This is a genomic window from Novosphingobium sp. BL-A-28-Hi1-0D (assembly GCF_055521755.1).
In genome coordinates this window covers 1557083-1613836 of the sequence record NZ_CM145502.1, presented here as the reverse complement: position 1 = coordinate 1613836, position 56754 = coordinate 1557083, and the positions used below count along the sequence as shown (strand labels likewise).

At 63.5% G+C, this 56754-nt stretch carries 55 protein-coding genes (2 of these 55 only partly in view); 21 read left to right on the top strand and 34 right to left on the bottom strand.

Annotated elements, in window-relative coordinates; all coding sequences use genetic code 11:
* Together ACZ1JW_RS08005 and ACZ1JW_RS08000 are read left to right on the top strand one after the other, a co-directional pair.
* Positions 1-48, top strand: the final stretch of a protein-coding gene (locus ACZ1JW_RS08005) for a hypothetical protein (RefSeq protein ID WP_465142589.1). Its footprint begins 261 nt before the window's first position; only the last 48 of its 309 coding nucleotides appear in the window; its start codon lies beyond the left edge, outside the window; its stop codon occupies positions 46-48.
* A 72-nt stretch (positions 49-120) separates the two neighbouring features.
* The gene (locus ACZ1JW_RS08000) at positions 121-333 is read left to right on the top strand and encodes a hypothetical protein (RefSeq protein ID WP_465142588.1); all 213 of its coding nucleotides are present in this window, start codon (positions 121-123) and stop codon (positions 331-333) included.
* Here ACZ1JW_RS08000 and ACZ1JW_RS07995 read toward each other — a convergent pair.
* From ACZ1JW_RS07995 to ACZ1JW_RS07985, 3 genes are all read right to left on the bottom strand, one after another.
* Entirely contained in the window at positions 303-563 is a 261-nt protein-coding gene (locus tag ACZ1JW_RS07995; RefSeq protein ID WP_465142747.1) for a ribbon-helix-helix domain-containing protein, read from the bottom strand. The genes ACZ1JW_RS08000 and ACZ1JW_RS07995 overlap by 31 nt on opposite strands.
* 37 nt (positions 564-600) lie before the next feature.
* Positions 601-1323, bottom strand: a complete 723-nt coding sequence (gene phbB, locus ACZ1JW_RS07990; RefSeq protein WP_465124065.1) for an acetoacetyl-CoA reductase — start codon at positions 1321-1323, stop codon at positions 601-603.
* Positions 1324-1478: 155 nt separating this feature from the next.
* Complete coding sequence (locus tag ACZ1JW_RS07985; protein ID WP_465142587.1) at positions 1479-2270, bottom strand: hypothetical protein; 792 nt, start codon at positions 2268-2270, stop codon at positions 1479-1481.
* A 557-nt stretch (positions 2271-2827) separates the two neighbouring features.
* Between ACZ1JW_RS07985 and ACZ1JW_RS07980 the strand changes: the two genes are divergently transcribed.
* The 5 genes from ACZ1JW_RS07980 to ACZ1JW_RS07960 all read left to right on the top strand — a co-directional run bounded on the left by ACZ1JW_RS07980 (position 2828) and on the right by ACZ1JW_RS07960 (position 8960).
* Positions 2828-3235: a DUF3576 domain-containing protein gene (locus tag ACZ1JW_RS07980; RefSeq protein ID WP_465126419.1), complete on the top strand. Its 408-nt coding sequence runs from the start codon at positions 2828-2830 to the stop codon at positions 3233-3235.
* A gap of 49 nt (positions 3236-3284) precedes the next feature.
* A complete protein-coding gene (gene leuS, locus ACZ1JW_RS07975) occupies positions 3285-5819 on the top strand; it encodes a leucine--tRNA ligase (RefSeq protein WP_465142586.1) in 2535 nt (844 codons plus the stop codon).
* A 28-nt stretch (positions 5820-5847) separates the two neighbouring features.
* Positions 5848-6309: an LPS assembly lipoprotein LptE gene (gene lptE / locus ACZ1JW_RS07970; RefSeq protein WP_465126420.1), complete on the top strand. Its 462-nt coding sequence runs from the start codon at positions 5848-5850 to the stop codon at positions 6307-6309.
* A gap of 21 nt (positions 6310-6330) precedes the next feature.
* Positions 6331-7353: a DNA polymerase III subunit delta gene (gene holA, locus ACZ1JW_RS07965; protein WP_465124068.1), complete on the top strand. Its 1023-nt coding sequence runs from the start codon at positions 6331-6333 to the stop codon at positions 7351-7353.
* Positions 7354-7556: 203 nt separating this feature from the next.
* Positions 7557-8960: a sugar transferase gene (locus ACZ1JW_RS07960; protein ID WP_465142585.1), complete on the top strand. Its 1404-nt coding sequence runs from the start codon at positions 7557-7559 to the stop codon at positions 8958-8960.
* Positions 8961-8971: 11 nt separating this feature from the next.
* Here ACZ1JW_RS07960 and ACZ1JW_RS07955 read toward each other — a convergent pair whose 3' ends face one another.
* A complete protein-coding gene (locus ACZ1JW_RS07955; RefSeq protein WP_465142584.1) occupies positions 8972-9880 on the bottom strand; it encodes a PDZ domain-containing protein in 909 nt (302 codons plus the stop codon).
* Positions 9881-10160: 280 nt separating this feature from the next.
* Here ACZ1JW_RS07955 and ACZ1JW_RS07950 point away from each other — a divergent pair, with 280 nt between their 5' ends.
* A complete protein-coding gene (locus ACZ1JW_RS07950; protein WP_465142583.1) occupies positions 10161-11426 on the top strand; it encodes a nucleotide sugar dehydrogenase in 1266 nt (421 codons plus the stop codon).
* Entirely contained in the window at positions 11423-12676 is a 1254-nt protein-coding gene (locus ACZ1JW_RS07945) for a glycosyltransferase family 4 protein (RefSeq protein WP_465142582.1), read from the top strand. Before ACZ1JW_RS07950 ends, ACZ1JW_RS07945 begins: the two co-directional genes overlap by 4 nt.
* A 13-nt stretch (positions 12677-12689) precedes the next feature.
* Here ACZ1JW_RS07945 and ACZ1JW_RS07940 read toward each other — a convergent pair whose 3' ends face one another.
* Complete coding sequence (locus ACZ1JW_RS07940) at positions 12690-13406, bottom strand: hypothetical protein (protein ID WP_465142581.1); 717 nt, start codon at positions 13404-13406, stop codon at positions 12690-12692.
* Between the two features lie 249 nt (positions 13407-13655).
* Here ACZ1JW_RS07940 and ACZ1JW_RS07935 point away from each other — a divergent pair, with 249 nt between their 5' ends.
* Complete coding sequence (locus tag ACZ1JW_RS07935; RefSeq protein WP_465142580.1) at positions 13656-14285, top strand: polysaccharide biosynthesis/export family protein; 630 nt, start codon at positions 13656-13658, stop codon at positions 14283-14285.
* Positions 14286-14387: 102 nt separating this feature from the next.
* A complete protein-coding gene (locus ACZ1JW_RS07930; RefSeq protein WP_465142579.1) occupies positions 14388-16583 on the top strand; it encodes a GumC family protein in 2196 nt (731 codons plus the stop codon).
* 101 nt (positions 16584-16684) lie between these two features.
* Here the strand turns inward: ACZ1JW_RS07930 and ACZ1JW_RS07925 are convergent, their stop codons facing one another.
* Entirely contained in the window at positions 16685-17182 is a 498-nt protein-coding gene (locus ACZ1JW_RS07925) for a hypothetical protein (protein ID WP_465142578.1), read from the bottom strand.
* Positions 17172-18470: a lipopolysaccharide biosynthesis protein gene (locus ACZ1JW_RS07920; protein ID WP_465142577.1), complete on the bottom strand. Its 1299-nt coding sequence runs from the start codon at positions 18468-18470 to the stop codon at positions 17172-17174. Before ACZ1JW_RS07920 ends, ACZ1JW_RS07925 begins: the two co-directional genes overlap by 11 nt.
* 170 nt (positions 18471-18640) lie before the next feature.
* Between ACZ1JW_RS07920 and ACZ1JW_RS07915 the strand changes: the two genes are divergently transcribed.
* Positions 18641-19534 carry a glycosyltransferase family 2 protein gene (locus ACZ1JW_RS07915; RefSeq protein WP_465142576.1) on the top strand — a complete coding sequence of 298 codons (894 nt, stop codon included), beginning with the start codon at positions 18641-18643 and terminating at the stop codon, positions 19532-19534.
* A 9-nt stretch (positions 19535-19543) separates the two neighbouring features.
* Here ACZ1JW_RS07915 and ACZ1JW_RS07910 read toward each other — a convergent pair whose 3' ends face one another.
* Together ACZ1JW_RS07910 and ACZ1JW_RS07905 are read right to left on the bottom strand one after the other, a co-directional pair.
* Entirely contained in the window at positions 19544-20545 is a 1002-nt protein-coding gene (locus tag ACZ1JW_RS07910; RefSeq protein WP_465142575.1) for a glycosyltransferase family 2 protein, read from the bottom strand.
* A 17-nt stretch (positions 20546-20562) separates the two neighbouring features.
* Positions 20563-21063, bottom strand: a complete 501-nt coding sequence (locus ACZ1JW_RS07905; protein ID WP_465142574.1) for an acyltransferase — start codon at positions 21061-21063, stop codon at positions 20563-20565.
* A 261-nt stretch (positions 21064-21324) separates the two neighbouring features.
* Between ACZ1JW_RS07905 and ACZ1JW_RS07900 the strand changes: the two genes are divergently transcribed.
* Both ACZ1JW_RS07900 and ACZ1JW_RS07895 read left to right on the top strand, forming a co-directional pair.
* A complete protein-coding gene (locus ACZ1JW_RS07900) occupies positions 21325-22455 on the top strand; it encodes an acyltransferase family protein (protein ID WP_465142573.1) in 1131 nt (376 codons plus the stop codon).
* 15 nt (positions 22456-22470) lie between these two features.
* On the top strand, positions 22471-23574 hold the full coding sequence (locus ACZ1JW_RS07895) for an acyltransferase family protein (RefSeq protein ID WP_465142572.1): 1104 nt from the start codon (positions 22471-22473) through the stop codon (positions 23572-23574).
* A gap of 7 nt (positions 23575-23581) precedes the next feature.
* On the opposite strand, the gene ACZ1JW_RS07890 is transcribed toward ACZ1JW_RS07895, so the two are convergent.
* From ACZ1JW_RS07890 to ACZ1JW_RS07845, 10 genes are all read right to left on the bottom strand, one after another.
* Positions 23582-23833, bottom strand: coding sequence for a hypothetical protein (locus ACZ1JW_RS07890; protein WP_465142571.1), 252 nt, complete (start codon positions 23831-23833; stop codon positions 23582-23584).
* Positions 23834-23908: 75 nt separating this feature from the next.
* Positions 23909-25156 carry a hypothetical protein gene (locus tag ACZ1JW_RS07885; RefSeq protein WP_465142570.1) on the bottom strand — a complete coding sequence of 416 codons (1248 nt, stop codon included), beginning with the start codon at positions 25154-25156 and terminating at the stop codon, positions 23909-23911.
* A 200-nt stretch (positions 25157-25356) separates the two neighbouring features.
* Positions 25357-26193, bottom strand: a complete 837-nt coding sequence (locus ACZ1JW_RS07880) for a 2OG-Fe(II) oxygenase (protein ID WP_465142569.1) — start codon at positions 26191-26193, stop codon at positions 25357-25359.
* A 115-nt stretch (positions 26194-26308) separates the two neighbouring features.
* Entirely contained in the window at positions 26309-27442 is a 1134-nt protein-coding gene (locus ACZ1JW_RS07875) for an acyltransferase family protein (RefSeq protein WP_465142568.1), read from the bottom strand.
* Positions 27433-27837: a VOC family protein gene (locus ACZ1JW_RS07870; RefSeq protein ID WP_465142567.1), complete on the bottom strand. Its 405-nt coding sequence runs from the start codon at positions 27835-27837 to the stop codon at positions 27433-27435. Before ACZ1JW_RS07870 ends, ACZ1JW_RS07875 begins: the two co-directional genes overlap by 10 nt.
* Before the next feature lie 2 nt (positions 27838-27839).
* Positions 27840-28877, bottom strand: coding sequence for a hypothetical protein (locus ACZ1JW_RS07865; protein WP_465142566.1), 1038 nt, complete (start codon positions 28875-28877; stop codon positions 27840-27842).
* Positions 28878-28915: 38 nt separating this feature from the next.
* Positions 28916-30469 (bottom strand): MBOAT family O-acyltransferase, encoded by a 1554-nt coding sequence (locus tag ACZ1JW_RS07860; protein WP_465142565.1) that lies wholly within the window; start codon positions 30467-30469, stop codon positions 28916-28918.
* A gap of 18 nt (positions 30470-30487) precedes the next feature.
* Positions 30488-31423 carry a class I SAM-dependent methyltransferase gene (locus tag ACZ1JW_RS07855; protein WP_465142564.1) on the bottom strand — a complete coding sequence of 312 codons (936 nt, stop codon included), beginning with the start codon at positions 31421-31423 and terminating at the stop codon, positions 30488-30490.
* Between the two features lie 40 nt (positions 31424-31463).
* Positions 31464-33380 carry an HAD-IIIC family phosphatase gene (locus tag ACZ1JW_RS07850; RefSeq protein WP_465142563.1) on the bottom strand — a complete coding sequence of 639 codons (1917 nt, stop codon included), beginning with the start codon at positions 33378-33380 and terminating at the stop codon, positions 31464-31466.
* Positions 33381-33420: 40 nt separating this feature from the next.
* On the bottom strand, positions 33421-33663 hold the full coding sequence (locus ACZ1JW_RS07845; RefSeq protein WP_465142562.1) for an acyl carrier protein: 243 nt from the start codon (positions 33661-33663) through the stop codon (positions 33421-33423).
* A gap of 300 nt (positions 33664-33963) precedes the next feature.
* Here ACZ1JW_RS07845 and ACZ1JW_RS07840 point away from each other — a divergent pair, with 300 nt between their 5' ends.
* Positions 33964-34233, top strand: a complete 270-nt coding sequence (locus ACZ1JW_RS07840) for a spike base protein, RCAP_Rcc01079 family (protein WP_465142561.1) — start codon at positions 33964-33966, stop codon at positions 34231-34233.
* Positions 34233-38636, top strand: coding sequence for a hypothetical protein (locus ACZ1JW_RS07835; RefSeq protein ID WP_465142560.1), 4404 nt, complete (start codon positions 34233-34235; stop codon positions 38634-38636). The genes ACZ1JW_RS07840 and ACZ1JW_RS07835 overlap by 1 nt, the downstream gene beginning before the upstream one ends.
* Here the strand turns inward: ACZ1JW_RS07835 and ACZ1JW_RS07830 are convergent.
* The 12 genes from ACZ1JW_RS07830 to ACZ1JW_RS07775 form a co-directional block, all read right to left on the bottom strand.
* On the bottom strand, positions 38558-39340 hold the full coding sequence (locus tag ACZ1JW_RS07830; RefSeq protein ID WP_465142559.1) for an SGNH/GDSL hydrolase family protein: 783 nt from the start codon (positions 39338-39340) through the stop codon (positions 38558-38560). The two genes, ACZ1JW_RS07835 and ACZ1JW_RS07830, sit on opposite strands and share 79 nt — an antisense overlap.
* A 5-nt stretch (positions 39341-39345) precedes the next feature.
* Positions 39346-40407 carry a dTDP-glucose 4,6-dehydratase gene (rfbB, locus tag ACZ1JW_RS07825; RefSeq protein ID WP_465142558.1) on the bottom strand — a complete coding sequence of 354 codons (1062 nt, stop codon included), beginning with the start codon at positions 40405-40407 and terminating at the stop codon, positions 39346-39348.
* Positions 40400-41257 (bottom strand): dTDP-4-dehydrorhamnose reductase, encoded by an 858-nt coding sequence (gene rfbD, locus ACZ1JW_RS07820; protein ID WP_465142557.1) that lies wholly within the window; start codon positions 41255-41257, stop codon positions 40400-40402. The genes rfbB and rfbD overlap by 8 nt, the downstream gene beginning before the upstream one ends.
* Positions 41254-41799, bottom strand: a complete 546-nt coding sequence (gene rfbC / locus ACZ1JW_RS07815; RefSeq protein ID WP_465142556.1) for a dTDP-4-dehydrorhamnose 3,5-epimerase — start codon at positions 41797-41799, stop codon at positions 41254-41256. The genes rfbD and rfbC overlap by 4 nt, the downstream gene beginning before the upstream one ends.
* Positions 41796-42701, bottom strand: coding sequence for a glucose-1-phosphate thymidylyltransferase RfbA (gene rfbA, locus ACZ1JW_RS07810; protein WP_465142555.1), 906 nt, complete (start codon positions 42699-42701; stop codon positions 41796-41798). Before rfbA ends, rfbC begins: the two co-directional genes overlap by 4 nt.
* 208 nt (positions 42702-42909) lie before the next feature.
* The gene (locus ACZ1JW_RS07805) at positions 42910-44151 is read right to left on the bottom strand and encodes a nucleotidyltransferase family protein (RefSeq protein ID WP_465124069.1); all 1242 of its coding nucleotides are present in this window, start codon (positions 44149-44151) and stop codon (positions 42910-42912) included.
* Entirely contained in the window at positions 44138-45853 is a 1716-nt protein-coding gene (locus ACZ1JW_RS07800; protein ID WP_465142554.1) for an ABC transporter ATP-binding protein, read from the bottom strand. The genes ACZ1JW_RS07805 and ACZ1JW_RS07800 overlap by 14 nt, the downstream gene beginning before the upstream one ends.
* On the bottom strand, positions 45843-47813 hold the full coding sequence (locus ACZ1JW_RS07795; protein ID WP_465142553.1) for an asparagine synthase-related protein: 1971 nt from the start codon (positions 47811-47813) through the stop codon (positions 45843-45845). Before ACZ1JW_RS07795 ends, ACZ1JW_RS07800 begins: the two co-directional genes overlap by 11 nt.
* Before the next feature lie 4 nt (positions 47814-47817).
* Positions 47818-48318 carry a lasso peptide biosynthesis B2 protein gene (locus ACZ1JW_RS07790; RefSeq protein WP_465142552.1) on the bottom strand — a complete coding sequence of 167 codons (501 nt, stop codon included), beginning with the start codon at positions 48316-48318 and terminating at the stop codon, positions 47818-47820.
* Between the two features lie 31 nt (positions 48319-48349).
* Positions 48350-48619, bottom strand: coding sequence for a PqqD family protein (locus ACZ1JW_RS07785; protein ID WP_465124073.1), 270 nt, complete (start codon positions 48617-48619; stop codon positions 48350-48352).
* A gap of 23 nt (positions 48620-48642) precedes the next feature.
* The gene (locus ACZ1JW_RS07780) at positions 48643-48780 is read right to left on the bottom strand and encodes a hypothetical protein (RefSeq protein ID WP_465124074.1); all 138 of its coding nucleotides are present in this window, start codon (positions 48778-48780) and stop codon (positions 48643-48645) included.
* Positions 48781-48912: 132 nt separating this feature from the next.
* On the bottom strand, positions 48913-49779 hold the full coding sequence (locus ACZ1JW_RS07775; protein WP_465142551.1) for a hypothetical protein: 867 nt from the start codon (positions 49777-49779) through the stop codon (positions 48913-48915).
* Between the two features lie 474 nt (positions 49780-50253).
* On the opposite strand from ACZ1JW_RS07775, the gene ACZ1JW_RS07770 reads away from it, so the two are divergent.
* The 3 genes from ACZ1JW_RS07770 to ACZ1JW_RS07760 all read left to right on the top strand — a co-directional run bounded on the left by ACZ1JW_RS07770 (position 50254) and on the right by ACZ1JW_RS07760 (position 52771).
* The gene (locus ACZ1JW_RS07770; RefSeq protein WP_465124076.1) at positions 50254-50511 is read left to right on the top strand and encodes a hypothetical protein; all 258 of its coding nucleotides are present in this window, start codon (positions 50254-50256) and stop codon (positions 50509-50511) included.
* A gap of 167 nt (positions 50512-50678) precedes the next feature.
* Entirely contained in the window at positions 50679-52067 is a 1389-nt protein-coding gene (locus ACZ1JW_RS07765) for an O-antigen ligase family protein (RefSeq protein WP_465142550.1), read from the top strand.
* A complete protein-coding gene (locus tag ACZ1JW_RS07760; protein ID WP_465142549.1) occupies positions 52064-52771 on the top strand; it encodes a hypothetical protein in 708 nt (235 codons plus the stop codon). The genes ACZ1JW_RS07765 and ACZ1JW_RS07760 overlap by 4 nt, the downstream gene beginning before the upstream one ends.
* Positions 52772-52777: 6 nt before the next feature.
* On the opposite strand, the gene ACZ1JW_RS07755 is transcribed toward ACZ1JW_RS07760, so the two are convergent.
* From ACZ1JW_RS07755 to ACZ1JW_RS07745, 3 genes are read right to left on the bottom strand one after another with little or no spacing between them, the layout of a single operon-like run.
* Entirely contained in the window at positions 52778-53347 is a 570-nt protein-coding gene (locus ACZ1JW_RS07755; RefSeq protein ID WP_465142548.1) for an LptA/OstA family protein, read from the bottom strand.
* Positions 53344-53988 carry an LPS export ABC transporter periplasmic protein LptC gene (lptC, locus tag ACZ1JW_RS07750; RefSeq protein ID WP_465142547.1) on the bottom strand — a complete coding sequence of 215 codons (645 nt, stop codon included), beginning with the start codon at positions 53986-53988 and terminating at the stop codon, positions 53344-53346. The genes ACZ1JW_RS07755 and lptC overlap by 4 nt, the downstream gene beginning before the upstream one ends.
* Positions 53989-54012: 24 nt before the next feature.
* A complete protein-coding gene (locus tag ACZ1JW_RS07745) occupies positions 54013-54630 on the bottom strand; it encodes a ribonuclease D (protein ID WP_465142546.1) in 618 nt (205 codons plus the stop codon).
* Positions 54631-54820: 190 nt separating this feature from the next.
* On the opposite strand from ACZ1JW_RS07745, the gene cysD reads away from it, so the two are divergent.
* A complete protein-coding gene (gene cysD, locus ACZ1JW_RS07740; protein WP_465142545.1) occupies positions 54821-55744 on the top strand; it encodes a sulfate adenylyltransferase subunit CysD in 924 nt (307 codons plus the stop codon).
* A protein-coding gene (gene cysN, locus ACZ1JW_RS07735; RefSeq protein ID WP_465124083.1) for a sulfate adenylyltransferase subunit CysN crosses the window boundary here: on the top strand, positions 55744-56754 show its 5' portion. Its footprint extends 912 nt past the window's final position; the window shows 1011 of its 1923 coding nt (coding positions 1-1011); the start codon lies at positions 55744-55746; the stop codon falls past the right edge of the window. Before cysD ends, cysN begins: the two co-directional genes overlap by 1 nt.

The window sequence follows — 56754 nt, the reverse complement described above, 5'->3', positions numbered from 1 at the left end:
GCCGATGCCGAAGGTGGTGACCAGCAGTCGGCTCCGCCCGCCCAGTAAAGACCTGACAAGGCGGCGGCCGGTGACGGACATCCGCACCTGCCGCCGCCCTGCAACACTGGATCAAATCCGATGGCCTCTCATTTCCGCATGATTGCCATGACGGCGCTGCTCGCGACGCTGGCAGCCTGCGGATCAAGCGAGGAGGAAAAGCCGGGCGGCGTCACGCAGGACGAGGCCAAGGCACTGGATGCTGCGGCGGAAATGCTGGATCAGCGCGAATTGCCCACCCTGCCCGAAGCAACCGTTCCGGCTCAGGACGCGCCCGCGCCTTCGGCGTCCTGATCGCGCAGTTGCGCAACCAGCCATAACCGAACCGCTCCCGCCAAACCTGGCGGTGTTGAGCTGACGATGCGTTCGGCATCGATCCTTGCCACCAGCGCGTTGACCGGCACCTCTTCAGCCAGCGCCGCATCACGCAGCATGTCCCAGAACAACGGCTCGAGGCTGATCGAGGTCTTGTGTCCTGCGATCTCGACCGAGCGCTTGACCGGGGGATGATAGGGCGTGGGCATCACGGTGGCGGGCACCATTGCGGTGCCCGCCGCTCCATCAATACATATGCTGGCCGCCGTTGAGCGACATGGTCGAGCCGGTGACGAAGCCGCCTTCGTCGGCCGTCAGGAAGGCGACGCCGCGGGCGATTTCTTCGGCGTGGCCGAGGCGGCCGACGGGGATCTTGGCGACGATCTTTTCCAGAACGGCAGGCGGCACGGCGGCAACCATGTCTGTATCGATGTAGCCCGGCGCGATGGCATTGACGGTTACGCCGTACTTGGCGCCTTCCTGCGCCAGCGCCTTGGTAAAGCCGTGGATGCCCGACTTGGCGGCGGCATAGTTGACCTGACCGTACTGACCGGCCTGACCGTTGATCGAGCCGATGTTGACGATGCGGCCCCAGCCGCGCTCACGCATGCCGGGGAACGTGGCCTTGGCCATGTTGAAGCAGCCGCCGAGGTTGATGCGCATGACTTCGTTCCAGTCGTCGAAGCTCATCTTGTGGAGCACGCCATCGCGGGTAATGCCCGCGTTGTTGACGACGATGTCGATCTCACCCACTTCGGTAGCGATGCGGGCGCAGCCATCGATCGTGGCCTGATGATCGCCAACGTCGAAGCGGTAGGCGGGAATGCCGGTCTCAGCCGTAAATGCGCGGGCCTTTTCTTCATTGCCGGCATAATTGGCGACGACCGTTCGGCCCTGCGCCTTGAGTGCCATGCAGATTGCCTGACCGATACCGCGCGTACCGCCGGTAACCACTGCAACTCGCGACATGCTAAAACCTCCCTGTGTTCCCTCTGGGGACTACGGTAGGTTCATGACGGAGATGCGACAAGCTGCCGAATACGTAAATGCTGCGAAAGTACGAGAATGCCAGCTGCAGAAATGCTGCAGCAATGAAGCAAGTTCTTCTCGAAATCAGAACGGCGTCAGAAGCGGAACTGGGTTCCGACGTAGACGGCCTGGTTGTCCTGCTTGCCATCGGTCAGCGGACGGAGGCGGTCACGCTCGGGCGAGTAGCGTACGCCGGCCGTGACGTTGAGGTTGCGGGTCAGGCGATAGCTGCCGCCAAGATCGAGCTGATAATCGCCCTGACCTTCGAGCGTGCGCGGTGCGCGGCCAGCCTGATCGCGGCCTTCGGCTTCAATGCGCGGCGCAAAGCGGCTGGGCGTGGAAGCCGGGGTCGTTGCCTTGAACTTGGCAAGATCAGGCATGTCGATCCGCGGGAGATCGCGCAGGCCGGCAGACCCTGCCGAGGGAGCAGCGGCCGCGAAGCTCGCGTAGCCGCGTGAAAGGCCGAGGTTGAATGCCATCGGCGCGATGCGAACCGGCGAAGCACCCGACTGACCAGCGTCTGCCATGCCGTTGCGAACGGCAAAGGCCTGCGTGTTGAGAGCATCGACGCGCACGGCAACGGTGACCGAACGCGTCGGACGGGTATCAGTGCCAGTCGGCGTGAAGCGGAACAGCTTCCCGTTCTTGAGCGCGCGGACCGTGATCTGGGCGGCGAGGCGTTCATCCACCGAAGCCGGGGTGAACGAACCGATTCCACCGCGTGCGGCAAGGCTTACCGGGCCCATGTCGAACCCGCTGGAAAACGCAGACGTGACCGTGGGCGAAAGTGCGAGGCCGAGAACGACCGCTACGCCGACTGTCAACGGCGCACGCAGGCGGCGGCGCAATGCGCCTTTTCCTGCTGATGCCTTGCCGTTGCCAACCATGATACTTCCGCTTCTACCCCAACCCGGGCCGCTTGGCGCCCTGTCTTATCTTGCCATGCCATATCTTACTATGGCTGCCCTGTTGCTTCATATGCCGCAGAACGTTTTCGTCCGGTGAACGGATTCGCCCGGCAAACAGCCATTGCGACTCCGACCAAAACCCCGATTACGTTATCCAATACGGCTATCGGGCAAATGTTTCCAGCCTTTCGCACCTCCCTTGTTGTGACCCCTTACGTATCCCGCTCGAGTGTGGCCCATTATCCACAGGTGTGCCGCAGCCCCTCGCCACACCGGAGGATTCCCTTCTCGCCACATTCAGGGACCGTTCACCGGGTTCGCGTCCATTTGCGGCCTGCATTCATCACGCTTGCCGCATGACGCGCGGCGGTGATAGAGGCCTTATCTGACAACGCGCGCTTACGGGCGTGCAAACCTGCGGCAAAGCTCGGACCGGCAACGCCCGGACGGGACCTTCCGCAAGCAAGGACTGTTTCGTAGTGATCAAGACCGCCAAGACCGCACGCAATACCCGCAAGCTCATCGTGCGCGGCATCATGATCGGGACTCTCGCCGTCCTTGCCACCGGCTGCGGCAAGAAGGAACGCCCCAAGGCGGACCTCGCCGCCAGTCAGGTCACCACGATCGGCGTCAACGCCTATCTGTGGCGCGCAACGCTCGATGCGCTCTCGTTCATGCCCCTGCTGCAGACCGACAGCAACGGCGGCGTGATCGTGACCGACTGGTACGCCAACCCCAAGAATCCCGGCGAGCGCGTGAAGGTCACCGTCTCGATCGTCGACCAGGACCTGCGCGCCGATGCGCTGCGCGTTGCAGCCAGCCGTCAGGTCTCGCAGAACGGCCAGTGGGTCGATGCTCCGGTCCAGGCTGCTACCGTGCAGAAGCTGGAAGACATCATCCTGACCAAGGCGCGCGACCTGCGCCGCGCCTCCATTTCAGGCTGATCGCAGGCGAATCTTGCACGAGTCGGCTGCGCTCCCTAGAGGAGCGCGCATGACCGAGAACACTGCTCCAGAACGCTTCGATCCATCCATCGCCGATACCCGCTGGCAGCGGGTGTGGGACGAGCAGCAGTCGTTCCGCGCTGACGATTCGAGCGCCAAGCCGCGCAGCTACGTCCTTGAGATGTTCCCCTATCCTTCGGGGCGCATCCACATCGGCCACGTGCGCAACTACACGATGGGCGACGTACTGGCGCGCTACAAGCGCATGCGAGGCTTCGAAGTGCTGCACCCGATGGGCTGGGACGCCTTCGGGATGCCGGCCGAAAACGCGGCGATGGAAAAGGGCGTCCACCCCGGCGGCTGGACCCGCGACAACATCGCCAACATGAAGGCACAGCTCAAGCGCCTCGGCTTCGCGCTCGACTGGAGCCGCGAGATCGCGACCTGCGAGCCTGAATACTACGGGCAGGAACAGTCGCTGTTTCTCGATCTCTATGCGGCGGGCCTCGTCTACCGCAAGGAATCGACGGTCAACTGGGACCCGGTCGACATGACCGTGCTCGCAAACGAGCAGGTGATCGACGGGCGCGGCTGGCGTTCGGGCGCGCTGGTGGAAAAGCGCAAGCTGAACCAGTGGTTCCTCAAGATCACCGACTTTGCCGACGAACTGCTGGAAGGCCTTTCCACGCTCGACAAGTGGCCCGAGAAGGTCCGCGTGATGCAGGAGAACTGGATCGGCAAGAGCCAGGGGCTGCAGTTCCGCTTCGACCTGTCGAACGGCGAAAGCGTCGAGGTCTATACCACGCGGCCCGACACCATCTTCGGCGCGAGCTTCGTCGCCGTCGCCCCCGATCACCCGATCGCGCAAGGCGTGGCGGCAACCAACTGCGAGGCGGCGAACTTCATCGCCCTGTGCAAGAAGGGCGGCACCACCGCGGCCGAACTGGAGACGGCAGAGAAGCTCGGCTTCGACACCGGCATCGGCGCGCGCCATCCGCTCACGGGCAAGTACCTGCCGGTCTACATCGCCAACTTCGTGCTGATGGAATACGGCACGGGCGCGATCATGGCCGTGCCTGGGCATGATCAACGCGACTTCGATTTTGCCACAAAGTATGGGTTGCCGATCCTGCGCGTGGTCGCCGCCGATCCTGCTGATGCTGACAAGTCATTTGCGGGCGAGGCCGAGGCCGGCGACGGCATGCTGGTGAACAGCGATTTCCTCAACGGCATGAACGTCACCGATGCCAAGGCCGCCGTCATCGACCGCGCGCAGGGCGAAGGCTGGGGCGAAGGCAAGACCGTGTGGCGCCTGCGCGATTGGGGCGTGAGCCGCCAGCGCTACTGGGGTACACCGATCCCGTTCGTGCACTGCGAGGTGTGCGGCGTGGTGCCGGTCCCCAAAAAGCAGTTGCCGGTGAAGCTACCCGAGGACGTGACCTTCGACGTGCCGGGCAACCCGCTCGACCGGCACCCCACGTGGAAGCATGTCGATTGCCCGCAGTGCGGCCACCCCGCGCGGCGCGAGACCGATACGCTCGACACTTTCGTCGATTCCTCGTGGTACTTCCTGCGCTTTGCCAGCCAGCCCGATGACCGCCCGTTCGATCCAGAGGCAATCAAGCGCTGGCTGCCAGTGGAGCAGTACATCGGCGGGATCGAGCACGCGATCCTGCACTTGCTCTACGCCCGCTTCTGGACGCGTGCCCTTGCCCGCATCGGCAAGGTCGAGGTCACCGAACCGTTCGGCAGCCTGTTCACGCAAGGCATGGTCACGCACGAGACTTACGAACGGAAGAACCCGGAGAACGGCCAGCCGATCTTCTTCAGCCCTTCCGAAGTCGATCGCACGGGCGACGGCGCAACGCTCAAGGCCGATGGCGTACCGGTCGAGATCGGCCGCGTGATCAAGATGTCCAAGTCCAAGAAGAACGTGGTGGACCCGGACGAGATCGTCGCGAAGTACGGCGCTGACGCAATCCGCTGGTTCATGCTCTCGGACTCGCCGCCCGAGCGCGACCTGCCTTGGTCCGAAGCCGGGATCGAAGGCTGCGCCCGCTTCGTCCAGCGCCTGTGGCGTCTGTTTGGGCAGTATGACGCTTCGGCCACTGGCGAGGACAAGGCGCTCGACCGCAAGGCCCACCAGACCGTCCATGCCGTGGCCTCGGACATCGAGGCGCTGGGCTTCAACAAGGCCGTGGCGCGCATCTACGAGCTGACCGGCGCAATCGAAAAGGCCGCGCCTTCGGCCAGCCGCTCCGCTGCGATCCAGAAGGTCCTGCTGCTGGTCGGCCCGATGATGCCGCATCTCGCCGAGGAGGCCTATGCCAAGTTCGGCTCCGGCCTCATTGCCGATGCGGCATGGCCAGAAGTCGATCCGGCCCTGCTGGTCGATGATGAAGTCACCGTCGCCATTCAGGTCAAGGGCAAGCTGCGCGATACGCTGACCGTGGCCAAGGGTACCTCGAAGGAAGACCTCGAACGCCTTGCCCTCGCTTCCGAGAAAGTGCAGCGTGCACTCGAAGGGGCGGAAGTGAAGAAGGTGATCGTCGTGCCCGACCGTCTGGTGAACCTTGTCGCATAAGCGCCTGCTGATCCTCGCTGCGCCGATAATGCTGCTTGCAGGCTGCGGTTTGCAGCCGATGTATGCGGGCGGCGGTAGCGGCGAACTGGCGCGCTCGCTCTCGCAGGTGAGCATCTCTCCGATCGAGGGTCAATCGGGCTGGCTGGTGCGCAATGCGCTGAACGACCGGCTGGGTGCCGACAAGACCGGCGACGCAGCGCGTTACCGGCTCGATGTCCGGCTGGATGATCGCGTCGAAGGCCTCGGCCAACTCTCGAACGATGCGATCACCCGCGAACGCCGCACGCTGCGCGCCCGTTACCAGCTGGTCGACACGCAGACGGGATCGGTGCTGCTTGATGCGACGGCCGGGTCCGACGCCGGGTTCGACGTGGTCAACAGCGAATATGCGGTGATCGCGGCCGAGCAGACCGCGCTCGAGAACCTGTCGCAGGAAGTGGCCGATCAGATCGTCACCCGCGTCTCGGTGCGCCTGCGCCAGAAGCCATGAGCATCACGCGGTGACGCCAGCATGAAGGTCACCCAGAAGAACTTCGCAGCCAGTGCCGCCCGCGCGGTGAAAGACTGCCGCGTGTTCTACTTCTGCGGCCCGGACGAATCGGGCGCGAGCGATGCGGCGGCCAGGATCGCGGGCATGTTCGGCGATGCCGAGAAGATTGACCTGAGCGGCGCAGAGCTCCGGCGCGATCCCGTGCGTCTGGCTGATGAAGCGCGGTCAGTGTCGTTGTTCGGCGACAAGCGGGTGATCCATGTCCGCGCGACCGGCGACGATGCCCACGATGCGGTCGAGACGCTGCTGCAGAGCCCGGTCGATGGTTGGCCGGTGATCATTGTCGCGACGTCGGCCACCGACAAGTCGCGCATTGCCAAGCTGCTGGAAAACCGCGCCGATGCGCTGGTCGGCATGTTCCATCCGCCCGACCTCAAGGCTGTGGCAAGCGCGGTGCGGATGATGGCGGACGGCATGGGACTGCGCATGACCGACGAGCTGTCCGAGCGAATCGCCCGATCGACGGCGCTCGATACGCGGATGGCGCGCAGCGAGATCGAGAAGTTGGTGCTCTACCTTGACGCCAGCCCACAGGCACCGCGCTCGGTATCTGCCGCGGACCTCGATGAAATCTGCGCAGTCAGCGAAGACGACGGGATGATGCCGCTGGTAAACGCGGTTCTGAGCGGCGATTCGCGACGCATTCCTTCAGAGTTATCCCGCATGCGCGAACAGGGGATAAACCCGGTCGGCCTCGTGCTCGCACTGGAGCGAAGGGCGGGCCAGCTCGTGCAACTGGCCGGGCGGCTGGGCGAGCGTGGTGACGTCAACGCCTTCATGCAGCAGGAAAGCGATGCACGGCGAGTATTCTTCCGCGACCGCGCCGACCTTACGCAACAATTGAAGCGCTGGCGCGGCCCGCGCCTGGTGCGCCTGTGCGAGCGCCTGGTTTTGCTGCACCGCACACTGATCGCCGACAACCGGAATGGCGAACTGGCTCTTGCCCAGGGCCTCGCAGAGATTGCTCGCGCTGCCGCACGGTGAATCGTGGCGGATTTCCGTCACGCGGTGTGGCGAATCTCACATTGGGACAGGTTGGTGCTTGCTATCGTAGCTGCACTAGGTATTTTTGCGCAGTGCAATAAGAATAGCATTGGTCGCAACAGGGAACCGATCAGACGTTAGCTCCGGCAGGGGATTCCAGCCCGGAGTTTCGTGAGCCAGAGCGCAAGGGGCAGCTTGAAGCGATGACAATGCACATCCCGGCAGACGAGATGCGCCAGTCGCAAGACCGGAAGCGGGTAACGCTTCCGCTCGCACCGTCGCTGGAGCAGCGGCGGCTGCAGATCTATCTGGTGCTGCTGCTGCTTGATGGCGCGGCGATCATGGGCGGCTTCGGCACCGCCAGCTGGCTCTACCTCGGAAACTTCCTCGACCCCGCTTCGCTTTTGCACAGCCAGGTCATGCTGCCGATCTACTGGACGATCGCGCTGAGCCTGCAGGTCTATACGCTGCAGGCACTGCGCCGACAGAATTTCGCGCGCGGTCGTGCTATCCTCTCGCTGCTCAGCGCCGAGACCGTGCTACTTTTCGTAGGCTTTGCAACAAAGAGCACCGAAGAGTTTTCCCGCGTTTCGGCCCTGCTCGGCCTCGCCTTCAGCCTCGCCCTCCTCCTTTGGGTACGGGCACTCGTCCGGCCATTGACCCGGGCGCGCTGTGGCGAGGCGGCGGTGAATACGCTGCTGATCGACGACGGTGGTGCAGCGCTGCGCATTCCACACACCTTCCACATCGACGCGCGCGAACATCACCTTGCGCCCGACCTTGGCGATCCGCACATGATGGACCGGCTCGGGCTCTACATGCTCAACATGGACCGGGTGATGGTCACCTGCCCGCCAGACCGGCGCGCCTCATGGGCCTTGGTGTTCAAGAGCGCAAACGTCTCGGGCGAGATCGTTGACCCCGAAGTGCGCACGCTGGGCGTGATCGGCGCACGGCGCGAGCGGGATTATGGCGCGCTGATCGTTGCGAGCGGACCGCTGGGCCTGCGTGCCCGCGCGGTGAAGCGCGCGCTGGACATGACGCTGGCGGGCGGAGCCGTACTGGCACTCGCCCCGCTGCTGCTGGTTGTAGCGCTGCTGATCAAGCTTGAGGACCGCGGGCCGATCTTCTTCGTCCAGAAGCGCACCGGGCGGGGCAATCGCTTCTTCCCGATCTTCAAGTTCCGCTCGATGCGCGTCGAAAAGCTCGACGCCACGGGCAACCGCTCGGCCAGCAAGGACGATGACCGGATTACCCGCATCGGCAAGCTCATCCGCCGCACCAGCATCGACGAACTGCCGCAGCTGTTCAACGTGCTGCGCGGCGAAATGTCGATCGTCGGCCCTCGCCCCCACGCGATCGGCTCGCTCGCCGGCGACAAGCTGTTCTGGGAGGTCGACCATCGCTACTGGCTGCGCCATTCGTTGAAGCCTGGCCTGACCGGCCTTGCGCAGGTGCGCGGCTTCCGGGGCGCAACCGATACCGAGACCGACCTTGCCGACCGCCTTCAGGCCGACCTTGAGTATCTTGATGGCTGGACGATCTGGCGCGATCTCAAGATCATCATCAACACCGCGCGCGTGCTTATGCACGACCGCGCGTTTTGAACGGCAGCCCGCTATCCCGCATGCCCGTCAGGCAATTCCACCGGGCACGCCGCGCCCGCAAGCTCGGACCTGAGACGCGCCACACGTTTGGCGAACGAGCGATGCGTCGGCGCGCGCAGGAAACCGAGCCAGTCGCCCGAGCCGAGCCGCTGGAACAGGCCGAGCGCCTTTTCCCCATCGTATCCGGCGCAGCGCATGAGCTTCAGGCCCAGAGAGTCGGCATCGTCTTCCATCTTGCGCCGCGCAGCGATGCCGCCGCCCTTGCGGTGGCGGAGCATGATGTGAGCCATCTCGTGCCCCGCAGCGAGAGCAATCTCGTCGTCACCGCGGGCAAAAGCCATAAGCCCGGTCGATATCGCGACATTGTGCGAATCGCTGTGCGCGTCGACCCCGCCATTCGTGACCAGCACCAGCCGAGCCGCGCAATGCCGGGCGGGCTGGATCTGAAACTGCAGTGTCTCGCCGCTGCGCCGGACAACGAGGACAATCGGCTGGGTCGAAACGCTCGCCGCGATTTCCTCGACGAGCGCTTCTGCTACGAGCGGCCCTGCCTTGCGCCCTTCGATGATCGCGGCGACGCTCTGGCCGCCAACAGAGAGAATCTCGTCACCTGCGCGCAGGCCCGCACGAGCAGCAGGGCCGCCTGGAACCAGGCCTGTCACCACGGGATCGTCGCGCAGCCCGACGCTTCTGGCCAGCAGCGGCCAATCCTTGCGGTCATAGGCGCGGCGGTCGTCGATGATCATGCCGAGATCTGCGGCGAGTGTCGTGCAAGTTTTGGCAGCTGCACTGCGCAGCCGCCACTCGATAGTGCCAAGGCGGACCATGTCCTGCCTCAGTCTGACCGGCCAGGCCTGCTCCTGCGCAGCGAGCGTTGCGGTGGGCACTGGCAAGGCAAGCGCCGCCAGGAACCCCAGCACACTGGCGGTTGCACGGGTCCTCGCCGGTCGCGTCAATGGGCAAAGATCACGGTACGGCATCGGCGCTTTCGCTCAGAATGGCGCGAATGCAGCAAACATCATGCTGTTGAGAAATGCCGGGTTTCGCCAGATCATATTGCATTGCACCATTTCAGACTACTCGCTAGGCTCACAGTACTACGCCACCGCGACGTGCCAACCCGTTTCTGCCGTATCGGCATGAAGATCGGGCAGGACGCTTCGGGGTCGGGTACAGCCTGGCTCGCCTCGGGAGAATACTTTGAAGATTGCCATTCTCGGTCTCGGCTATGTCGGTTGCACTGCGGCGGGATGCATCGCCAGTCAGGGTCATCATGTCATCGGCATCGACGTCAATCCCGGCAAAGTCGAAACGCTCAACAGCGGTCGGTCCCCGGTCTATGAGCCCGGCCTCGATGACCTGATCGGCAAGGCTCGCGCCGAAGGCCGCCTCGAAGCGGTGACCGAGATCGGTGACAAGCTCGACGATTGCGACATCGCCATCGTCTGCGTCGGCACGCCAAGCGGCGTCGATGGCGCACACAACATGAGCTACATCGTGCAGGTCACCCGCGCCATTGCTGCGGCGGTGAAGCCCGGCCGCACCAACCCGCTGACGGTTGTGTACCGTTCGACCATGCGCCCCGGCACGACCGAGCAGATGATCCTTCCGATCTTCCGCTCGCTGGTCGGCGAGGACTGCGACCGGTTGATCGAGCTGGTCTACAACCCGGAATTCCTGCGTGAAGCCACGGCGATCGAGGACTATTTCAACCCGCCGAAGATCGTGCTCGGCACCATCGGCGCGGAGCCGTCGGAGAAGATGGTCGCGCTGCACGAGGGCATCGACGCTCCGATCTTCCACGTCGGCATCCGCGAGGCGGAAATCACCAAGTTCGTCGACAACACCTGGCATGCGGTCAAGGTTGCCTTCGCCAATGAAGTCGGTCGCGTCTGCCAGAACCTCGATATCTCGGCCCGTCAGGTCCACCAGATCTTCGTCTCAGACACGAAGCTGAACATCTCGGCCTACTACACCCGTCCGGGCGGTCCGTTCGGTGGCTCGTGCCTGCCCAAGGACGTACGCGCGCTGCAGCACATCGCGGCCGACACCGGCGCGCAGACGCACCTGGTCGACTCCCTGCTGCGCAGCAACGACGCGCACAAGCACCACCAATTCCTGCAGGCAACGCAAGGCCTTGAGCCCGGCGCCCGCGTGCTGCTGGTCGGCCTCTCATTCAAGGCCGATACCGACGACCTGCGCGAAAGCCCGGCCGTCGACATGGCGCGCAAGCTGCTCGATGCTGGCTACGCGCTCGACATCTATGACCCGCAGCTCAAGCCCGAAAGCCTGATCGGCCAGAACCTCGGCTATGCCTATGCGATCCTGCCCTCGATCGATGGCCTTCTGATCGACAAGGCGACCGCGCAATCGCGTGAATACGCTGTCGCTGTCGCGACCAACCGTCTGATCAAGGACCTTGATCTCGGCTCGACCCGTATCGTCGACGTGAGCGCGATTGCATGAACGCGGTGACCACCCCGTCTGAATTCGAGTTCCCGACCGAGATTCCCGGCCTTCCGCTCAAGGGCAAGAAGGTCCTGATCGTGGTCGAGAACCTGCCGCTGCCGTTCGACCGGCGGGTCTGGCAGGAGGCGCGCACGCTCAAGGCGGCAGGCGCGATGGTCTCGATCATCTGTCCGACGGGCAAGGGCTACGAGAAGCGCTTCGAGGTGATCGACGGGATCGAGATCCACCGTCATCCACTGCCGATCGAGGCCAGCGGGGCGCTCGGCTTCCTGCTCGAATACGGGGCGGCGCTGTTCTACGAGACGGTTCTGACGTGGAAGATCTTCTTCAAGCGCGGCATCGATGTGATCCAGGGCTGCAACCCGCCCGACCTGATCTTCCTCGTCGCGCTGCCCTTGAAGCTCTTAGGCGTGAAGTACATTTTCGACCATCACGACATCAACCCCGAGCTTTACGAAGCCAAGTTCGACAAGCGCGGCTTCTTCTGGAAGCTGATGGTCCTGTTCGAGAAGTTGACCTTCAAGTCCGCAGACGTCTCGATGGCGACCAACCACTCCTACCGCAAAATCGCGATCGAGCGTGGCGGAATGGACCCGGACAAGGTCTTCGTCGTCCGTTCAGGCCCCGATCTCAGCCGATTGAAGCGGGTGCCACCGGTGGAAAGCTGGAAGAACGGGCGCAAGTATCTCGTCGGCTATGTCGGGGTGATGGGCGATCAGGAAGGCATCGACCTGTTGATCGACGCGGTCGACCACATCGTGCGCGACATGGGCCGGACCGACATCCAGTTCTGCCTTGTCGGCGGGGGCCCCAGCCTTGCCAAGCTCAAGGCGCTGGTGGCGGAAAAGGGCCTTGCCGACTTCATCCACTTCACTGGCCGCGCACCCGATCAGGATCTGTTCGAAGTGCTCTCGACGATGGACGTCGGTGTGAACCCGGACCGGGTCAATGCGATGAACGACAAGTCGACCATGAACAAGATCATGGAATACATGAGCCTGGAAAAGGCCATGGTGCAGTTCGACGTGACCGAAGGTCGCTTTTCCGCTCAGGACGCCTCGCTTTATGCACGGGCCAACGATCCGGTGGACATGGCCGAGAAGATCGTCGAACTGATTGAAGACCCGGAACGCCGCGCGGAAATGGGCCGGTTCGGCCGCCAGCGCGTCGAGACGGAACTTAACTGGGGCCACCAGATCGCGCCACTTATCGCAGCCTATCGCAAGGCGCTCCGCCTCGATGCATGAGCGGAGGTACGATTCAGCGCTTCATGCGCAGACGCAAGGCCGGGACGTAGGCGAGTGCCATCCATCCCGTGACCAATGTCGTGCCCATATCGATGAACCAGTTGAGGCGCGGACCGCGGAACAGCAAGACGTCGATCAGATGCAGCGAAACAAGCCTCAGCATGACCAGCAGGACCATGCCAGCGCAAGCAAGCCCTGCGATGGCCGCAATGCGCGAGGGCCCCTTGCGCTGCAGGACTCTGCTGCGCAGCATGAGCGCGAAACCCGCCATGCCGGCAAGTGTCGCCAGCACGATGACCACGCTGGCGATGATCGACTGGAAATCACGCCGTTCCTGGTAGAGATGCTCGGCGCGCAAGCCTCCGCGCAACCATATCCGCAGGTCTTCCTCGAAGCCGAAGCGCCGCAAAACCGCAGCTGCGAAGAAAACCAGACCGGCGATGAGCCAAACCCTGCTATGGAAGGCGGGTGGCCGAATACCGCCCACTCCGGATCGGGCTATCAGAAAAGCTCGCGCGCAAACTATCCCGACAGTAAAATAGAGCATCACTGCGATGTTCGCGAGCAGTCCAGAAATCTGCATCATGTGAAATCCGAATCCCCAGCCCACGGACTTGCTGCAACGCAGCAATACCGCAATCCGGTTCCCCGATACAGGCTGAGCATGGGCGTTGCAAACGTCCAATCGCGCAGAGACCGGCCCTTCCACATTGCAGCGGCCGTAGTCCAAGTTCGCTTCGCAGCTAAGGCGGCGGCAAGTATCGGTAACCGGCGGACTCGCGCAGGAAAGACCGGGTCGGCAAGACTTGCGCTGGAAACATGGGGGGGGTATGCGAACAGTACTTATTTTTCAGACAAGTCTCTCGGGGTGAATGCTGGCATGAACAGAACACTGGCTCGCTGCACTGCAAGAACCGCCGCAAGAACTGCTCTCATCAGCGTGCTTGCCCTTGGCATCGCAAGCTGCAGCACGGGTCCGGTGGCGCAAGTCGGGCTGGTCAATCCGGCAACGACGTCGGCCCTCGGACAGGACGATTATACCGCAACCGAATCTTCGACTTACCTCCTTCGCCCGTCAGATGTCGTGTCAGTCACGGTCTTCCGTGAGCCCGACCTGTCTGTCGAAAGCGTGCCGGTAGGCGCGGACGGCATGCTGTCGTTGCCGCTGATCGGTTCGATCAAGGTCGATGGCATGACAACCCGCGATCTCGAAAACACGGTCACCGCGCGCCTCGCGAAGAGCCAGCTGATCGACCCCAAGGTTTCGGTCAACGTGATGCAGTTCGGCTCGCATCTGGTGACGGTCGAAGGGTCGGTCGAAAAGCCCGGCATGTATCCGTTCAAGCCCGGCACCCGTCTGTCCGGCGCCATCGCACTGGCCTCGGGCCTCAAGCGCGAAGCCAAGCTCAGCGAAGTGGCGATCTTCCGCCAGACCGCGCGCGGCATGGCGGTTGCCAAGTTCGATTACGGCATGGTGCGTGCAGGAACGATGCTTGATCCGGTGCTGCTGCCGACCGACCGCATCGTCGTCGGCACGTCCGGCCTGTCGCTGTTCTGGCAGGATCTGCTCAAGACCCTGCCCGCGTTTGCCCTCTTCACGAATATCTGACGTTCGCCGACCTGTGACGATTGCCAACCGGTGATGGACCGGCCTCAAGCCCCCGCAAAGTCGGACGCGCAAGGCCGGTTTCTGGAAAAGGTGTTACCCTGAATGACCAATGCCATCCAAAGTCGACCTTATCCGGAGCAGGCCCTGCTTGACGATGGCGACATGGGCGGTGGGCTGAGCAGCATGCTCAGCCTCGCCACCATCCGGGGGGTCGTCTATCGGCAACGTTTCATGCTGGTCGGCATCGTCAGCCTCGCGCTGGTCGCGGCACTGGTCGTGACGCTGCTGACGCGCCCGATGTACAGCGCATCGGCCACGGTCCGGATCGATCCGTTCACCACGAACATCGTGGATGGCCAGAACCTTGAGCCTGAAGTGCCGGTCAATGAAGTCGACCGCTACATGCAGACCCAGGCAACCGTGATCACCAGCCGCCGCATCGCCTATCAGGTGGTCGAGGCACGCAAGCTCGACACGCGCGAGGACTTCCTCGGCGATTTCGCGACCAAGCGGCCGGACGGGATGACTGATGCGCAGTGGAAGTCCTCGCGTCGTGATGCTGCTGCGGGCATGGTCCAGGGTGGGATCAAGGTTGATGTGCCGATGGAAAATCGCATCATCACCATCAGCTACACCTCGCCCAATGCGGCAATTTCTGCCGAAGTCGCCAACGCGGTGGCAGACGTTTTCGTGCAGGATGACCTGCGTCGTGCGCTGGAGACCAACAACTACGCTCAGGCGTACCTGAAGGACCAGATCGACAAGCTGCAGCGCAGCGTCCAGGCAGCCGAGGAATCGGCCAATGCCTATGCCAAGGCGAATGGCATCGTGGCGCAGGCACCGGTCATTTCGTCCGGCAAGGACGGTGACGCTACACCGGCACAGACGGTCACCGTCGCAACGCTCGCCAGCGTCAACGAAACCTACACCGCCGCCCGCGCCAAGCGCATCGCCGCCGAGCAGCGCTGGAATGCGATTGCGAACATCCCTGCAGGACAGCTGCCTGAAGTGCAGCAAAACAACGCCATCCAGTCTATGATCGGTGACCGGTCAAAGGCCATCACCGAGCTTTCGCAACTGCGCCAGCGCTATGGCGAAACCTACCCGCGCCTGCGCGAGCTGAACGCCCAGGTCACCTCGCTGACCTCTCAGATCAACAAGGCGAGCAGCGACATCAAGAACGCGATCCGTGACGACTACACGATCGCGCTTCGCCAGGAACAGGCGCTGGAAGGCGAACTGTCCAAGGTTTCGGGCAAGACTCTCGACGAGCAGGACCGCCGCGTCCGCTACAACATGCTCGACCGCGAGGCGACCGCGCAGCGTACCCAGCTGGCCTCGCTGCTCACCCGCTACAACGAGATCTCGGCAGCCGCGAACCTCAAGCCCGGCACCAGCTCGAAGCTTGACGCCGCACAGGTCCCCGGTGGTCCGGTTTCGCCCAGCCTGCCCAAGAACATGCTGATCGGCCTGTTCCTCGGCGGCGCACTGGCGCTTGCCATCGCAGTGCTGCGCGAAGCCTTCGACGACCGCCTGCGCACCACCGACGACGTGGAACGCAAGCTCGGCCTGCCCCTGCTCGGCTACACCCCGGACATTTCCGACCGCGACGTGCTCGACGAAGTATCCGATCCGTTCAGCATTCTCATGGAGGCCTATTCGTCGATCCGCTCGTCGATCGACTTTGCCGTCCCCGGCAACAACCGGGTGCTGCAGGTCACCAGTTCGGAGCCGTCGGAAGGCAAGTCGCTCACCGCATCGACGATCGCCCGCAAGTATGCCCAGCTCGGCCGCAAGACGCTGCTGATCGACGCCGACTTGCGCAAGCCATCGCTGTTCGCGCTGTTCGGCACGACGCGTCCCAAGGTCGGCTTCGTCGAAGTGCTGCTCGGCGACGTGAAGTTCGAAGACGCTCTGATCAAGGGCACGCCCGAGAATCTCGACGTGCTTCCGGTGGCTCCTTCCAAGGTAAACCCGGTGGAACTGCTGTCCTCGCAGGTGCTGACCGACTTCGTCGAGAAGTACCGTGATCAGTACTCGCTGATCATCTTCGACTCGGTTCCGGTCATGGGTCTGGCCGACGCTCCGCTGCTTTCGCGCATTGCCGATGCCACGGTGTTCATCGTCGAGGCCAACCGCGCGCACTTCGGACAGGCCAAGACCGCCATCCGCCGCCTGCAGAGCGCGGGCGCCCGGATCGCCGGCGTGGTTCTGACCAAGTACCGCGCAGCCGAAGCCGGCATGTCCTACGACTACCAGTACCAGTACTACGCCTACGGCGAACGCTCGAAGGACTGACCCTCCGGGGGCAGCCCAGCGGTTACAAAAAAGCCTGCGCAGACCTTCAGGGTTTGCGCGGGCTTTTCTTTTCCACTTCGGCTTACATCAGCGGCACAAGATCAGTCGCGAAACACTTCTCCCTGCCAGTCCCAGAATCGTTCGGATGCCGGGTGCCAGTGCGCCTCTCCCAATCCCTGTTCCCAGACATCGCGGGGAGACATGCCATGTGATATCACGCGACCGGTCTCGTCGCAGGAGATCGAAAAGATCCGCTCTCCGCGCATGATCTCTCCCGCGAGTTGCACCGCGGCAGTTGCAATGCAGGTTGCCAGGCGATCCCGATCCGGGGACTGGCTGAACACTTCAAAGCAGTGTGCGTCGACATGAACGTGGAAGATCTTGGTGCCGAGCGTGATCTCTCCCTCGTGGATGGAGGCGGTCAACGCACCAACTGTCTCGCTTGGCGATGGCCACCGGTAGCAACGAACACCATACGGGTTCTCATAAACCTCCGCGTGCTCCAAGGGCAGCTTCCCGGCAGCTGCGATAACGAATGCCTGTTCGATTGCTTCGCTACCGGGAAAATCGGCATTCTCGTCTGACTCGTCAGACAACACTGGGTTGTCTCTCCATCGCCCGGATGAAGGCGCGGTTGGCGAAGAGCAGGGCGATGGCGCGCCCGGTGATGGCGATGGTGATGGCCATGGCCGCACCGGTCAGGTCGTAGAGCGGGATCAGCACGAGGAACAGCGCGATGGTCACCATCGTCACACCGATCTCGATGCGCATGGCAATGTGTTCGCGGTGGGCCATATCGAGCACGGTGCCGATGGGGCCTACGGTGACAGCGATGAATTGGCCGATTCCGAGAATCACCAGCGCAGGCGCGCCGCGCACGAAGCCGGGGCCGAACAGGCCGAGCAGCCATTCCGGAAATGCGACGATCGCAATCAGCAACGGCAGGCAGAGCGCGCCGCCGACCATCCCGGTCTTGCGCGCTATGGCCAGCATGGCGCGGTACTGCCCGTCGGCATAGCGCGCGGCGATGTGGCTGCCGACCATCTGGTCGAACGAGTTGCGCACCAGCGTGAACAGCAGCCCGAACTGCACCGCCACGCGATAGATCCCCGCCTCGGCCGGACCATGCCATGTGCCGAGCGTGACCACCGCGATCCAGTCGCAGAAATAGGCGGCGAGGTAGATCACCATGATGCGCAGGCCGGATTTCAGCGACAAGGTCTGTTCGCCCTGCGGCCAGCCGCGGGTCATCATGCGGACCTTTGCGAGCGCGAAGAACATGACCAGCGTACAGGCACCGGCATAGACGATTTCCGGCGCAAGCATCGGAACCTGGCCGGACGTGAGCCAGATCGACCCCAGCACAAGCAGGCTGAGGCCGGTGTAGGAAATGCCGTCGAGCGATTGCGACAGCAGCACGTTGCCGGTCGCACGGATCGAGGCGGAGATCGTGCGGACCAGCGCGATCATCGGCACGGCCAGTGCCATGATCGTGACCGGCCAGAACAGTTCGGGCCGTTGCATCAGCAGGTGCGTCATCGGCCAGGCGAGCAGCGCCATCGTCACGCCGATGCCGGTGCCGAGCAGCATGACCACGCGCACTGCCCTTGTGATCGCCGCATTCGCCGCGCCATGATCGCCCTTGCGGTAAGCCACCGCGACTGAACGCAGCACGACCGTGTCGAGCCCGATGTTCGAGGCGACCGCCAGCAGTGTCGTCGTTGCCAGCGCGATCTGGTAGGCGCCGACGCCCTCAGCCCCCAATGCGCGGGAGATCAGCAGGTTCAGGCCGAAGCTCGCCACCGCGCCTGTGCCCTTCAGCGCCAGACCGATCAGCAGGTCGAGGGCCAGCCCACGCTTTAACAGCGCCTGAATCTTGTCTCGCATGTGGCTTGCCGGTTCCCTTGGCTCTGCCCCCGCGACGACGGTGGCACGCTGGCGACGTTACACCGATGCTGCGCTGCAACCAAGCCTGTTGCGGCCTGGTTTCTTGCAGGCTAAGCCGATGAAACACGGCGCATCCGGCGCAGGATTCAACCACCCACGGGAGTGACCCCATGGCACCGACTACGCCCGCCTATTCGGTCGTCATCCCCGCACACAACGAGGCCGCTGTGATCGAGCGCTGCCTTCGCGCGCTGCTCGACGATCCTGCAGGTGCGCCCGAGATCGTCGTGGCCTGCAACGGCTGCACCGACGACACCGCCGCCATCGCCCGCCGCGTCGCGCCCGAGGCAACCGTGCTGGAGATAGCGCAAGGCTCCAAGATCCTGGCGCTCAACCAGGGCAGCGCCGCCGCCACAGTCTCACCCAGGATCTTCCTTGATGCCGACATCCTCGTGACGGGCCGCTCCTTGCGCGCGGTGGCCGAAGTGCTGGCGCAAGATGGCGAGATCCGTGCCGCCGCCCCTGCCCTCAATGTCGACCTGACCGGTTGTTCCGGCCCGGTGCGCTCGTACTACAAGGTCTGGCTGCACCAGCCTTATGTGAAGGTCGGGATGGTCGGATCGGGGCTCTTCGGCCTGTCCGCCACAGGACTTGCCGAGATCGGCACTTTCCCCGCCATCGTCGCGGACGACCTCTATGTGCGCACCCGCTTTGCCCCGTCCCAGCGCCTGCGCGTGGAGCGCGATGCGGCGGGCGAGCCGGTCAGCTTCACCGTATTCCCGCCGCGTGACCTGTGGTCGCTGGTGCGGATCGAGAGCCGCCGGCGTGCAGGCGACATGCAGCTCAAGCAGGCGCACGATACCGAACACACCGCCCGGACGACGACCGGCGGCTCGCTCCTGTCGGCGCTGGGCAAGCGGCACGAGAGCGCAGGGAAAGTCGGCCCCGTCGATCTCATGTGGTATCTGGCGATCAAGACCGTGGGCCGCCTGATGGCCCGCCGCACGATCCGCGCGAAGAAGCAGATCGTGTGGGAGCGCGACGAAAGTTCCCGCACGGCCTGAGGCTGGGGCTCAGCCCTTGGTAGCGCGCTGCAGGGGGCCGTTGCGCCATTCCTTGCGGCGACGCCAGGCACCGGTCCACTGCTCCGCCGCCTCGCGATGCTTGGGCGATACCGTCGCGGCAAGGCGATAGACGAACGAGCGCCAGCCTGCCCAGAACAGCGTCATCGCCTTGCCATAGCCCTTCCAGCCGCGCGGGAAGTAACGCTCGATCATGCCTATGCGGCTGCCGAGCACATAGACGATCTTGTTGGCGAAGACCTTGGTGCTGCGTCCGCCGAAGTGGACGATGGTCGCCTCGGGCGTCATGCGCGGACGGGCACCGCGTTCGCGCGCACGGGCGCACAGGTCGGCTTCCTCGCCATACATGAAGAAGGTGCGGTCAAACCCGCCGAGTTCGTCCCAGAACGCCTTCTCGATCAGGAAGAACGAGCCCTGGATGATGTCGACCTCGCGCTCGCTGTCACGGTCCCAGCCGCCGTAGCCTTCGGGGTTGAACAGCGCCGCGTTCTTGGCCGCCTTGGCAAGTCCGGTCGCCATGCAGGTGACGCTCCACGGCGTGATCCGGCCCCAGCAGGAGGTGGGATTGAGCGTGTGGTCCTCGAATAAGGTGCGCCCGCCCCATATCTTCGCCTCGGGCCGCCTCTGCGCAAAGGCCAGAAGCTTGTCGATCGCGCGGTCGAGCACCAGCGTATCGGTGTTGAGCAGCAGGACATAGCGCCCGCGCGCCCGCTCGACCGAGATGTTGGTGGCGATGGCAAAGCCGTGGTTCTCGGTCTCGGCCATGAGCACGACTTGCGGGAACACGGCCGCAATTGCCTCGGCCGAACCGTCGTGCGAGCCATTGTCGACCACGATAACTTCGAACGGCACCTCGCGGGTCTGTTCGTAGACCGTGCGCAGGCAATCGAGCGTCATCTCGCGGGTGTTCCAGTTCACCAGCATGATCGAGACGAGCGGCGGGTCGCCGGGTTTCCCGTTGGTGATGGTGATGTCGTGTGCGGCTTGCGTCATGGGGATCGGCCTGCCGTTCAGTTCTTGCCGAGGAACTTGTCGGGCAGCGAGCCTGCATCGGGATCGCTGGCCCTGAGCGCGCGCTCGCGCTCGTCGGCATCGTCGAAGCGGCCGTAGTGCCCGACCCTGGCGTCGGAGCGGATGACCTTGGCGGGGTTGCCCGCGACGATGGAATTGGGCGGCACGTCGCGCGTCACGATGCTGCCAGCGCCGATCACGCAATTGTCGCCGATGGTGACGCCGGGGAGGATCATGCTGCGCCCGCCGATGAAGCAGTTCTTCCCGATCCGCGTGTGCAGATAAAGCCCGCGCGTGCGGTCATGCGAGAGGATGCGGGATTCAAAGGCGAGGTAGGTATATTCGCCGACATGGATTCCTTTCGGAAATGTCATGTCCAGTTTGGCGGTAAGCGACATCTGCACCGTGGGATGGATGTCCATTCCGAAGACACGGATGAACATGGAGCGGCGCGCATTGACGAGGACATTGCGCAGGCCGGACAGCTTGTTAAGGTTCATCTTTGCCCCAAAACATTGATTTTCATGGATAACATCAGAAAGGCCCGAGGCATGCTCACGATCCTGGTTGCAGAGCTTGGCGAACGTTCCACTACAGCCGGGCTCCCTGCATCAGAATGCGTAAACCGATCCTTGTTGCACTGCACGCGCCTTGTTGCGCCTATGTGATTCCACGGATATGGTTTGCACTGCAACACGCGGGTTGTCCAGTTTTCGCGAGGAAAATCGTCCGCGTCGTTCCTGCCCAGGACCGGGAAATTCATGACCGATTTTGCCGACACGATAGCCTTGCGCAGCAACGGACTGGCTGGGCAGAAGCCGACGCTGGGTGCCATCCTTGAAGGGGCCGATGCGCGGCGCAACGCGTTCGACACCATTCGCCTGCTCGCTGCGATGTCAGTCATCGTGTCGCATTCGTTCCTCGTCACTTCCGGATCGAATGCGATCGAGCCTCTTTACCGGCTGACTTCCGGGCAGACGAGCATCGGCGGCTTGGCAGTCGGCGTATTCTTCACGATCAGCGGCATGTTCATCGCCGCCAGCTTCGACCGATCATCGAGCGCGTTCGAATTCGCACGCAAGCGTGCCTTGCGCATCATGCCCGCCCTCATTGTAGTGATCGCGCTTTCGGCTCTTGTCCTCGGCCCGCTCAAGACCGCGCTGCCTTTGGGAGACTACTTCGGCTCACGCGCGACATGGGCCTATTTCGCAAATGCGGCATTCCTGCCCAACAGCCAGATGCTGCCCGGGGTCTTTGCCGACCACACCGTGCCCTTTGTCAACGGCAGCATCTGGACGCTGAAGTTCGAGGTCATGTGCTACGCGTTCACCGCCTTCGTCATGATGACCGGACGGTTCAAGAGCCCGCTGGTGCTGGCCGCGTGGTTGATGAGCTTCGTCATCTCGCTGCTGTTCCCCGCCGCGGAACAGGCGACCGGCGCGATGTACTACGTGGTCATGAGCGCCAAACTGTTCCGCTTCTTCGGCGCTGGCGCGGTGCTCTACCTCTATCGGCACAAGGTGCCCATCCATGGCGGGCTTGCAGCGGCCGGGCTTGCCCTCACCGCGCTCGCCACGGTCAGCCCTTGGTTTCTCGAGACGGCGGCGCTGTTCGGATCCTATACCGTGATCGTGTTCGGCTATCGCGCTCCCGGCTGGTTCCGCCAGCTGACCGAGCGCGGCGACATTTCCTATGGCGTCTATGTCTATGGCTGGCCGATGCAGCAGCTGGTCTGGCCGATCGGGGACGGCCACCCGATGCATTGGGCGATCAACACCGCGATTGCGCTGCCGCTGGCCATGCTGGCAGGCCTTGGCTCATGGCTGCTGGTGGAAAAGCCCGCGCTGAGGTTTAAGGGGTTGCAACGCCCGGCCCCTGCTCGCCCTGCCTGACGACTGGACTTTTCGATGCAAAGACTGAGCGGCGAAACGATTGCCGAGCGACTGAATGGCAGCAAGGCGCGGGTCAACGCGTTCGATTCGCTGCGCCTCGTTGCCGCGCTGACCGTGATCTGGTCGCACTCCTATCTGCTGACCTCGGGCAACTATGACCGCGAGCCGCTGTACTGGGCGAGTTCGGGCCAGCTTACCCTGGGCAGCCTCTCCGTCGGCGTGTTCTTCGTCATCAGCGGGCTGTTCATCTCCGCCAGTTTCGACCGGTCGAAGAGCGTGCGCGAGTTCGTCAGGAACCGCGCGCTCAGAATCATGCCCGCGCTGGTCGTGGTCATTGCGCTGCTGTCGCTGGTGATCGGGCCGTTCCTGACGACGGTGCCGCTCGACGCCTATTTCGGCAATGCCGAGACATGGGTGTTCTTCCGCAACATCGTGTTCCTGCCGATGGCACTGCATCTGCCGGGCGTGTTCAAGGACCACACGATCCAGACGGTGAACGAGAGCATCTGGACTCTGAAGTTCGAGATCGCGTGCTACGCGATCGCCGCCGTCACGCTGATGGTCAGAAGGTGGACAAGGCCGGTCGTCGTGGCAGGGTGGCTGCTGAGCTTCCTGATCGTGCGCTACTGGCCCAATGCCAACGGCGTGAGCGGCGCGGAGTACTACATCGTTGCGATTGCCCGCATGTTCCGGTTCTTCGGCGCGGGGATGCTGATCTATCTCTATCGCGAGAGGATCGTGCTTTCGCCTTGGCTGGCACTGGCCTCGGCCGTGGTGCCACTGGCGTTCCTCGGGACGTCATGGTTCGTGGAGGCAACTGCCTTCTTCGGGTCGTACAGCGTCATCGCTTTCGGCTATCTCGCGCCCCAGCGTTTCCGTAATCTGGCAGAACGCGGAGACGTATCCTATGGGGTCTATATCTACGGGTGGCCGATCCAGCAGATGCTCTGGCCGATCGCTCAGGGACAGGCGAATGCTTGGCTGGTCAACACGTTGCTGGCATTGCCGCTGGCCTACCTGATGGGTTGGGTATCGTGGCTGCTGGTGGAAAAGCCGTTCCTTGCCCGGAAGAAGGTCAGCTCCGTGAAGCCGTCGCAGGCCGCGCCGTCAGCAGCATGAGGCCCGATCAGACCGAGTGTGAACCGAACTTTCTGCGCAGACGAAGCGCCGGTCGGGCGAGAGCCTGATAGCTCAGGTGTGCGATCAGGAACGTCAGCGCGATACCCGCCGGAATGGCGATGACGCGAACGGACAGGCCAGCCGAGCGCAGATCCAGACCGAAGTGTTCGTACACTCGCAGAACCTCGCCATGCCAGAGATAGGCGCCGTAGGACAGGAGGCCGCCGATCTGGATGACCCGGTTATCGAGCAGAGGCATCAGGAAGCTGCGCTCCGTGGTGAGATAACAGTGCTCTTCGACCGCAAACGACCACAAGTGGCCCCAATGCGGCTGTTAGCGCTCTTTGAAAGGCAGCTTGTCCACCATACCTGCCGCCACACCAACCAGCATCACAAGCCATGCCATATCTGCGCCCCAAGGCGCGGAGGTCAGCAGGAACACGTACGCGACAGACAGAGAAATGCAGACTCCGGTCGCCATCCGGCGATTCGTGTAAGAACCGTACTCTGGTCCTTGCCTAGACCTGCCAAGCCGCAGGATGGTGCCAAATACACCAATCACCATCAGGGCCATGCTAGGCACTCCATACCTCATGGCATGCAGCAGCCAATAGTTATCGACGCTATCTGTGTGCATCCACGAAGGGCGCTCGTAGGTTGCGAAAAAACCTATGCCAGCCCACGGTGACTTTGCCACAGCTGCCGAACCGTACTCCCAGATTGCCAAGCGGAAATAGCCGGTAGCCGGATTAAGCGCACCATATCGAATGATAAACCGAAGCAAACCGCCCTGCGAAAGCATTTCTATCGACACGCAAGCCAAGAAAATCCCCAGAAGTACGGGACCCCAGCCCATCTTAAGGCGCTTTTGTATGAAGTCGTAAATGCCGAAGCCGATGCCGGAGGCGATAGCCACGATGCCTGCCGAGCTCCATCCGAAGATGCCACCAATGCAACCGATGACACCCATCCAGCGGCGCTTGGGCAAATCGGCCGCGATGAATAACGGAGCCAACGAGCCGAAGAAAATTCCCGCGGCGATGGGATGCATGAACGGCCCCGTTGCCCGGAGCAAACCCAACCGAATTTCGTACATTCGTGCAAGCGCAGCAGCGGGCGATCTGCCAGTTATGGCCCCGACAAAAGGTCGCAACAAATACCTGTGAGAAATGCTCTCGATGGCCATCAGAGCTGCAATTGCGATCACAAGCGGGCTGACGCGGTAGAGAAACCGTCGAACATCAAGCGCCGAGCGGAAAAAAATGCGGCCTGCGAGATAGGCCAGCATCATGTCCATCATATTGGAGCCGCCGGTCTTGAATGCGACATCCGTTTCGTAATGAACGCCCGTTGATATGAACATCAATGTTGCGGACGCGAACATGCATAGGTCGAGAAAGCCGATCCGGATAGGTTCGCGCCCGACGCGGATCATCATCACAGGTAGCGATGCGAAAAGCGTCAAGCGATATGGATAAAGCTGGAAGCCACCAAGATCAATGCGCGCTTCAGGCGTCAGCAAGATCGAAGCGAAAATCAGGACCGGAACCCAGTCGGCCTTGGCCAGAATGAGGCGGGTCATCTCCTTGCGGTGCTGTGCCCATGCCTCGCGCCTGTCCCGCATGCTCGGGCGACCGGCGGGGTCTGGTCTTGGGCTTGCTGAAATGGTCCGCGCTGGAGTCATCCGTCACCTATAGAGCGTCTGCCACCGGCTGGCTACCGGCCCCCGTACGGGGATCGGATAGCCAGCCTCGGCGACGAAATGTCATTCGCGCGAGGGCCTCAATCCGCTTTCGCGGACGAAGAGACCATGCGCTGCACTGCAGGCGGTGCCCAGTCCTTCCAGAAGTGCTGCGCGCGCACCTTCCAGTCGGTCTTGTCGGGCGAACCCGGGCGCTCCTTGAACACCGTGGTGCGCTTCGGCAGGTTGGCCACGCCTTCAGGCGGCGCAGTGTAGTAGTAGGTCGCGATCGAGCGGCGCGAGCGCTCGGGCGGGCAGGCCAGCGGATCGGGGTGGCCGTGGAAGCTGTCGAGGTCGGTGTTGAACAGCACCGCGCGGCCGATCAGCGGGGCGACCTTTTCGGTGCAGCCCTTCATCTCGCGGTCCCACAGCTCGAGGTGGCCGCCCCAGGACTCGTCCCAGTCGTCGTTGAGGTAGATCAGCAGGTTGAGGCGGCGCTGCAGCTTCATCTTGTTGTGGATGTTGAAGTCTGCATGAACGCCAAGGTGGCCGCCGCGCTTGGTCTCGTGCAGGCCGCCACCGAGGTAGTAGGGGTCGGCGATCAGGCCCTTGATCCCGGTCATGCTCGACAGGAACGAGAGGAACGCCTGGCTGTTCAGCTCGGCGAGCAGATTGCGCACGCGCGGGCCGCATTCCTGCGGGTGGTACTGGTACTTGTACCGCTCCTGATCGCGGTCGAAGAATTCGTGGCCATCGCTCGAAGGGAACTCGGCCAGGACCTCGTGCAGGACGGACTTGGGGACGAAATCGTCGATCGCGATGTGCGGAAAGGGCTGGGCCGACTGGTAGCGCTCGGCCAGCTGCTTGCCGGCTTCGGTGCACTCGGCCTCGTCGAACGCGTAAAGTCCCCCGCGGTCATGAAGTTCAAGGACGCTCATGTTGTGTGCCTCATAGGATTCAGGGTCTGAGGGATCGAGCTCAGGGTATTGGACTTGTCGCCCCGGAACAAGGCTTTGCTGCACTGCGGCGTAAGCAAATGCGTCATTCCGGAATTCACTTCCATCGCGCCATGACCGCCGAGGCCCCCGCATTGAGCCAGTTGCGGGCAGGGATCTCGAACCAGCGATGCGCGGCCCATGCCAGCAGCGTCACGCCGGTCATGCCTACGGCCAGCAGGCCGATCTCTCCGGCAAGGCCGACGTCGAGATGGTCTTTCAACACAAGCCCGAACAGGGCGATGCCGAAGGGGAAGTGCAGCATGTAGACCGAGTAGGAGACCTCGCCGAGCAGGACCGCAAAGTCGGTCTTCATCGGTTTGAGCAGCCCGCAACGCTCCGCATCGGCGCAGGCGAGGATCACCACGCCCAATTCCAACACGACGAGGCAGAAGGGCAACTCCAGGGCAACTCCGGCAAGCACGGCGGCAACTCCGGCGAGCAGAAGCAGGGCAGAGCCTGTGCGTCCGGCACTCCACGAGGTGCCCAGCCGATAGAGCGCCACGCCGTAGAGAAAGTCCGGAATGATGCGCAGGACGCCGATGTTCCATGTCATTTCGAACACTTCGCGATGCGCGGCCTTCTCCATGCCCAAGGAATAAAGCAAAATCAGCAGGATAACCCCTGCCAGCGCCACTGCAGGTCGCTTGCCCGCGCGGTGGAGGCCGTAGGTGAACAGCGGGAACATCAGATAAGCGAACAATTCCGCGCTGATAGACCATGACGGCGCGTTGAAATGCAGTCCGTCCGAGCCGCCCCAGGCGTGGATCAGGAGGAGCTGGGCCATCACCTCGCGCGGCACCTCGCCTGAGCCGAGCGCGAAGAATTCGTCGGGAATCCAGGGACCTGCGAACGTCAGGTGGTAGCGGTGCGCGATCACGCCGAAAGCGATCATCGCCACCAGCGTCAGCACGTGCATCGGGTAGATGCGGGCGATGCGGCGGCTGACGAAATTCCAGTAGTCCAGCCGTCCCTCAGCCTGCCGGGCGAGATACACGTGGCACAGGATAAACCCCGACAGGACAAAGAAAAAGTCAACGCCGAGGAACCCCTCGCGGACCAGCGGTGCGTTGCGCAGAAGGGATTCGGGAAAGTAGCTCGTCCAGTGGAACAGCACGACCCAGATCGCCGCGAGATAGCGCAGCGAGGTGAGCGAGCGGATGTCCGCCGGATAGGGCGCTTTCACTTCCACGGCTGGACGAATTCGATCTGGATGCCGCGGGTCGAGACCGGGTGGATGAAGTTGCACCAGAAATCGCCCGCGCCCTTGATCGGCGCGGGTTCGAGCAGACGCAAGTCATTGGCCTCGCACCACTTGGCGACTTCGGCAAAGTCCTCGATCTCGTAGGCAAAGTGATGGACGCCGCCGATACCCTTGTTGAACTTGAGCAGCGGGCCCTCGTCAGCCACGACAAGTTCGACCGCCGTGCCGCCATCGCCGGGCGTGGCGAAGATGCACCAGCAGTGCCAAGGGTCTACGTAACCACGATAATCTTCCACGAGGCCGAACAGCTTCATGTGCGCCTCGGCGTCCTCGATCGAGGGCATGACGACACCGACGTGGTGGAGTTTGTAGCGGCTGAACATGGTCATTTTCCTTGCTTTTCCGCTTTACCCAACAAGCCCTGACCGGCGATGAAATCGGCAAGCGCCGAGGTCGCCTGCACCGCGCCGCGACGGTTGAGATGGCCGTAGTCCGAGTACCAGTCCGAGTGGTCGGACAGAAACTTTTCCTGAAGGACCGGCCCGATGGCCTCATAAAACGACTGGTCCTGCAGCGGCATCGGGTAGTGGTAGATCGGCGCGTAGAGGAAGGCGATGCGCACGCCTTTGGCGCGGGCAAGTTCGGCAATCTCGGTGGTGTAGAAGCGCTCACCGGCGAACTCGATGTCGGCGGCGGATTCTGGCAGGACTGGCGGGGTGATCGATTCTGCGCGTTCGCGGGCCGGGCCGATAAGATCCTTGGCGGGGATCACGGAGTCACGGTCGACGAAGTTGCCGGTCGGGCTCTTGAAGCTGGCAGTGGTGTCGTAGCCGGTACCGAAATAACCCTCGCGGCGCCATTGCGGCGACAGACCAAACGCGGCGGGGAACTGCGTCTGCACGAACAGCGACATCTGGCGGAAGGGAACCTGCGCGAGGTCCTTGAGGTAATCGCGGTTGATCAGCACCGGCGCTTCGGCGATGTCCTCTGGCTCGGCGATGTTGCGGAAGGCGGGGTGCCCGTCACGCGGCATCTGTTCGATGGCCGAGAGGACGATCAGCTTCACTTCCGGGCGGTGTTCGAGCAGGTTACGGACGATCGCATAGTGCGCGTTGCGCCCTTCCTGCGGCATCGAGAAATTTGCGACGTGGACCGGTTTCCCGAGCTTCTGCGACAGTTCCTGTTGAAGCTGCGGCGCGCTGACAGAGGCTTGCAGGCGCGAGTTGCCGACGATGGCGACGTCTACCGGCGTAGGATCGAAGGCAATGCGCTCGTAGCCCCAGACGGCGGGGAACTGGATCGTCTTGGCCAGCTGCTGATAGCGGATATAGGGATCGTGCGGCAGCAGCGTCGTGCCGAAGCAGAGCGCGAGGAAGGTGGCAAGGACCAGCGCGATCTGCGGCGAGGACCGTGGTGATGGCATTTCCGGTGCTGAAGCTTCAGGGCTCACGGGCGACACCATCAGAAGTTGAAGTAGATGAACTTGGCGGTGCCTCGCATGATGAAGGCAAAGCCGAGGAACAGGGTGACGCCAGTCAGGATCGCCCAGCCGGGAGTCATTTTCCAGACCAGCCTGTCGCCCGCCGGATCAAGCTTGCGCCAGCGCTTGGACCATTCGAGTACAGGTTCGAAGCGGTCCATGATCTGGTTGGAATTGGGCATGACGAACAGCGAGGCGTAGATCAGCCCGACGATCACGAAGGCAGCCCCAGTGCCGAGCGGCCATTCCGGCGAGGCGACCAGGAAGCCGTCCCCTGCCCCGACCATGGCAGCAAACATGCGGTTGGCCGCGGCCATCGTCGGCTGGCCGAAAGGAATGATCGAGAGCACAAAGGCCAGCGTAGTGGCGAGGCGCGAGAGCGCGACCTTCCAGAACGCGCGTGGCCCCTTGCGGCCCTTGCGGGCCTTGCGCCGGATCGCGGTCCATGTTTCGTTGACCGACATGTAGGTGCCCTGCATCAGGCCGAACACGACGAAGGGCCAGCCCGCACCGTGCCATACCCCGACGATCAGCATCGAGATCATCGTCGGCGCGACGACCGAAAGCGCGTGCGTGCCCCACTTGCCATAACCGCCCATCGCTGCGCGGCGGGCGAGCGGGATCGAGATCGGCTGGAAGACGTAAGCCTGAATCCAGCGGCCAAGCGTGACGTGCCAGCGCCGCCAGATTTCGACCACGCTCTGCGAGCGCAGCGGCGAGTGGAAGTTCAAGGGCAGGATCAGCCCGAACATCCGCGCCGTGCCGATGGCCATGTCGGAATAGCCGGAGAAATCGAAATAGACCTGGCCGGTATAGGCGAAGGCCGAAAGCCAGGTGTCGAGGAAGCCGAGCGGTCCGCCCCCTCGGGCAGCCTCAAACGCTGGCGAGGCGTAAAGCGCCAGCGTGTCGGCGATGACCGTCTTCTTGAACAGGCCGATGGCGAAGAGGGCAAGGCCGATCTGGATGGCAGGCGCGACCGTGCCGCGTGCCATGCGTTCGCGCAAATGCGGCACGATCTCGGCATACTGGGTGATCGGCCCTGCCAGAATTTGCGGGAAGAACAGGACGAAGCTCGCGTAATCGAGCGGCTTGCCTGCACCCTGCCGCCCGCGGCTGACTTCGACGAGGAAGCCGATCTGCTGGAAGGTGAAGAACGAGATGCCGAGAGGCAACGCGATATGTTCGACCCGCAGTGTGCCACCGGCCAGACTCGTCCAGATGTCTGCGAGGAAATTGAGATACTTGAAGTAGCCGAGGAAGACGATGTTGGCCGTCACCGCAAGCAGCAGCAGGACGTGCTGGCGTGCCGGCGTGGTCGCAGTCTTCTCGATGATCAGCGCGGCGACATAGTTGAGCACGATGGAGCCGAGCAGCAGCGGCAGGAGCTTCGCCCCGCCCCAGGCATAGAACACCAGCGTGGCCGCGATCAGCAGGACCTGCCGGAACACCGTGCCGAGCCGCGCCGCGAGCCCGTGATAGGCCAGCAGCAGCAGCGGCAGGAAAACCAGAATGTATTCGACGGAGTTGAACTGCACCTTGCCCCCCGCGCCCTATCAGGCGGGTTCGGCAATGACCGAACAGGTCACCGCAATCTTGCGCTTGAGCGCCTTGGGCAGCGGCAGCGCCTGCGTGGTGTGCGAGGCGATCTCCAGCGTGCGGAAACCGCCGTCCTCGAGCAGCTTGATCACGTCTGCCGGATCGCGGAACAGCTGGAGGTGATCCGGCATCGGTGCGTTCAGCGGCACGTTGACGAAGAGGTAGCCGCCCTTGGCCACGGCATTGCGAAGCTTCTGCAGCGCGTCAACCGGGTCTTCGAGGTGTTCGAGCAGGTGGCTGAGGATGATCAGGTCGAACTTCTCGGCGTCGGGCTCGACCTTGTGCATGTCCTGGATGGCGTAGCGCGCGCGGTCAGCCGTGCCGAGCGATTCGAGGGCGTGGCGGGTTTGGGCCAGCGAGATCTCGCTGATGTCCCATGCCACGGCTTCGGCCATGCCGAGTTCGACCAGCGTCAGATAGATCAGCAAGCCGTGGCCCGAGCCGACTTCCATGACCTTGCCGCCGGGCTTGACGCGCGCGGCGAGGCGCTGGCGGAAGAAGTGCAGGCTGGAGACGTGCATGTACCACAGCACGTGACTGTAGAGCAGGCCGTGCATGTAGCGTTCCATGAACGCATCGTCGGAATAGACGTTGGCGTTGGTCTCGGCGAAGGTCGAGTAACGGTAGGCGTCGGTGCGGGCGAAGTTGATCTCTTCTTCGCGGATCTGTTCGCAGAGCCAGACATAGTCCTTGGCGACCTGTTCTTCGCGGCCCGCAGCAAGGCGCAGCACGACATCGGCCATGGCTTCGCTGGTATCGAGCAGATCGGGCGTGCGCGACTTGAAGCTGGTGAGCAGGAAGCTCTCGTGCTCGGGCCAGACATCGACCACGAGTTGCACAAGCTTCTGCAGTGCGGGACGGCCTTCGAGAAGTTGCTGGAACTCGGTGTTCATCAGGAAGTCTCGTCCTTCATCGGGTCTGGCTGGCACAAGATCAGGCGGGAACGGTCTGGCTGTCGGCCTTGGCCTCGATCTGCATGGGCAGGTCGGGCGCATTGTATTCGGCGAGGTCCAGCGTCCACAGCGTACCCCCACCTTCACGTTCGCCGGTCTGGGTAAAGCCGAGCTTTTCGAAGTGCTTTTCGACGAGCACGTTCTTCGGCGTCGGGATGTATTCGCCGGTCAGGCGCGTGGCGCCTGCTGCCTGGGCAGCGGCTGCGACGTGAGCAAGGACGGCCTCTTCGACGCGGCGGCCGAGGACGCGGCAGCTCATCAGCCAGGTGTCGCAGTGCCATGATTCGGCAGCGCGATCGAAGATCACGACCGAGATCATGCCGTTGTCGCCGAAGCGGTCAACCAGGCGGACCTGCATGGTGAACTTGTCGGGATCGGCCTGAATCGCGGCGACATCGGCTTCGGTGTAGCGGCGCGTGGTCAGGTTGAACTGGTTCGACTTGTTGATCAGCTGCGCAATGCGCGCACGGCCAAGATCGTCGAACGGCGCGATGGTGCATTCCATGTCGAGCGAGGCGAGATACTCGTCAAGATTGCCGACCTTTTGCAGGGCCGAGGCGCGCTGGGCGTTGGCCTGATACATGTCGGCGCGCTTGCGGTCCTCGTCGTTGAAGGCGACGGCCTCGAAGTATCCGGCGAGCGAGAGCAGGCGGACGTAATCGGAAGGTTCATCGCCCACTTCGGGGACGGCGACTTCGGGCAGTTCCTGCCGCACGCGCTCGCGCTCGGCCGGGTTGTCATCGAGGAAGACGAGCGCGTCGGTGCCGATGTTGAGCGCCTGGGCGATGGCCTTGAGGTTGGTGGCCTTGTCGGTCCAGTTGGCGACGAAGACGGAGATGTGGTCTTCCTTCAGCACCATCTCGTCATGTTCGCGGAACGGGATGAGCGCGGCGGCTTCCTCGTTCTTGGAGCAGACCGCGAGGATAATGCCGCGACGGCGCAGATCGAGCGCGAGCGACTGGACGGCAAGGTGCGCCTCGCCCTTGGCCGAGCCTTGGCCGAGCTTGATGCCATCGACGCCATCGTCACCGATGATCCCGCCCCACAGGGTGTTGTCGAGATCGAGCACGAGGCACTTGCGCGACAGCCCGCGCGCCGAGGCGAGCAGGCGACAGAGGTGATCGGCGTAGAGCGGCACCGCGTCCAATGCGCAGGGCAGCTTGGCATCGTGCCAGCGCAGCGGATCGTGCCAGCGGGCAAGGCCCACGGTTTCAGCCAGCGCGGCCATGTCGAGCAGGAGATCGGCGTCGTCGGCCACCTCTTCGGCGAGGCGCTGGTTGAAGCGCGCGATCAGCCAGCGGACCGAGCCGGGGACACGGGCGTCGTAGCTGCCGAACAGGCTTTCGGCAGGGGTGGCCAGCGTGTGGAGGACAACGCCTGCGCCGATGTTGTTGCGCACGCCATCGCGCAGCGAGGCGACATAATCGAGCGCTGACTGGACCGCTTCGTGCGCGGCGGCGGCTTCGAACTGCGGGCGGGCAAGGCCGAGGGCTGCTGCATCCAATGCGAGCAGCACGAAATCGGGCTTGGCCTGCGCGAGCGACGAGGCGGGATCGAGCACGGCCTGGGCCAGCTGGCCGTAATCGGTCTGCACCGTATCGACGAGCAGACCGTGGCGCAGCGCGGTGGCTGGCAGGGATTCGGTCACCAGATCGACAGTGTGCGTTGCAGCAACGCCCAACAGCACCGGGCGCAAACGGCCTTCGGCGCGCAAGGCATCGCGGCGGGCATCGACGATCTTGCCGAGCGAACCCAGCTGCGAGAGGTCGAGCCCATAAGCGGCAAGCGAGACGAGATCTGCGGTGGAGACCGCCTCGGCGGACTTCAGGCTGCGGACACGGGTGCGGAAATCGCCCGGAGCCGGAAGCAACCAGGGCAGGGAAAGCACATCGGCCATTATCGTGCGGCCCTGTTCAAGTGGTGCCCCACGCCCGCGATCACGCGAGCTTTTGCTCGATCAGGTCCACCATCTGCCCGACGTTGTCGAGGCTTTCGATCTCGCTGTTGGACAAGCGGAAACCGAACGCCTTTTCCAACGCGACCATGAAGCGGATGTTGGACAGGCTGTCCCACTCCTCGACATCGGCGGCGCTGAGTTCGTCGGTGTATTCCAGCTCATCAAGGTCGAAGACGTCGATCATGATTTCGGTCAGCTGCTCGATGATTGCGGAACGTTCCATCTGATCCTTCTTCGTCCTGTATGCCCGCTTTGCCTACCTTGGCTGCAAAACGAGTCACCACATAAAGAGATACGCATATGTGCATAGTGCCGTTCGGCGACATTCGCAACTGCAGCATGAATGACATCGCTGCGATGTGACGGCACGCACACTGCCACAATCTCAAGCATTTGGCGGTGAAATCTTGCTGAAACACCCACTCGGGCGCGCGTGCGAACACGAGTGAAGAATCAACTTTCCTACAAAACAGCAGCCATGATAGCGCAATGTTCCTCTTATGTTCTTATTCGGGAGCTCATCATGGTGGACGATATCTTTGCCAACGCGGCCAACAGCCTCACCTCGCCCGCCGAGGACTGCTTCGTTATCCAGCCAAGCGACCAGAACGACCTGCCCAAGGTCACCAAGGCGATCTTCGTCGGACAGGGCGGCGACGTTCGGCTGCTGCCGCTGCGCGGGTCGACCCCGGTGACCTTCTTCAACCTGGCGTCGGGATCGGTGCTGGATGTACGCGCGCGGGCGGTATTGGCGGCCGGGACGACGGCACTCGACATGGTGGGCCTGGTCTGATGGCGGGGTTCGGCTACGGCTTCGGCCGGATGGCGCGAAGGCGCGGGCGCCGGGACAACGCGATGGCGATAGCCAAGCTGCGCCCCTCGGCGGCGTGGAGCGGTGTGGCCGGAAGCGGCTTTGCCAGCGTTCCGACCGATCCGGTGCGGACAACGGCCAAGCCCGCGATGCGGCTGCTCGTACCCCCGGACCAGTACTTTGCCAGCGGGCTTGTTGTTGGCGTGATCGCCGGGGCCAATGACAATGGCTCGTTGCGCCAGACGATGGGGCTTGCGGGACTGGTGGTGCACTATGAAGGCACCGCGGTCACGGTGACCGAGCCGACATACCGCACCTATCGCGATGCCAACGGGGTGAAGCGGACCTGCTTTGGCTGGTGGGCGCAGCTCGTGCATGATGGCCGGACGGGGGACGCCAACGTCTATTTCGAGGCGATCCCGCGTGATCCAACGATGCAGCGCAGGGTCATGGGGCCGTACCGGTTCTATCCGGCGGCGCAGGAGTTCGACCGGTCGGTGACGGTAGAGCCATCGCAGACGCTGGTAGCGGGCAGCCGGTACCCGAGCGTGGCGCAGGCGCTGGCTTACCTCGCCTCGGTTGGCGCCGACAATCCGCTGATCACGATCAAGGGCGGCGGCACGATCGACATCGGACAGGGTCCGACAACCACCTATCAGGGCAAGGGCTACTGCACGATCGTGGCCGACCAGCCAACGGTCATCGCGAAGCCTTCGCTCACCACCGACGCCGCGGCCACCATTCGCACGCGCTACGACGGCATGCGCTTTCGCGGGTCCAACATTACGATAGACGCGCGCTGGATCTCGAACATCTACCAGGAGAACGCGAGCGGGCGGCAGCACTGGCTCGACGGAATCACGCTGATCAATTCCGCCGGGCGAGACGCGCCGTGGCGCAATGCCCCGCGCAAGCTTTCGCAGATCGTACGCAACGCCGCATGGTTCACAGAGTGCACCACCGACGGGCTGCCCAACGTTGCCAACGGCGCGAGCCTCGTGCGCGGCTGCACGTTCCGCAATGGTTATCACGACATCGTCAGCGATGCGGCCTGTGTGGTGCATACCAGCTCTTCGGACTGGGATGCGTCTTTCTGGCTCAACGACGTTCCGGCAATGAACGTCACCTATTCAGGGGCCGAAGCCACCGCCACGATCGAGCTGGCGGGAGCCAACGAAGCGGCATCGCGGACCTTTACCGCGCGGTGGGGCGCGAACAGTGCATCTTTCACCGTTGGTACCAGCGAAGCACAGCAGGCAAGCGGCAACTACCTTGTCAGCCATGTGGCGGCCTGGCTGAACGGGCTGGACGTGGGCTTTTCCGCCACGGTGCTGGACGACACCCGCCGCGCTGCAGCCTGTTCGGTAGCGGGTGCGAAAGGCGGCGCCTTCACTGCGCAGAACGTGAAGGGCACGACGCTGCAGATCGTGACGATGTTCGACGTGCACGGCGACTGGCACCAGCAGAACATCGGTCAGATCGCCGAGAACTGCGTGCTGGCCAACAACATCTCGACCGGGCTGGTGGCGCAGGACGTGTTCCTCACCGCGACCGGCGGCGCGCGCGACTTCCTCGTCTTCAACAACGCGTTCGAGAACAAGAAGCTTACCGGTCCGTACAACAACTTCACGGCGATCAGCAGCCAATTGGCTCACGCCAAGAGCCACGTCGTGGTGGCGCACAACAGCTTTGCTTCGCAGGCGCTCGCGCTCCGGGGGGACCAGTCCTTGGTGCCCGATGCCTGGTGCCTGATCGCCAACAATTCGTTCCGCGACATCAGCTGGGCGGGGACGCAGACGAACACTGGCATTGTTCGCGACAACCACCTGCAGGCCGGTGCCACCGGTGGTTCCATCGGCACCGGCACCTTTGGCGGCGGAACGCAGGAGCAGGTCTTCCGCAGCAGCGCGAGCGGCGACTTTACTGCCCGTAGCGCGCTGTTTGCCACGCAAAGGGCCCCCGTCCTGGCCTATGACCGAAGCGGCAAGACGCGCCCGGCGCTCGACGTGGCCGGGTCGGAAACCATGGAGGCGATCCCGGCGCTTCTTCCAACCGGGTCTCCGACCGGCTGCGTGCAGTTCCCGCCATTCAACCGGCAGTACGCGGGGCGCGGCGGCCATATTGCCTATCCATCAGCCGGACTCGCTACGCAACCGCTGCTGCGCTTCGACACGCCTGGGGCCTTCTTCATCATGTTGCAGGTTCCGCACGAGCGGACGAAGGTCAACCGCGAGACCCGCGTCTTCGGCAACGCCGTCAGCAATGGGGGGCAGACCTTCAGCCTTGTCCATCACGGCGATGATTACTTCGACACAACCCGGCATGACGAATTCCGCTGGCGCTCGAGAGGTACAGCCGGTGACATGATCGACCTTTCGGTCGATGTGCAGACGCGCGGAAGCCGCTGGCAACTGCTCGTCGTGACCAGCAATGGCAGCGGGGGCTATGCGATCGCAAGCTATAGCCCGGGCAGTGCCAAGATTGCCGGCGCAACTCAGGCGAGCACCACGGCGCAACTCAATCTGGTAAGCGGCACGCACGTCCTGCTGGGCGATGTGGCGAGCGTTGGCGGAACGCTCGACCCCATGGCAACGCCGATCGGGGCCTTCGATGGGGCCGTGGCGTTTCATGGCTTCGTCAACGGTACAGCGGGCAGTGATGCAATCTGGCAAGCCATTGCCGAGGGGGCTGACATCCAGACCAGCCTTGCCGGGGCCACCGCGTTCCCGCTGTTGCGCGACTATCGCGGGAAAAGCTCGGTTACTGCAGGACTCACTGCCTTTGCGACTGGCGACCCGACTGGGGCTGGCACAGTGTTCGGGACAGTCTCGCTCGGCGGCACCAGCAATCACCGACCGACCAAGTTCCTGAACTTCGATCGGCTTCCGGACGGATACGTGATCTGCCCGAAGGATGGCGCGGCCAGTGGCACGGTGACGCTGACAGGCACCAGCAGCGGGCTCAACGGAGCGCTCTATGCACGTGTGGTCTCTCCCGCCGGGGCGACACTTGTTGCACCGTTCGTAGTGGACGGGACTGGACCGACGATGACGGTTGCCGTTTCAGTACCGCCGTTTGCCGGCTGGGGGCATCTGGAACTGTGGAGCGAGAGCGATCCTGCGGTTGTCTATCGCATGAACAGCCGCATCGGCTGCGGACACAAGCTGAGCGTGATCGGCCAGAGCCAGTGCGACATCATGCTCTATGCCGGTGGCGTGACGCAGGCCCCTTCGGGGCGGACATCGTTCTGCGGCTACATCGGGTCGCGTTCCGACCCGGCGGATACCACGACCTCGCCGGTCAGGCGCTTCAGCACGGCGGGGCGACCGCAGCTGTTCGTGATCGAGCCGGAGATGACCAATGCGTTCAACGGACCGACCGCAATCGCCTCCCGGATCGAGCCTTTCTCGAACGGGCAGACGCTGTGCGTGATCGACACATGCATTCCCGGTACCAGCGCTCTCGACTGGATCCGTGATGCGACGACCAGCCGTCAGTGGGCGCTGGACGTGGAAGTGGCCGCGATGGCGGGCACCGACCGCGTGCCGATCTGGCAATGGTACACCGCCGACGCCGGCAGCTATCCCACGCTGCTTGATGGCGTGGTCCATGGCACGGGAACGATGTCGGGGAACTACCGCCTGTTCGACGGCACGCTCAACGCACCCGGCTACAAGCTGGGCATCTGCCTGCCGACCCGCGCGACGACGACCAACGCAGGGCCACTGACGGCGGATGACTTTGGCACCAACCGCAGTGGCGCGCAGGCCGGGCAACTGCAATGGGCAGCGGCCAATCCTGCGATCTGCGCGGTGGGTCCGGCAGTGACCGACATGGCGATCGACAACCTTGCGGCGGGAACGACGGTGGGACCCGACGCAAACCTTGGCGGGCCGCACGAGAGTCAGGTCCTGCCCGAGGGCGTGGTGCGGCTCGGCAGGCGCATTGGCGAGACCTATCTGCGCGCGCGGGGCATGAGTCCGTCACCTGGCAATGCGCGGCTCGACAAGGCAACCGTGGTCATGGCGCCGGGGCGCACCTCGCTGACGATCAGGGCGGTGCTGCCCAATGGCGGGGCCTTGCGCACGCAGGACGGACGTGCGGTGACGGGGTTCGAGTTCTCGACCAACGGGGGCACGACCTGGTCGCGCAGCGGGATCACCGCGACGATCACCGCGCCCGATACGGTGACACTCTCGTTGCAGAGCGGGGCCTGGCCTGCGGGTGCGCGGATCAGCTACTTGCGCGGCGGGCCGTTCAGCTACGGCACAGCCGAAGAGCTGAACGCGCACTACAAGGGCAGTCTCTACGACGGGTGCGAGGCCGATGGCGGACTTGGCTTCCCGGTGCTGGAACTGCCGGTCTCGGACGCGCTCGTCGTCTGACTTATAAGCCAGAGGCCCAGTTCGCGCTGGGCCTCTGGCGTCAGGTGGAGCGCGTCGTATTGCAGGTATGCGGCCTGCGGGTTGGGCAGGAACGCTGCAGCCGAATCGCGGAAGTCACTCGACGTGGCGTGGGCCACTTCCTTTGCGACAAGGCGGTACGGCGCGAGACGGCGGGCCATGGCGGCGCTGCCGACCGGGGGCGGCGCAAGGATCACCACGCGGGCGCCGGTTTCATGCAAGCGCTGGGAGAGTTGGGTAAGATTGCTGCGGTAGGTTTCCACCGGGACGCGCTTCTTTTCTGACAGCCAGCCGCGCGTTGCCGCATCATTGGTGCCGAGCATGACGAAGGCAAGCGCGACGCTTTTTTGGGGGAGCGGGCGCTGCAGCAAGTCAGCCACCGTTGCTCCGCCAAACGCATGTACCCTTATCGGAAGGTCCGACGGCAGTGCTTTGGCGAAGGCTGCGGGATAGGCGAAGGCTGACCCGCCGATCTTCGAACCGGCGGTGTTGCTGTCGCCGACGAACAGGATCACGCCTTGCTGCGGCAACGGAATCGGAGTGGAAGGCTCTGCCGCCAGCAGGTCCGGCAGGACCATGCGCGTGCCGCCGAAAGACCAGCGCGGTACTTCGCCGGTCCACGCAGCCGCGCCACCCGCCAGCGCCAGAACCACCGCCGCAAGGCCTGCGATCCGGCGCGCTCGCACGGGCGTCAGCCCTGCCGCTTGACCAGCGGCTGCCACCACGCCTCGTTCTCGAGATACCAGCGCAGGGTGTTGCGCAAGCCGTTCTCGAAATCGTGCTGCGGCACATAGCCGAGTTCGGCGCGGGCCTTGGTCTCGTCGATGGCGTAGCGGCGGTCGTGGCCCTTGCGGTCCTCGACGAAGGTCTTGAGCTCGCTGGTGGCGCGGCCCTTGGCGGCAGGTGCATCAGGGTAGCGTTCGGCCAAACCCTCGATCTCGGCAAAGGCGCGGTCGACTTCGGCGCAGATCCGATCGATCACCGCCATGTTGGGCAGTTCCTCGCCACCGCCGATGTTGTAGGTCTCACCCGGCTTGCCGTTCTTCAGCGCCGCCTCGATGCCGCGGCAATGGTCCTCGACGTAGAGCCAGTCGCGCACGTTCATGCCATCGCCATAGATAGGCAGCGGCTTGCCCGAGAGCGCGTTCAGCACGAACAGCGGGATCAACTTTTCGGGGTAGTGGTAGGGCCCGTAGTTGTTCGAGCAGTTGGTCGTCGTCGTGTTCAGCCCATAGGTGTGGTGATAGGCGCGCACGAGGTGATCGGACGCGGCTTTCGAGGCCGAATAGGGCGAGTTGGGCTGGTACTGCGTGGTCTCGCTGAACGCCGGATCGCTGGGGCCGAGCGAGCCATAGACCTCGTCGGTCGAGATGTGGTGAAAGCGGTGATCCTTGCCCGAACCTTCGTCCAGCCACACCTTGCGCGCGGCCTTGAGCAGGCTGTTGGTGCCGAGGATATTGGTGTCGATGAAGGCGTCCGGGCCGGTGATCGAGCGGTCGACATGGCTTTCGGCGGCGAAGTGGACGAGCGTTGACACGCCGCGTTCGCGCAGGAGCTTTTCGACAAGGTCAGTATCGCGAATGTCGCCGACGACCAGTTCGGCCTGTTCGACACCGGCGATGGTCGAGCGGTTGCCGGCGTAGGTCAGGCAATCGAGCACGATGATCGCATCGTCCGGGTTCTGCTTGGCCCAGTAGTGGACGAAGTTGCCGCCGATGAAGCCGGCGCCGCCAGTGACGAGCAGGTTAGCCAAGGGCCTTTTCCTCTTTCAGCATGGTCTTGAGATTGGTGCGCCAGTGGACGTGCGCATCGCCGAGTAGCGCGCGGGTGGCCGACACGTCTAGAACCGAGAACGACGGGCGCTTTGCGGGCGTAAGGTAATCTGCCGTCGCAATCGGCGTGATCGCCGGAATGCGTGCTAACAGGCCGAGGGCAAGGGCTTCCTCGGCGATGGCCACGGCGAAATCGTACCAGCTGGCAACGCCCGCATCGCGGTGATGGTAGATGCCGGGCTGGTCCTTCTCGGCAAGGCCCCACAGGGTCTGCGCAAGGCCGGTGGCCCAGGTCGGCGAGCCGATCTGGTCGGCCACGACGCGAAGCTCGTCCCGCTCGCGCATCAGGCGCAGCATGGTGCGTACGAAGTTCGCGCCGCCTGCAGCATAGACCCAGCTGGTGCGCACGATGATGGCGTCCGCGCCAGCAGCATCTTCGCCTGCGGCCTTGCTGGCACCATAGACAGACTGCGGGTTCTTAGCGTCACCGGGCAGGTAGCCGCGACCGCTGGAGCCATCGAAAACGAAATCGGTGGAGACGTGGACGAGTCGCGTGCCAGTGCCCGCCAGCGCCTTTGCAAACGCGCCCGGTGCACCCGCGTTGATTGCGTGGGCGAGGTCCGGCTCGCTCTCTGCACGGTCAACCGCAGTGTAGGCGGCCGCGTTCAGTATCAGGTCGGGCTGTTCGGCATCGACCACGCGGGCAATCGCGTCTGCATCCGACAGATCCAGAGCGTTGCGGTCAAGCGCGACGCATGTCCATTGTTCGGGCCTCGTTGCAAGCAGGGCCTTTCCGAGCTGGCCGTTGATGCCGGTAATCAGCGCCTTCATGCAAAGGCTTTCACATCGGCAAGGGCGACGCCTGCAGCGTCCTTTGCCGAAAGCTTCACTTCGAGGCCGTCGAGCGGCCATTCGATGCCGACCGTAGGGTCATCCCACGCAAGGCTTGCCTCGTTCTGCGGCGCATAGGGCGCGGTGCACTTGTAGAGGAAGTCGGTATCGTCCTCGAGCGTGAGGAAGCCGTGGGCGAAGCCTTCGGGCACCCAGAACATGCGCTTGTTCTCGGCCGAGAGCACGACGCCGGTCCACTTGCCGAACGTGGGCGAGGAACGGCGCAGGTCCACAACCGCATCGAACACCGCTCCGCGCACGACACGGACAAGCTTGCCCTGCGGACCGGGGTTCTGGAAGTGCATGCCCCGCAGCACGCCCTTCTGCGAGCGGCTGTGGTTGTCCTGCACGAAGGTCAGGTCCAGGCCGGCCTTGGCAAAGGCCTGCGCATTCCAGCTTTCCATGAAGAAGCCGCGATCATCGCCGAACACACGAGGTTCGAGGATCAGCGGGCCGGGGATGTTGCATTCGATGACGTTCACAGCGGGCCCTTCTGGGTCAGCATTTGCAGGAGGTATTCGCCATAGCCCGACTTGCGCAGCGGCTGTGCGATGGCTTCGAGTTCGGCATCGGTGATGAAGCCCTGACGCCAGGCGATTTCCTCGGGGCAGCAGATCTTGAGGCCCTGCCGTTCCTCGGTGATGCGCACGTAAGTCGCTGCATCGAGCAGCGAGCCGTGAGTGCCGGTATCGAGCCAGGCATAGCCGCGGCCCATGATCTCCACCGAAAGCTCGCCCTCGTCCATGTAGAGGCGGTTGAGGTCGGTAATCTCAAGCTCGCCTCGCGGCGAAGGCTTGAGGTCACGCGCACGGTCGATAACGGTTTCGTCGTAGAAGTAGAGCCCGGTCACCGCGTAGTTCGATTTGGGCGCTACAGGCTTTTCCTCAATCGAACTGGCGCGGCCCTGTTCGTCGAAGGCGACGACGCCATAGGCTTCCGGATTGTTGACGCGATAGGCGAAGACGCTGGCGCCGGTCGTGCGCTCGTTTGCGCTGCGCAACAGCTGCGGCAAGCCGTGGCCGTAGAAGATGTTGTCGCCGAGCACGAGCGCACTGGGGCTGCCCGAAACGAAGTCTGCGCCGATGTGGAAGGCCTGGGCGAGGCCGTCGGGTGTGGGCTGGACGGCATAGCTGATTGCAACGCCGAAGGCCGAGCCATCGCCAAGCACGCGCTTGAACTGGTCGGCGTCCTCGGGCGTGGTGATGATCAGGATGTCGCGGATCCCGGCCAGCATCAGCGTGCTGAGCGGGTAGTAGATCATCGGCTTGTCATAGACCGGCATGAGCTGCTTGGAGACGCCGCGAGTGAGCGGATAGAGCCGGGTGCCCGATCCTCCCGCCAGAATGATGCCCTTGCGCTCGATTTTCGCAGATGCTGCGTTCACGGTTCAAGCAACTCCTTCAGACGGCATAGGGGCCGGTGCGCAACTGGAATTCGGTCTGGTCCGTTGCCCAGCATATGCACGACCCGAGCCGTTCGGATGACGGAAACCTAAGCAGATCCCCGTAGCCTCCGGCACGGTGTGTTGCATTGCAGCATCACGTAGCAAGGTCAACCTCTCATGCGTAGGCACGGCGGTCGGCCAAGCGCTTCTAAGCTGCGCCGGATTGGCCCAGCCAGTGGACCATATCCGCTTCGCGGCGCGCCGCGACAAGCGACGCCTCGTTGGTTGATGCTGCCAGAAAGCGGCGCCCCTTCTGCGCCAGCCAGACTGGATACCACAGCCAGCGGCGCAATTGGTCCGGACGGCAGCCGGCGATCTTGGATAGCTGGTAGGGGTTGGGGCTCAAGGCGCGCGAAAGGGCCGCGCGCCAGCCGGTGGCCCCGGTGCTTTCAGTCTCAAGGCGGCGCAAGAGCTTGTTCTGTTCGGATTGCTCTCGATCCTGCAGCATCGCTGATCTGGCCGCTGCAAGGTTCGCCGCGCCGACTTCCGGCATGTCGACCAGTCGTTCGGGCATCCATCGCCCGCCATGCTGCCAGGTGACGGTCGCCACGAGCCTGAGCGCGCGGGATAGTCCCATCCTGTCCGCCTCTGCTTCGATCCAGTCCCAATCGAGATTGCTTCGCGCGGCAAGGAAATGGAGGTCGGCCAGGACCAGCGGCCCGTTCTCGAAAGCGTGGTGCAGCGTCGCATGTTCGAGCAGGTGCAGGAAGTTGGCGCGCGGCGACGGCACGCGGACATCTATGCCCATGACTGTAAGGGAGACAGGCTCTGCACGGATCAGTTCGAGCAGAATTGGCTCCTGCGCCCAGTTGCGGGCGTTGATCCGGTGGTGCAATTCGATGGTCAGTTCGAAATCGATGTCCTGAATCTCGGGCAACTGATGCCCGAATTCGAGTCCATAGCTGCCAGCCCAAGGCGCGACGCGGTAATGCGGGTTGCCGATCAGCAGTTCCTGGGCCCGGGCAGCCTCCTCGGCCGAGAGCAGCAGGTCGACATCGCGCAAGGGGCGCAGCGCAGGGTCAGGATAGATGCCATGGGCAAGGCCGAAGCCCTTTAGCAGGACCGGATTGAACCCGCCTTCGCCCAGCACCCCGATCAGGCGCTTGACCGCCGCCATCTGCTTGAGCGCATAGATCGAGTGCCAGTGCCGCGCGGCTTCCAGTCGCGCTGCAGCGGCGGGCGGCAGCAACTTGCGCGCATCTGCGATGCCGACGGCACGCAGGACCAACGCGCAAAGGCGCTTGTCTTCGGCGGTCTGCGCAAGGCTGTTCCAGCCATCGGTATCGAGCAGGCGCATCAATGCGCCGTGATCACAATCAGGCGCGGCGCAGATACGCAGCAGGAGTTCCTCGTGCACCGCCAGATCGGAATGGGTGTCAGGAGCCTGCATGCTCTCCCAGATCAACGATTTGGTCGGCAAGTTCAAGCAGCGCTGTGCGATGGCCGAGGATGAGGATCGTGCAGGCCCCGCGCAGATCGCGCACGGTCTGCATCACCGCGCTTTCGTTGCTGCCGTCCAGCGCGGCGGTAACCTCGTCGAGAATGAGCAATTCCGGCTTGCGCAGCAGCGCTCTGGCCAGGGCGATGCGCTGTCTCTCGCCGCCAGAGAACTGGCGGCCCGCTTCACCGACGCGAGTATCGAGGCCGGCGGGAAGGTCGAACACGAACTGGGCAGAGGCCTGCTCCAGCGCTCTCGTCATGGCGGCGCGAATCACCGCAGGGTCATCATCCGCCTGCCCCCAGGCAAGGTTCTGCGCGATCGTGCCGTCGAACAGGTAGGGTACCTGCTCGACGTAAGCGACGCGGCGGCGCCAGCGGATTCGGGCCGTCCCTTCGAGCGGCTGGCCATCGATCAGGACGCGGCCCGAATCGGGCGCGATCAGGCCGCCAAGCATATCGGCAAGGCTGCTCTTGCCGACGCCTGACGGGCCGCAGATAGCCACCACGCTTCCGGCAGGAATGGCGAGATCGAAATTGCTGAACACCGGACGATCGCGCCCCGCATAGGACAGGCCGATGCTTTGAAGTTCCAGTCGCCGCGCCAGCCTCGGTGCCTCGGCCCCGTCGTCGGCAGGTTCGCGATGGGCCGAGGCTTCGCGCGTAAGCTGCTCCAGTTCGGTCAGCGCAGGACTGTCGAAGCTCCAGCGGCGCAGGGTCGTCTGGAGGCCCGTTGCTACGGGCACGATCCGCACCATTATCGCCAGAACCGGAACCAGCACGCCCAGCGGCAGGCGCATATGGACGAGCGCCACGTAGATGAGCACGCCGAGCATGGCCGCAGCGATCGTCTGGAACAGGACATGAGCCTGAGACAGCGAACGATGATAGCGCAACTGAGCCTGTTCGACTGCGCGCGCCGTATCGCTGAACTGCCGCGCCAGCGCCCTTTCGGCCCCGCTGATCCGCGCCGCGCGAAAGTGGAACAACCCGTTGGTGACCTGCTCCTGAAGCGCCTCGTACACCTCGGCGAAGCGCTCGCCATCACGATTGCGCCGCGAACGCAGGGCAATCAGTGCCATGGCGACGACTGTCGCCGCCCCGAACGCCAGCCCGGTAAGCTGCCACGATACTGTGAATGCTGCCGCAATCAGCATGACCAACGTGATCATGCCGGTGACCACCGACAGCATGTTCTCGCCCAGACTGCCCACGCGCTCGGCCTCGCCTACCAGTCGCGCTGCGTGGCCCGCAGTGCTCTGCCCGCTAAGCCAGCGCCAGTCTGCCGAAAGCACTGCGTCCTGCGCAGCGATTCGCACGGTGCGGGTCAGCGAGTGGCCAAGCTTCGCCTGCTGATGGAGCACGAGATAGACGATCAGCGAGCGGACCGCGACAAGCACGGTGACGGCAGCGAGCAGCAAGCCAACCGGTTGGCCGGCGAGCGGCGCAAGCCACGAGGCGAGACCTTCGGGCGCCTGCTCGCCCGCAATGATTGCCGTAATGGGGACAAGCAGCAGCAGCCCGATTCCCTCGGTCAGGCTGGATGCGAGCATCAGAAGTCCGAGCACTATCAGGCGCGGCCAGCCCGCCATACGAATGACCGCCCTGACCGATGCCATCATGCCGAGGGCTGCGGAGCTAGCGTCATCCGACATTGCGACCCTCGGCAAAACGGATGAATTGCGCCGTCGACAGGCCGCGGCTCATGGCCGAAACCAGGCGCATCGCATCGCCCCGCTCGGGGACGTCCTGTCCGTCCCAGTCGCGCAGGCTTGCAGACAGGCGTTCGAAATCGATCAACCGGGCAAGGCGCGGGTCGGAACCAAGATCTTCAAGTTCACGCAGAAGCCGGTCGCGATCACGGGCCATGCGCATTGGCCAGTCGGAACCCTGCCGCCCTTCGCGTTGTTCGCGCCAGACGATCTCCGGCACACGCCCCTTCAGTACGCGCCGCCCGAGCCAGCGGTCCTGCCCTTCGCGCAAATACTGGTCATCGGCCATGCCGCCACACAGCTCCAGCAACGGAACGTACGAATGCACGTCCCGGATGGAGATGCCGTAGAGCAAAGAAAAGCCCAGCGATATCTCGGACCCACCCTTGTACATCCGGCCGAGCAGGGCTTCGCGCCAGTCGCGAGAGCTGGCAAAATCGTAGGCGTACAGATCAAAGCCTTCGGCCAGGGCTTCGTCGAGAAGGCCGGTGCTGCGAGCATGGTCCTCGCGAAGCGCGCACCACGATTCGAACGGCGCATCACGCCAACCGCGCCTTCGATCAAACGCCCATTTCACGCCCTGCGGCACGTGCGGCATGATCGCCCGGGACAGGAGCTTGCGCCAGAACGGTCGCGTATCGCCGGTGTAGGCACGCAACTCGCACGCAAGCCGGCGCCACTTGCCCTGCACAAGCCAGGTCGGAAAACCGGTGAGCCCATCATAGCTGAAGCCGATGTTTCCCGCATCGCCGGTCATGATCACATCAACCCCGTCGGCGGCGGCATGCTCCAGCGCCGAATGGTACCAGTGCGCGTTCATCTCGTTGAACATCGGCCAGCCGGAAACCAGCATCAGAGGCCGCAGTCGCTCGCCGAAATGGAGATCGGCCCCGTCGACGAACGTTGGCTGGATCTGGGGGTACATCGCGCAAAGAGCTCGGACATGAGGCTCCTCGCTGGCAAAGGAGGTGTCCCGGTCTTCCGGGCGCGTGCCCGACGCCGGAATGCTGGTGTAACTACGCAAGGGCACGTCCGGGTCCATGCGCTCGAGCGCAAATACGGCAGCAGCCTGCGAGTCGAAGCCCCCGGAAAGCAGAACGCCGGGTGAGCGCGCATCGCCCATCGTCGCCTCCACGGCGCAGCGCATCTGCTCGACAACGGCTTCGACGTAGTCCTCGTCACGGCGGAAACGCACTTCGGGAACATCGTGGATGGACCAGTATCGCTGCACCCGTGAACCCGTGCGGTCATGGTCCTCGGCCGTGCCGCAGACCACGCAGGTCATCCCGCGATAGAAACTGCGGCTCGAAGGCCCGGCCCCGGCCAGCAGCCAGCCGCCGACACGCGCGTCATCGACCTGCGGGAGGAGCCCGAAGGCAAAGACCGGGTTCGGCGAAGAGCAGACCACGATGCGATCATCCTGCCGCCACACGTGGAGCGGGGCATGCGCAGTGGGCGAGCGGACGACTCGCACGCGGCGCTGGTCGGGAAACCATTGCACCACGGCATAGTCGCCAGTGATGCGCCGGTCGCAATCCGCGCCGAGCGTTGCGAACAACCGGGCATAGAGCGACGCGTGATCGTCCCAGTTGTCGATGCCGAAGCGGGCTGCAGTTGCCGCAGCGTGGTGCAAGCGACCGGCAAGGAGAGTGTATGAGCCGTCAGGAGCCTGGCGGAATGTCGTGTGCCGTCGCTGGACCGCGCGGCCAGCCGGAAGTCGGCCTTCGGCCCTGCTGGCGAGACCGGCATCGTCCATGCGCTGGTGCAGGATGTCACCGGCCAATCCCAAAGCCATCGAACCGAGCGCCCGATCCCAGCTCTCGGCAATCCACGCAGCCTGTCCGGAGAGATCGATGGCAGCGAGAATCAGGAGGTCGTCAGGGTTTCCCGAGGCGGAGGCCATCTGATCAGGCCTGTGCGCGAACGGGGCTGATCTGTGCCAACATCATGATCGGTTGATAGACCCTGCGGTCGCACTGCCCGATCACCATTTCACCGTTGAGCTCGACCCAGGCATGATAGGCATCGGCGCCGGAGCGGTCATCGATCCTGAAGGCGATAACGGTCTGCGCAGGGATATGCCGCAGGCGCAATATCCAATGCAGCGCGACCGCCTTCGGAAGACAGCGGCTCTTGCCGGGAAGATATCGGGCAGCGCGATCGACGCACCGGCCAAGCCAGCGCGCCTCCGCCTGCTTCTCCGAATCGGAATTGTGAATGATCCGGTCAAAGGGAGAAGGCGCATCGCCTGACGCGCCATTTACGCTGGCGGCGGCGGGAACGACCTGGCCGACGCTCGCTCGCCAGACGTGCAAAGGCACAAAGCACACAAGCAAACGCGCCACAGCAATGAATGCCGCAGCGCGTAATACTTGTAACCTTGATCGAGTCGTTCGCGAAATCTGCATTTGAGAGGCTAACACCTGCGCGACAGCCATCTCAAGCAAATCTGGCGAATCCCGCAGAGGTTAGTTGCTCCACGAACGCGTCAACCGACGGCTGACATTCGTCAAGCGGTATGCCATATTCGCGGGACAGGTCCGCACAGATAACGTCAAGATCCTGTTCGGTATCGAGCTTTTGCCAGATATCGAGACCCACGCCTTTCAGGGAAAAGAACTTTCCCGTATCGATGTGGATCATCACAAGCTCACCGTCCAATTCCGTTGCGCAATTGGACGATTCAATCTTGTTGAGCAATCTTGCCATGTGCAGGACAGTCGTGGACGAAATCAGCTCTTCGACTGGTTGGTCTTTCCGCCGTCGGCACCCTTGCCGCCCTTTGCCGCAATGGCAGCCAGGTCAACGGTCAGTTCTTCAAGCACCGGAGCCGACCACACCTTGGCCGCAAGATCGCTACGCTCAGTCATGTCTGTACCCCTAACTAAAGTTAAACCGTAAGTGGCTTCGCTTAATACTTGCTTACATTTGTTGCGGGTGCGAAGCAAGTAGAAATGGCAAGAAAGCTGCAAGCCGTGCGGCATTGGCACCGATGGGGTTACTCACTCGGACGCGACAATATCCTTAATTTTCAGAAGATCAGTGGAAAAGCTGGCCGGGTCGAAAGGCCGGCGCAGCCTCCAGAAACGGACTTGCGAACAGAACGACATGAGAAATCGTTCATGCGCTGCACGGTCTCCACGCGCGGTATGCACGAAGTTCCGGTAAAGCGCCCAAGGCAGCAAAGTGAGTTTCTCGCTGCCCGTCACAGGCTCGGCTTCCACCGATTCGCCGACTTCCAGAAAGTAGAGATCGGTCAGCGGCAGGGCCGATACAGCCTTGGTCTCGGGCGAGGCGTAGTGCTTGCCCGGCATCGACAGCACGGGCCTGATCGCCTCGGTCGCCGTAAGGGCAAGGGCATCGCCCCAGAGCTTCAAGGGTTTGGCATCCGGCATCGCGACGACCCGCTCACCTACAGAGACCACCAGGGTATCGTCGCAAACATGGGGCAGACCCAGCCGCGCAAGACCTGCAGCGAGCGTTGACTTGCCTCCGCCCGAATCGGCAGTGAACGCCACGATCCGTCCACCGACATCGACCGCAGAAGCATGAAGTGGCACCAGGCCGTTGAGCCAGGCCACCGCACCGAACACGGTGCCCCACAGAAACAGTTCGTAGTCCGTTTCGGCAAGAGAGCCGATGCCGCGAGCGGCGGCGTCGGCCGGCATCTGGACGACCAGGCCCTTGCCAAGCTGATAATGGAACCGGACACCATCAAGCGTATCGAAGATGAATTCCGACCCGGATATCGCGAAACTCTCGTCGCTGAAGAAGCTCCCCGTGATTGAAGCGGGGACTTCGCCCGGCCTTGTCTCCATTTCGCGGTTCATTCGCTCGACGAGGTCGGGAGACAGTTCGTTCACGTTCATCCAGCCATTTCCGTAATCTTGCCCCGACCTTCCTGGAGGCCTTGTCCGAAGTGGACCGCCAGGCCGCGCGAATCAACCGTCTGATCGCAAACGGTAGCGAACACCATTGGCAGCTTGATGCCTTGCGCCGACTAAGCACCTGCAGCACAAACGGCAGGGACCGCAACGCCAGCCCCTGCCCCGAGGGACATCTTCCGCTTCTGGAAACAATTGCCGGCGAGTGCAGTGCAATAGCCGGCAGGCATCCAGATTCATTGCATTTTCGAGCAAAAATCCCGCCAGTTCGGTTCTTTTTTTCGGCCCAAACCCCTGATATTGCGGGCCCTCGCCTCAAGGCACCTTACGTTTGGCTAACGTTTGGCAAGCCTTTATCAGGGTTAACACTTAGTTTTTGTTGCGAATCATTTTGCATTGCGGTATTCGGCTGAATTGAGAGGGCGGTATACGGAAGTGCTACTGCTTAGGAGATTGAGCATGAAGTTTTCTCGCATTGCGTCGGCACTTGCCGCTACGGCCATGATGGTCGCACCGGTCGTCGCCGAAGCCGGGACCCGCGCAAGCGGTTCTTCGGTCTACGCCGCCAACGGTTACGCGGCCAGCCGCGCGTCGACCTCGGTGAAGGACGACAACGATCTTAAGCCTGCTTTCTGGATCATCATCCTTCTGGCTGGCGGCGCGGCTGCCTATGGCATTTCGCGCGCCATCGACAACAAGTCGTCGGGCGCGAACTGATCCCAGGACCAGTTACGGAAAACCCGGTCACTCGCTGAGTGGCCGGGTTTTTTGCTGCCTGTCATGCCCGCCCGGGTTGGCATTTACATAGCCTGACGCTTCCGGCACCACAGTCTGAGTGACGGTAAATGCTTGACCGGAGGCGTCTTCCAATCAATCAAGCGCACATGCAAAAACAACCAGGCGTGCAAGTCACTGCGCTGATCGTCATTGCCTGCCTGTTCGGCGGTGGCGGCGTTGCCTATGGACTGGCCAACCTCGTCGTACAACTGGCGGCACTCTTCCTCCTCGCGCTCAACGGTAATGCAGTATGGCAATTGCTGCGCCAGAGTCCTGGCCTCCTTGCCGTGCCACTGTTCGCCTCGCTGGCCCTCCCCTTGCTCCAGCTCGTGCCGTTGCCGCCGTCGGCGTGGACCGAACTTCCCGGCCGCGAACAGTTGGTCGAGGCGCTCGCAGCGGTCAGCCAACAAGGCTGGCGTCCCGCCACAGTGAGCACAGCGCGCACGTTTGTGGCTTTTCTCGGCCTGATTGCCCCCTTCACCGTGATTGCGCTCGGGCTCGCCGCGCCGAAACCGGCCCTTGATGTGGCAACGCAGGCGTTCATCGCCATTGGCATTGCCAGCATCCTAGTTGGTGCGGCGCAGGTCCTTGGCGGGAATGGCACCGCGATGCTCTATCCCGAAACCACAGCGCCGGGGGTGATGACCGGGTTTTTCGCCAATCGCAATTCGACCGCGCTGTTCATGGTCTGCTGCCTGCTGCTGCTTTGTGGTCGCAGCGTCGGCAAGGTACTGTCGGCCCGCTGGATCGCCAGCTTCTCGGCCGCACTGCTGCTGACAGTCGGCGTAGTGCTAACACAGTCGCGCACCGGGCTGGTTCTGCTCGCCTTGCCGCTCGGTCTTGCACTGTTCAAGACGGTAGCAGGCTGGACGGATCGCCGTCGCGGCGCGGCTGGCGGCAATGCCGGACGCCGCATGCTGGTTGCCGGCCTTGCCGTCGCGACAGTGCTCGTCGGGACCGCTGCCGTTTCGGCTGCCTTGCCCCATTCACGGCTCGACACCGTGCTCGCCCGCTTTGACAAAAGCGGCGAGCAGCGCCCTGCCATCTGGGAGGACGCACGCTTTTCGGCGCAGCGCTTCTGGCCGGTCGGAGCTGGCATGGGCACTTTCGACGAGGTCTTCCAGGTCGACGAGTCGCTCGAGAACATCACCCCTCGCCGTGCCGGCCGCGCGCACAACGACTATCTCGAGATTGCCATCGAGGCGGGTGCTGCAGGCTTCGTAGTGATCGGGCTGTGGGCATTGTGGATCCTGTGGGCGACCTGGTCCGCCGTAGGCTCAACCGTCGGACCTGCGCAGCGGTGGCGTGCACTATCGGGCACCGGCATACTGCTGGCAGTCGCGCTGCAGTCGCTGCTCGACTATCCCTTGCGCAATCAGGCCATGCTGTGTCTCGCCGCGTTTGCGATCGTGCTGCTCGCTTCGGCGCGCCGGACCGATGCGGAGGAGGCGGTGCCATCTGGCAATGGCGGCAAGAACCGGGAGCACACCGCGTGATGCGCATAGTCTGGACCGCATTTCTGGCCGTTCTCGCCCTCCTTGCCTGTGGCGCGCAGCTTGACCGCGCGGCACGTCGGCAGCCCGCGCTTGCCACAGTGGTGCCTGCGCCTTTCCGCAACTTCGCGCAGGAAAGCATGACTTTGGCGACAGTGCGTTCTGCCGAGCCTTCGGTTGCGCTGGCCGAGGCGCGCACGCTGGTTTCGCGCAGCCCGACTCCGGCCGAACATCTGACGCTACTGGCAATTGCCGAGGAGCGGAGCGGTGATCGCACAGACAGCGCCCGCCTGATCCAGCGTGCCGCACAGCGCGGCTGGCGCGATCCGATCGCGCAACAGGCGATGTTCGATATCGCACTGGGCGCAGCCGATCCGGTCGAGGCATCGCACCGGCTGGCCGCGCTATGGGCGCTGCAGGAAGAGCAGGCACCGCTCAAGGACATGGGGCAACGGCTGATGTCCCGGCCGGAAGGGCGCAAGGCGCTGGCCGACTCGCTCGTGGCGGGCGGTAGCTGGACCAGCTCGTTCCTGCGCAGCGTGGCGGCGGATCCAACGCCAGAAGCAGTCGAGACCGTCGACCTCGCCCTGCGCAGCGGTGCGAGCATTGACTGTAACGTCGCCGCGCGACTCAAGACCGCCTACGCTGCGAAGGCGATCAAAGCTGACGTCGCCCTGCTCGACAAATGCAGACGGAAGCGCGCCTGATCCGCTTCAGTTCTTGGTATTGCGGACGTTGAAGGTACCGGTCACGCGGCCGCCATTGCCGCCTGCCGCACCGCCGCCGCTTCGACCGTCGACGCTCGACAGGCCCGAGTCGAGATCAATGACGAGACGCCCGCCGTTCAGCGTATCGCCATTGCGGCGCAGCGCGACGTTGCCCGTCATGGTGATGACATTGCGATTGAAGTCGTACACCGCGACATCGCCTTTGGCGCTTTCGCCACCACGATTGACCTGCACTCCGCCGGTCGCATCGATGCGTTCGATCTGGATATCGCCCGTGTCGCTATAGGCCACGGTGGTGCGCGCCGCCTGCATGCGCAGGTCCGACTGGTTGATGTCGACATTGCCCGAGAGCACCACGCGCTTCGCCTTGTCCTGCACCTCGATGCGGTCGGCGGCGTAGTTGACCGGAGCCTTGCTGTCGTGCCCGGCAATGCCCTGCGCCGAAAGATGCTGTGCCCCGGCGATCAGCGCGGCGGAACCGGCGAAACCGATCACCCCCCAGCGCAAGGGGCGGGCAGAGCGGATGATATCAAGCGTGGTGCGGGTCATGGTCATGGCATCTGCATCCTGCCCGGCACCATGCGGAGGCGGGCGTTTCCATCAAGCATTACAGTGCGTTCCGAAAGGTCTGCACGAATCCGGTCGGCCGAGAAGGTCCCAGCCGGAATGCGACCTTCGACCGGCCCCCGGCTCTTGAGCAACTTGCGCCCCAAGTCGATGTCGACGTTGGTCGCCGTCATACGGTAACCGTCGGAGGTCTGGAAGTTGATCGGTCCTACGATGTCGACGATCTCCTTGCCGAAATCGTAGTTGCCCTTGCCCGCCGTCAGCAGGGCAGGACCATCGTCCAGCATGATGCGGGCGGTCAGCTGGTCGAGCTGGATCAGCGGCTGGGCCTTGGATCGCTGGACGGCGGACCCTGCGGTGATCGAGAAATTGCGCCCATCGTCGTCCTGCCCGCGATACATCGCGCTGGAAACCTGCAAGCGGTCGTTCAGCACGGCGACCTTGCGCCGGTCGAGCAGGAAGCTGATCTCGCCGCGTGGGGAAATCGGGGCGATGATCATCACCGCCAGCAATCCGCCGACGAGTGCCGGGAGAGCGCGGGCGAGGAAATGCACCAGCCGGTCGTGAAAGCCGCCCGGCGCGGCAAAGCCACGACGCCGGGTGCGGATCATGTCGGCCTGTACGGTCATCGCGCTGGCTTGCCTGTCCCCGCCTTACTCGTGGCTGAAGATGTCGCGCTCGGCCCAACCAGCAAGATCGAGCCTGGCCCGCATCGGCAGGAAATCGAAGCAGGCCTGCGCCATCGCGGTGCGGCCTTCGCGTTCCAGCCGCTCGACAAGAATGGTGTGCATCGCATGGAGATGGCGCACGTCGGACGCGGCATATTCCTGTTGGGCATCGCTAAGCACCGGACCGCCCCAGTCGCTCGACTGCTGCTGCTTGGAGATTTCCTTGCCAAGCAGTTCGCGCACGAGATCCTTGAGTCCGTGGCGGTCGGTGTAGGTACGCACCAGCTTCGAGGCGATCTTGGTGCAGAACACGGGCGCGGCGACGACGCCGAGGTAATGCTCGATCGCGGCAAGGTCGAACCGGGCGAAGTGGTAAAGCTTGATCCGCGCAGGATCGGCCAGCACTGCCTTCAGGTTCGGCGCGGCAAAGCTGCTGCCGGGCGAAAAGCGGACGAGGTGCTCGTCCCCTCTACCATCCGAAATCTGCACGACGCAAAGGCGGTCACGCGGGGTGATCAGCCCCATCGTTTCGGTGTCGACAGCGACGGGACCTGGCGCAAGCACGCCCTCGGGGAGGTCTTCTTCGTGGAAATAAACGGCCATCCCTGTCGCTTAGGCGGTTGGACAACGGGTCGCAAGCTCTGTGTCCCTGCGCAGAGGTCCCGCACTACGTCGCAGAAGCGGTCATTTATCGCATCAAAGTTTTGCCTCTTGGCCATCGCTCCCAAATGGGAGCACCGGGTTCTGCGCGAATCGCGCAAATAGCCGCAACGCAACAACGGAGCGCCTGACCGTGACATTGGATAAGAAGACCCTGACGCATCTTGAGCGACTTGAGTCCGAGGCGATTCACATCATGCGTGAGGTGGTGGCCGAGGCGACCAATCCCGTCATGCTCTATTCGGTCGGCAAGGACAGCGCGGTGATGCTGCACCTTGCGCGCAAGGCCTTCTACCCCTCGCCGCCGCCGTTCCCGCTGCTGCACGTCGACACCACCTGGAAGTTCCAGGACATGTACGCGCTGCGCAACAAGATGGCGACCGAGAGCGGCATGGAACTGCTGGTCTACCAGAACCCCGAAGCCGCCGAGAAGGGCATCAACCCGTTCGATCACGGCGCGCTCCATACCGACATGTGGAAGACCGAAGGGTTGAAGCAGGCGCTCGACAAGTATGGCTTCGATGCAGCCTTTGGCGGTGCACGCCGCGACGAGGAGAAGAGCCGCGCCAAGGAGCGCATTTTCTCGTTCCGCACCGCCAGCCACGGCTGGGACCCCAAGAACCAGCGCCCCGAGCTTTGGAACCTCTACAACGCCCGCAAGAACAAGGGCGAGTCGATCCGCGTCTTCCCGATCTCGAACTGGACCGAGCTCGACATCTGGCAGTACATCCACTTGAACGACGTGCCGATCGTCCCGCTCTACTTCGCGGACGAGCGCCCGACTTACGAGTGGGAAGGCCAGTTGTTCATGGCCGACGACATTCCGCGTCTGGAGAAGGTGCTGGGCTATCGTCCCGAGATCACGATGAAGTCGGTCCGCTTCCGCACGCTGGGCTGCTTCCCGCTGACCGGCGCAGTGGAGAGCACCGCCAAGACGCTGCCGGAAGTGATCCAGGAGACATTGCTGACCACCACCAGCGAACGCCAGGGCCGCGTGATCGACAAGGATGCCGGCGGCGCCGGCATGGAAGTGAAGAAGCAGCAGGGGTACTTCTGATGACCACGCAGGACGTAATCTATCAGACCGAAGCCCTCATCGCCGAGGACATCGACGCCTATCTCGAGCAGCACCAGCACAAGACCATGCTGCGGTTCATCACCTGCGGGTCGGTGGACGATGGCAAGTCTACGCTGATCGGCCGCCTGCTCTATGATTCGAAGATGATCTTCGAAGACCAGCTCGCCGCACTCGAGAACGATTCGAAGAAGGTTGGCACGCAAGGGCAGGAGATCGACTTCGCGCTGCTGGTTGATGGCCTCGCCGCCGAGCGTGAGCAGGGCATCACCATCGACGTCGCCTATCGCTTCTTCAACACCGAGAAGCGCAAGTTCATCGTCGCCGATTGCCCCGGCCACGAGCAGTACACCCGCAACATGGTGACCGGCGCCTCGACCGCCGACCTTGCGGTCATCCTGATCGATGCGCGCAAGGGCGTGCTGGTACAGACGCGCCGCCACTCCTACCTGTGCCACCTGATCGGCATCCGCAACATCGTCCTCGCGGTCAACAAGATGGACCTCGTCGACTACGATCCCGTCGTCTTCGATGCCATCGTCAAGGACTACACCGAGTTCGCCCGCTCGATCGGCATCGAGAGCTTCACCGCCATGCCGATCTCCGGCTTCAAGGGCGACAACATCACCACGCCCTCGGCCAACACCCCGTGGTACAAGGGCCCGACGCTGGTCGAGCATCTCGAGACGGTCGAAGTCCTGTCCTCGGTCGATGCCGACAAGCCATTCCGCATGCCGGTGCAGTGGGTCAACCGCCCCAACCTCGACTTCCGCGGTTTCTCGGGCCTCATCGCAACGGGCTCGGTAAAGCCGGGCGACGAAATCCGCGTCCTGCCCTCGGGCAAGACCAGCAAGGTCACGCGCGTCGTCACGCTCGATGGCGATCTCGATCAGGCCGTCGCAGGCCAGTCGGTCACGCTGTGCCTTGCCGACGAGGTCGACTGCTCGCGCGGTGACGTGATCTCTCTGGCTGACAATCCGCCACAGGCCGCC

Bases quoted from the DNA above. Each gene is read 5' to 3' on its own strand.
- ACZ1JW_RS08000 (WP_465142588.1), top strand. From the start codon at position 121: ATGGCCTCTCATTTCCGCATGATTGCCATGACGGCGCTGCTCGCGACG.
- ACZ1JW_RS07995 (WP_465142747.1), bottom strand. From the start codon at position 563: ATGCCCACGCCCTATCATCCCCCGGTCAAGCGCTCGGTCGAGATCGCA.
- phbB (WP_465124065.1), bottom strand. From the start codon at position 1,323: ATGTCGCGAGTTGCAGTGGTTACCGGCGGTACGCGCGGTATCGGTCAG.
- ACZ1JW_RS07985 (WP_465142587.1), bottom strand. From the start codon at position 2,270: ATGGTTGGCAACGGCAAGGCATCAGCAGGAAAAGGCGCATTGCGCCGC.
- ACZ1JW_RS07980 (WP_465126419.1), top strand. From the start codon at position 2,828: ATGATCGGGACTCTCGCCGTCCTTGCCACCGGCTGCGGCAAGAAGGAA.
- leuS (WP_465142586.1), top strand. From the start codon at position 3,285: ATGACCGAGAACACTGCTCCAGAACGCTTCGATCCATCCATCGCCGAT.
- lptE (WP_465126420.1), top strand. From the start codon at position 5,848: ATGCTGCTTGCAGGCTGCGGTTTGCAGCCGATGTATGCGGGCGGCGGT.
- holA (WP_465124068.1), top strand. From the start codon at position 6,331: ATGAAGGTCACCCAGAAGAACTTCGCAGCCAGTGCCGCCCGCGCGGTG.
- ACZ1JW_RS07960 (WP_465142585.1), top strand. From the start codon at position 7,557: ATGACAATGCACATCCCGGCAGACGAGATGCGCCAGTCGCAAGACCGG.
- ACZ1JW_RS07945 (WP_465142582.1), top strand. From the start codon at position 11,423: ATGAACGCGGTGACCACCCCGTCTGAATTCGAGTTCCCGACCGAGATT.
- ACZ1JW_RS07930 (WP_465142579.1), top strand. From the start codon at position 14,388: ATGACCAATGCCATCCAAAGTCGACCTTATCCGGAGCAGGCCCTGCTT.
- ACZ1JW_RS07920 (WP_465142577.1), bottom strand. From the start codon at position 18,470: ATGCGAGACAAGATTCAGGCGCTGTTAAAGCGTGGGCTGGCCCTCGAC.
- ACZ1JW_RS07915 (WP_465142576.1), top strand. From the start codon at position 18,641: ATGGCACCGACTACGCCCGCCTATTCGGTCGTCATCCCCGCACACAAC.
- ACZ1JW_RS07910 (WP_465142575.1), bottom strand. From the start codon at position 20,545: ATGACGCAAGCCGCACACGACATCACCATCACCAACGGGAAACCCGGC.
- ACZ1JW_RS07905 (WP_465142574.1), bottom strand. From the start codon at position 21,063: ATGAACCTTAACAAGCTGTCCGGCCTGCGCAATGTCCTCGTCAATGCG.
- ACZ1JW_RS07900 (WP_465142573.1), top strand. From the start codon at position 21,325: ATGACCGATTTTGCCGACACGATAGCCTTGCGCAGCAACGGACTGGCT.
- ACZ1JW_RS07895 (WP_465142572.1), top strand. From the start codon at position 22,471: ATGCAAAGACTGAGCGGCGAAACGATTGCCGAGCGACTGAATGGCAGC.
- ACZ1JW_RS07890 (WP_465142571.1), bottom strand. From the start codon at position 23,833: ATGCCTCTGCTCGATAACCGGGTCATCCAGATCGGCGGCCTCCTGTCC.
- ACZ1JW_RS07885 (WP_465142570.1), bottom strand. From the start codon at position 25,156: ATGACCCGCCTCATTCTGGCCAAGGCCGACTGGGTTCCGGTCCTGATT.
- ACZ1JW_RS07880 (WP_465142569.1), bottom strand. From the start codon at position 26,193: ATGAGCGTCCTTGAACTTCATGACCGCGGGGGACTTTACGCGTTCGAC.
- ACZ1JW_RS07870 (WP_465142567.1), bottom strand. From the start codon at position 27,837: ATGTTCAGCCGCTACAAACTCCACCACGTCGGTGTCGTCATGCCCTCG.
- ACZ1JW_RS07865 (WP_465142566.1), bottom strand. From the start codon at position 28,877: ATGCCATCACCACGGTCCTCGCCGCAGATCGCGCTGGTCCTTGCCACC.
- ACZ1JW_RS07855 (WP_465142564.1), bottom strand. From the start codon at position 31,423: ATGAACACCGAGTTCCAGCAACTTCTCGAAGGCCGTCCCGCACTGCAG.
- ACZ1JW_RS07850 (WP_465142563.1), bottom strand. From the start codon at position 33,380: ATGGCCGATGTGCTTTCCCTGCCCTGGTTGCTTCCGGCTCCGGGCGAT.
- ACZ1JW_RS07845 (WP_465142562.1), bottom strand. From the start codon at position 33,663: ATGGAACGTTCCGCAATCATCGAGCAGCTGACCGAAATCATGATCGAC.
- ACZ1JW_RS07840 (WP_465142561.1), top strand. From the start codon at position 33,964: ATGGTGGACGATATCTTTGCCAACGCGGCCAACAGCCTCACCTCGCCC.
- ACZ1JW_RS07835 (WP_465142560.1), top strand. From the start codon at position 34,233: ATGGCGGGGTTCGGCTACGGCTTCGGCCGGATGGCGCGAAGGCGCGGG.
- rfbD (WP_465142557.1), bottom strand. From the start codon at position 41,257: ATGAAGGCGCTGATTACCGGCATCAACGGCCAGCTCGGAAAGGCCCTG.
- ACZ1JW_RS07805 (WP_465124069.1), bottom strand. From the start codon at position 44,151: ATGCAGGCTCCTGACACCCATTCCGATCTGGCGGTGCACGAGGAACTC.
- ACZ1JW_RS07800 (WP_465142554.1), bottom strand. From the start codon at position 45,853: ATGTCGGATGACGCTAGCTCCGCAGCCCTCGGCATGATGGCATCGGTC.
- ACZ1JW_RS07795 (WP_465142553.1), bottom strand. From the start codon at position 47,813: ATGGCCTCCGCCTCGGGAAACCCTGACGACCTCCTGATTCTCGCTGCC.
- ACZ1JW_RS07790 (WP_465142552.1), bottom strand. From the start codon at position 48,318: ATGCAGATTTCGCGAACGACTCGATCAAGGTTACAAGTATTACGCGCT.
- ACZ1JW_RS07785 (WP_465124073.1), bottom strand. From the start codon at position 48,619: ATGGCAAGATTGCTCAACAAGATTGAATCGTCCAATTGCGCAACGGAA.
- ACZ1JW_RS07780 (WP_465124074.1), bottom strand. From the start codon at position 48,780: ATGACTGAGCGTAGCGATCTTGCGGCCAAGGTGTGGTCGGCTCCGGTG.
- ACZ1JW_RS07775 (WP_465142551.1), bottom strand. From the start codon at position 49,779: ATGAACGTGAACGAACTGTCTCCCGACCTCGTCGAGCGAATGAACCGC.
- ACZ1JW_RS07770 (WP_465124076.1), top strand. From the start codon at position 50,254: ATGAAGTTTTCTCGCATTGCGTCGGCACTTGCCGCTACGGCCATGATG.
- ACZ1JW_RS07765 (WP_465142550.1), top strand. From the start codon at position 50,679: ATGCAAAAACAACCAGGCGTGCAAGTCACTGCGCTGATCGTCATTGCC.
- ACZ1JW_RS07755 (WP_465142548.1), bottom strand. From the start codon at position 53,347: ATGACCATGACCCGCACCACGCTTGATATCATCCGCTCTGCCCGCCCC.
- lptC (WP_465142547.1), bottom strand. From the start codon at position 53,988: ATGACCGTACAGGCCGACATGATCCGCACCCGGCGTCGTGGCTTTGCC.
- ACZ1JW_RS07745 (WP_465142546.1), bottom strand. From the start codon at position 54,630: ATGGCCGTTTATTTCCACGAAGAAGACCTCCCCGAGGGCGTGCTTGCG.